At 74.0% G+C, this 57,671-nt stretch carries 49 protein-coding genes, 1 tRNA gene and 1 pseudogene (1 of these 51 running past the window's edge); 45 read left to right on the top strand and 6 right to left on the bottom strand.

From position 1 onward, the window contains the following. The 9 genes and pseudogenes from KZX60_RS09370 to KZX60_RS09330 all read left to right on the top strand — a co-directional run. On the top strand, positions 1 to 1,859 hold the 3' portion of the coding sequence (locus tag KZX60_RS09370) for an AMP-binding protein (RefSeq protein ID WP_248117765.1). Its footprint begins 97 nt before the window's first position; 1,859 of the gene's 1,956 nt are visible here — the last part of the coding sequence; its start codon lies off the left edge, out of view; the stop codon is at positions 1,857 to 1,859. 209 nt (positions 1,860 to 2,068) lie between these two features. Further along, positions 2,069 to 2,560, top strand: a pseudogene (locus KZX60_RS09365) (cation:dicarboxylase symporter family transporter); the annotation flags it as partial. A gap of 207 nt (positions 2,561 to 2,767) precedes the next feature. Further along, positions 2,768 to 3,628, top strand: a complete 861-nt coding sequence (locus KZX60_RS09360; protein WP_248117807.1) for a ParA family protein — start codon at positions 2,768 to 2,770, stop codon at positions 3,626 to 3,628. Positions 3,629 to 3,757: 129 nt separating this feature from the next. Beyond that, positions 3,758 to 4,717, top strand: coding sequence for a pseudouridine synthase (locus KZX60_RS09355; RefSeq protein ID WP_248117762.1), 960 nt, complete (start codon positions 3,758 to 3,760; stop codon positions 4,715 to 4,717). Beyond that, a complete protein-coding gene (locus KZX60_RS09350; protein WP_248117761.1) occupies positions 4,714 to 5,856 on the top strand; it encodes a prephenate dehydrogenase in 1,143 nt (380 codons plus the stop codon). Before KZX60_RS09355 ends, KZX60_RS09350 begins: the two co-directional genes overlap by 4 nt. A gap of 2 nt (positions 5,857 to 5,858) precedes the next feature. Further along, the gene (cmk, locus tag KZX60_RS09345; protein ID WP_248117759.1) at positions 5,859 to 6,644 is read left to right on the top strand and encodes a (d)CMP kinase; all 786 of its coding nucleotides are present in this window, start codon (positions 5,859 to 5,861) and stop codon (positions 6,642 to 6,644) included. Beyond that, complete coding sequence (gene der, locus KZX60_RS09340) at positions 6,641 to 8,179, top strand: ribosome biogenesis GTPase Der (protein ID WP_248117749.1); 1,539 nt, start codon at positions 6,641 to 6,643, stop codon at positions 8,177 to 8,179. The genes cmk and der overlap by 4 nt, the downstream gene beginning before the upstream one ends. Positions 8,180 to 8,282: 103 nt before the next feature. Next, a complete protein-coding gene (locus KZX60_RS09335) occupies positions 8,283 to 8,771 on the top strand; it encodes a hypothetical protein (protein WP_248117747.1) in 489 nt (162 codons plus the stop codon). Positions 8,772 to 9,109: 338 nt separating this feature from the next. Next, a tRNA-Pro gene (locus KZX60_RS09330) sits at positions 9,110 to 9,183 on the top strand. Between the two features lie 97 nt (positions 9,184 to 9,280). On the opposite strand, the gene KZX60_RS09325 is transcribed toward KZX60_RS09330, so the two are convergent. Then, a complete protein-coding gene (locus tag KZX60_RS09325) occupies positions 9,281 to 9,802 on the bottom strand; it encodes an adenine phosphoribosyltransferase (RefSeq protein ID WP_248117745.1) in 522 nt (173 codons plus the stop codon). Positions 9,803 to 10,003: 201 nt separating this feature from the next. Between KZX60_RS09325 and KZX60_RS09320 the strand changes: the two genes are divergently transcribed. The 8 genes from KZX60_RS09320 to KZX60_RS09285 all read left to right on the top strand — a co-directional run bounded on the left by KZX60_RS09320 (position 10,004) and on the right by KZX60_RS09285 (position 19,788). Then, entirely contained in the window at positions 10,004 to 11,482 is a 1,479-nt protein-coding gene (locus KZX60_RS09320) for a peptide MFS transporter (RefSeq protein ID WP_248117805.1), read from the top strand. Positions 11,483 to 11,660: 178 nt separating this feature from the next. Further along, positions 11,661 to 12,047: a glycine cleavage system protein GcvH gene (gene gcvH, locus KZX60_RS09315; protein ID WP_248117743.1), complete on the top strand. Its 387-nt coding sequence runs from the start codon at positions 11,661 to 11,663 to the stop codon at positions 12,045 to 12,047. A gap of 101 nt (positions 12,048 to 12,148) precedes the next feature. Beyond that, entirely contained in the window at positions 12,149 to 12,568 is a 420-nt protein-coding gene (locus KZX60_RS09310) for an FHA domain-containing protein (protein WP_248117741.1), read from the top strand. Positions 12,569 to 12,659: 91 nt separating this feature from the next. Further along, positions 12,660 to 13,340: a MerR family transcriptional regulator gene (locus KZX60_RS09305; protein WP_248117802.1), complete on the top strand. Its 681-nt coding sequence runs from the start codon at positions 12,660 to 12,662 to the stop codon at positions 13,338 to 13,340. Continuing rightward, complete coding sequence (locus KZX60_RS09300) at positions 13,333 to 13,854, top strand: bifunctional nuclease family protein (protein ID WP_248117739.1); 522 nt, start codon at positions 13,333 to 13,335, stop codon at positions 13,852 to 13,854. Before KZX60_RS09305 ends, KZX60_RS09300 begins: the two co-directional genes overlap by 8 nt. Before the next feature lie 245 nt (positions 13,855 to 14,099). After that, positions 14,100 to 14,678, top strand: a complete 579-nt coding sequence (locus KZX60_RS09295; protein ID WP_248117737.1) for a MerR family transcriptional regulator — start codon at positions 14,100 to 14,102, stop codon at positions 14,676 to 14,678. Positions 14,679 to 14,758: 80 nt separating this feature from the next. Beyond that, a complete protein-coding gene (locus tag KZX60_RS09290) occupies positions 14,759 to 18,289 on the top strand; it encodes a pyruvate carboxylase (protein WP_248117736.1) in 3,531 nt (1,176 codons plus the stop codon). Positions 18,290 to 18,327: 38 nt separating this feature from the next. Beyond that, a complete protein-coding gene (locus tag KZX60_RS09285; RefSeq protein ID WP_248117733.1) occupies positions 18,328 to 19,788 on the top strand; it encodes a mycothione reductase in 1,461 nt (486 codons plus the stop codon). 25 nt (positions 19,789 to 19,813) lie between these two features. Here the strand turns inward: KZX60_RS09285 and KZX60_RS09280 are convergent, their stop codons facing one another. Both KZX60_RS09280 and KZX60_RS09275 read right to left on the bottom strand, forming a co-directional pair. Continuing rightward, the gene (locus KZX60_RS09280) at positions 19,814 to 21,649 is read right to left on the bottom strand and encodes an AMP-dependent synthetase/ligase (protein ID WP_248117731.1); all 1,836 of its coding nucleotides are present in this window, start codon (positions 21,647 to 21,649) and stop codon (positions 19,814 to 19,816) included. A gap of 103 nt (positions 21,650 to 21,752) precedes the next feature. Beyond that, the gene (locus KZX60_RS09275) at positions 21,753 to 22,532 is read right to left on the bottom strand and encodes an alpha/beta fold hydrolase (RefSeq protein ID WP_248117730.1); all 780 of its coding nucleotides are present in this window, start codon (positions 22,530 to 22,532) and stop codon (positions 21,753 to 21,755) included. Positions 22,533 to 22,602: 70 nt separating this feature from the next. On the opposite strand from KZX60_RS09275, the gene KZX60_RS09270 reads away from it, so the two are divergent. Next, positions 22,603 to 23,316, top strand: a complete 714-nt coding sequence (locus tag KZX60_RS09270) for a lysophospholipid acyltransferase family protein (protein ID WP_248117729.1) — start codon at positions 22,603 to 22,605, stop codon at positions 23,314 to 23,316. 64 nt (positions 23,317 to 23,380) lie between these two features. After that, positions 23,381 to 24,781, top strand: a complete 1,401-nt coding sequence (locus KZX60_RS09265; RefSeq protein ID WP_248117728.1) for a 3-deoxy-7-phosphoheptulonate synthase class II — start codon at positions 23,381 to 23,383, stop codon at positions 24,779 to 24,781. Positions 24,782 to 24,802: 21 nt separating this feature from the next. On the opposite strand, the gene pknB is transcribed toward KZX60_RS09265, so the two are convergent. Further along, the gene (gene pknB, locus KZX60_RS09260) at positions 24,803 to 26,719 is read right to left on the bottom strand and encodes a Stk1 family PASTA domain-containing Ser/Thr kinase (protein ID WP_248117720.1); all 1,917 of its coding nucleotides are present in this window, start codon (positions 26,717 to 26,719) and stop codon (positions 24,803 to 24,805) included. A gap of 44 nt (positions 26,720 to 26,763) precedes the next feature. After that, positions 26,764 to 27,744, bottom strand: a complete 981-nt coding sequence (locus KZX60_RS09255; RefSeq protein ID WP_248117718.1) for a LysM peptidoglycan-binding domain-containing protein — start codon at positions 27,742 to 27,744, stop codon at positions 26,764 to 26,766. Positions 27,745 to 28,012: 268 nt separating this feature from the next. On the opposite strand from KZX60_RS09255, the gene KZX60_RS09250 reads away from it, so the two are divergent. After that, complete coding sequence (locus KZX60_RS09250; RefSeq protein ID WP_248117716.1) at positions 28,013 to 28,411, top strand: Rv2175c family DNA-binding protein; 399 nt, start codon at positions 28,013 to 28,015, stop codon at positions 28,409 to 28,411. Between the two features lie 44 nt (positions 28,412 to 28,455). Here the strand turns inward: KZX60_RS09250 and KZX60_RS09245 are convergent, their stop codons facing one another. After that, the gene (locus tag KZX60_RS09245; protein WP_248117714.1) at positions 28,456 to 29,577 is read right to left on the bottom strand and encodes a polyprenyl synthetase family protein; all 1,122 of its coding nucleotides are present in this window, start codon (positions 29,575 to 29,577) and stop codon (positions 28,456 to 28,458) included. A 36-nt stretch (positions 29,578 to 29,613) separates the two neighbouring features. Here KZX60_RS09245 and dinB point away from each other — a divergent pair, with 36 nt between their 5' ends. The 25 genes from dinB to KZX60_RS09120 all read left to right on the top strand — a co-directional run. Then, positions 29,614 to 30,885 carry a DNA polymerase IV gene (dinB, locus tag KZX60_RS09240; protein WP_248117711.1) on the top strand — a complete coding sequence of 424 codons (1,272 nt, stop codon included), beginning with the start codon at positions 29,614 to 29,616 and terminating at the stop codon, positions 30,883 to 30,885. 82 nt (positions 30,886 to 30,967) lie between these two features. Continuing rightward, positions 30,968 to 31,342: a DUF3040 domain-containing protein gene (locus KZX60_RS09235; protein ID WP_248117709.1), complete on the top strand. Its 375-nt coding sequence runs from the start codon at positions 30,968 to 30,970 to the stop codon at positions 31,340 to 31,342. A 394-nt stretch (positions 31,343 to 31,736) separates the two neighbouring features. Further along, positions 31,737 to 32,168 (top strand): division/cell wall cluster transcriptional repressor MraZ, encoded by a 432-nt coding sequence (gene mraZ, locus KZX60_RS09230; RefSeq protein ID WP_248117707.1) that lies wholly within the window; start codon positions 31,737 to 31,739, stop codon positions 32,166 to 32,168. A gap of 157 nt (positions 32,169 to 32,325) precedes the next feature. Continuing rightward, positions 32,326 to 33,351 carry a 16S rRNA (cytosine(1402)-N(4))-methyltransferase RsmH gene (gene rsmH, locus KZX60_RS09225; protein WP_248117705.1) on the top strand — a complete coding sequence of 342 codons (1,026 nt, stop codon included), beginning with the start codon at positions 32,326 to 32,328 and terminating at the stop codon, positions 33,349 to 33,351. A gap of 20 nt (positions 33,352 to 33,371) precedes the next feature. Further along, positions 33,372 to 33,971, top strand: a complete 600-nt coding sequence (locus tag KZX60_RS09220) for a hypothetical protein (RefSeq protein ID WP_248117703.1) — start codon at positions 33,372 to 33,374, stop codon at positions 33,969 to 33,971. Further along, the gene (locus KZX60_RS09215) at positions 33,971 to 35,794 is read left to right on the top strand and encodes a penicillin-binding protein 2 (protein ID WP_248117701.1); all 1,824 of its coding nucleotides are present in this window, start codon (positions 33,971 to 33,973) and stop codon (positions 35,792 to 35,794) included. The genes KZX60_RS09220 and KZX60_RS09215 overlap by 1 nt, the downstream gene beginning before the upstream one ends. Before the next feature lie 38 nt (positions 35,795 to 35,832). Further along, positions 35,833 to 37,575, top strand: coding sequence for a UDP-N-acetylmuramoyl-L-alanyl-D-glutamate--2,6-diaminopimelate ligase (locus KZX60_RS09210; RefSeq protein ID WP_248117699.1), 1,743 nt, complete (start codon positions 35,833 to 35,835; stop codon positions 37,573 to 37,575). After that, a complete protein-coding gene (murF, locus tag KZX60_RS09205) occupies positions 37,572 to 39,095 on the top strand; it encodes a UDP-N-acetylmuramoyl-tripeptide--D-alanyl-D-alanine ligase (protein ID WP_248117697.1) in 1,524 nt (507 codons plus the stop codon). Before KZX60_RS09210 ends, murF begins: the two co-directional genes overlap by 4 nt. Next, complete coding sequence (gene mraY / locus KZX60_RS09200; protein ID WP_248117695.1) at positions 39,092 to 40,219, top strand: phospho-N-acetylmuramoyl-pentapeptide-transferase; 1,128 nt, start codon at positions 39,092 to 39,094, stop codon at positions 40,217 to 40,219. Before murF ends, mraY begins: the two co-directional genes overlap by 4 nt. 14 nt (positions 40,220 to 40,233) lie before the next feature. After that, the gene (gene murD / locus KZX60_RS09195) at positions 40,234 to 41,814 is read left to right on the top strand and encodes a UDP-N-acetylmuramoyl-L-alanine--D-glutamate ligase (protein WP_248117800.1); all 1,581 of its coding nucleotides are present in this window, start codon (positions 40,234 to 40,236) and stop codon (positions 41,812 to 41,814) included. A gap of 32 nt (positions 41,815 to 41,846) precedes the next feature. After that, positions 41,847 to 43,241 carry a putative lipid II flippase FtsW gene (gene ftsW / locus KZX60_RS09190; RefSeq protein ID WP_248117693.1) on the top strand — a complete coding sequence of 465 codons (1,395 nt, stop codon included), beginning with the start codon at positions 41,847 to 41,849 and terminating at the stop codon, positions 43,239 to 43,241. Further along, the gene (gene murG, locus KZX60_RS09185) at positions 43,241 to 44,374 is read left to right on the top strand and encodes an undecaprenyldiphospho-muramoylpentapeptide beta-N-acetylglucosaminyltransferase (protein ID WP_248117691.1); all 1,134 of its coding nucleotides are present in this window, start codon (positions 43,241 to 43,243) and stop codon (positions 44,372 to 44,374) included. Before ftsW ends, murG begins: the two co-directional genes overlap by 1 nt. Next, on the top strand, positions 44,371 to 45,855 hold the full coding sequence (gene murC / locus KZX60_RS09180) for a UDP-N-acetylmuramate--L-alanine ligase (RefSeq protein ID WP_248117689.1): 1,485 nt from the start codon (positions 44,371 to 44,373) through the stop codon (positions 45,853 to 45,855). Before murG ends, murC begins: the two co-directional genes overlap by 4 nt. After that, complete coding sequence (locus tag KZX60_RS09175; RefSeq protein ID WP_248117687.1) at positions 45,852 to 46,634, top strand: FtsQ-type POTRA domain-containing protein; 783 nt, start codon at positions 45,852 to 45,854, stop codon at positions 46,632 to 46,634. The genes murC and KZX60_RS09175 overlap by 4 nt, the downstream gene beginning before the upstream one ends. Before the next feature lie 312 nt (positions 46,635 to 46,946). Continuing rightward, positions 46,947 to 48,200, top strand: a complete 1,254-nt coding sequence (gene ftsZ, locus KZX60_RS09170; RefSeq protein ID WP_248117685.1) for a cell division protein FtsZ — start codon at positions 46,947 to 46,949, stop codon at positions 48,198 to 48,200. Beyond that, a complete protein-coding gene (locus KZX60_RS09165; RefSeq protein ID WP_248117683.1) occupies positions 48,197 to 49,027 on the top strand; it encodes a polyphenol oxidase family protein in 831 nt (276 codons plus the stop codon). Before ftsZ ends, KZX60_RS09165 begins: the two co-directional genes overlap by 4 nt. A gap of 49 nt (positions 49,028 to 49,076) precedes the next feature. Further along, positions 49,077 to 49,856 (top strand): YggS family pyridoxal phosphate-dependent enzyme, encoded by a 780-nt coding sequence (locus tag KZX60_RS09160; RefSeq protein ID WP_248117797.1) that lies wholly within the window; start codon positions 49,077 to 49,079, stop codon positions 49,854 to 49,856. A gap of 111 nt (positions 49,857 to 49,967) precedes the next feature. Next, the gene (gene sepF, locus KZX60_RS09155) at positions 49,968 to 50,588 is read left to right on the top strand and encodes a cell division protein SepF (protein ID WP_248117681.1); all 621 of its coding nucleotides are present in this window, start codon (positions 49,968 to 49,970) and stop codon (positions 50,586 to 50,588) included. Between the two features lie 7 nt (positions 50,589 to 50,595). After that, positions 50,596 to 50,886 carry a YggT family protein gene (locus KZX60_RS09150; protein WP_248117679.1) on the top strand — a complete coding sequence of 97 codons (291 nt, stop codon included), beginning with the start codon at positions 50,596 to 50,598 and terminating at the stop codon, positions 50,884 to 50,886. 125 nt (positions 50,887 to 51,011) lie between these two features. Beyond that, the gene (locus tag KZX60_RS09145; protein ID WP_248117677.1) at positions 51,012 to 51,641 is read left to right on the top strand and encodes a DivIVA domain-containing protein; all 630 of its coding nucleotides are present in this window, start codon (positions 51,012 to 51,014) and stop codon (positions 51,639 to 51,641) included. 74 nt (positions 51,642 to 51,715) lie between these two features. Beyond that, positions 51,716 to 52,174 carry a signal peptidase II gene (gene lspA, locus KZX60_RS09140; protein WP_248117795.1) on the top strand — a complete coding sequence of 153 codons (459 nt, stop codon included), beginning with the start codon at positions 51,716 to 51,718 and terminating at the stop codon, positions 52,172 to 52,174. A 5-nt stretch (positions 52,175 to 52,179) separates the two neighbouring features. Next, entirely contained in the window at positions 52,180 to 53,157 is a 978-nt protein-coding gene (locus tag KZX60_RS09135) for an RluA family pseudouridine synthase (protein WP_248117675.1), read from the top strand. A gap of 120 nt (positions 53,158 to 53,277) precedes the next feature. Further along, positions 53,278 to 56,880, top strand: coding sequence for a DNA polymerase III subunit alpha (gene dnaE / locus KZX60_RS09130; RefSeq protein WP_248117673.1), 3,603 nt, complete (start codon positions 53,278 to 53,280; stop codon positions 56,878 to 56,880). A 67-nt stretch (positions 56,881 to 56,947) separates the two neighbouring features. Continuing rightward, positions 56,948 to 57,442, top strand: a complete 495-nt coding sequence (gene nrdR, locus KZX60_RS09125; RefSeq protein ID WP_248117670.1) for a transcriptional regulator NrdR — start codon at positions 56,948 to 56,950, stop codon at positions 57,440 to 57,442. A gap of 106 nt (positions 57,443 to 57,548) precedes the next feature. Continuing rightward, on the top strand, positions 57,549 to 57,671 hold a 123-nt coding region (locus KZX60_RS09120; RefSeq protein WP_248115683.1), incomplete at its 3' end, for a leucine zipper domain-containing protein.

The raw sequence follows: 57,671 nt of genomic DNA, 5'->3' as shown, positions 1-57,671 counted from the left end.
AGGCGGCCCAGGCGATCGACTGGACCACCCCGCCCACGCGCGCGGTCGACTCCTCGAACGCGCCCCTGCACCGCTGGTTCCCGGACGGCGTCCTGAACACCGCCCACAACTGCCTGGACCGCCACGTGGACGCCGGCCGCGGCGACGCGCTCGCGCTGGTCCACGACTCGGCGATGACCGGCACGGTCACCCGCTACACCTACGCGCAGCTGCGGGACGAGGTGGCCGCGCTCGCGGGCGCCCTCGCGGCCCAGGGGGTGGGCAAGGGGGACCGCGTGCTCGTCTACCTGCCGATGATCCCGCAGGCGCCCGTCGCGATGCTCGCGTGCGCCCGCCTCGGCGCCGTCCACTCGGTGGTCTTCGGCGGCTTCGCCCCGCGCGAGCTCGCCGCCCGCATCGACGACGCCGCGCCCGACGTCGTGCTGACGTGCTCGGGCGGCATCGAGCCGAAGCGCCGCGTGGAGTACCTGCCCGCCGTCGCCGAGGCGCTCGAGACGGCTTCGCACCCGGTGCGGACGGTCCTCGTCCACCACCGCGACGGCTTCGAGACCGCGCTGGCCGACGTCGCCGAGCGTGGGGGAGCGGCGTGGAAGGACTGGGACGAGGCCGTGGCCGCCGCTGAGCCGGCCGCCTGCGTGGACGTCGCCGCCACCGATCCGCTCTACGTGCTCTACACCTCCGGGACCACGGGCAGGCCCAAGGGTGTGGTCCGGGACAACGGCGGACACGCCGTGGCCCTGCGGTGGACCATGGAGAACATCTACGACGTCGGCCCGGACCAGGCCATGTGCACCGCCTCGGACGTGGGCTGGGTGGTCGGCCACTCCTACATCGTCTACGGTCCGCTGCTGGCCGGAGCGACCACCGTCATGTACGAGGGCAAGCCCGTGGGCACGCCCGATGCGGGGGCGTTCTGGCGCCTGATCGAGGACCACGGCGTCCGCTCCTTCTTCACGGCCCCCACCGCGCTGCGCGCCATCCGCCGTCAGGACCCCGAGGGCGCGCTCATGAAGGAGCACGATCTCAGCACGCTCGCGCACTTCTACGCCGCCGGCGAGCGCCTGGACCCGGAGACCCAGCGCTGGATCGAGGGCCTGCTGGGCATGCCGGTCATCGACCACTGGTGGCAGACGGAGACGGGCTGGGCGATCGCCGCGAACCCGGTGGGGCTGGAGGAGCTGCCCGTGAAGATCGGCTCCTCATCCGTGCCCTCGCCCGGATTCGACCTCGTGGTGCTGGACGGCCTGGGCGAGCCGGTGGGCCCCGGAGAGGAGGGGAACATCGCGGTGCGCCTCCCCCTGCCCCCGGGCACCCTGCCCACCCTGTGGGGCGACGACCAGCGGTACATCGACTCCTACCTCTCCGCCTTCGAGGGCCACTACGCGACGGGCGACTCGGGCCTCGTGGACGAGGACGGCTACGTGTTCGTCCTGGGCCGCACCGACGACGTCATCAACGTGTCCGGGCACCGCCTCTCCACGGGCGTCCTCGAGGCGGCGCTCGCCGCGCACCCGGCCGTGGCGGAGTGTGCCGTCGTCGGGCTCGCGGATCCGCTCAAGGGCCAGCGCCCCTCCGGCTACGTGGTGCTCAAGTCCGGGGCGGAGACGCCGGAGCCGGGCTCCCCGGCGGAGGCCGCGCTCCTCGACGAGCTGCGCCAGGCGGTGCGGCGGGGCGTGGGCCCCGTGGCCGACTTCCGCGACGTCGCGATCGTGGACGCCCTGCCCAAGACCCGCTCCGGCAAGATCCTGCGCAAGACCATGCGCCAGATGGCGGACGGCGAGGAGTACACGGTGCCCTCCACGATCGAGGACGCCTCCGTCCTGGACGATCTGCGCCGGCTCCTGCACCCGCAGCGCTGAGGCCGCGTCGAGGGCACGCGCCGTGACGGGGGTGGGAAGGCCGGCCGGCCTCTCCCGCCCCCGTCGCAATGCCGTGCGTGGCCGAAGTGGCGCTCATCTCATCGTAGGGTGATCCTTGACATCTCTCGCACCCTCTGAAAGGACCGTGCCATGGCGCACACGACCGCCGGCGCACCGCCCACGGCGAAGAAGCCGAAGGACCGCACCGCTACTCCTTCAACCTGGACGGCACCGCCATCTACCTGACGATGGCCGCCCTCTTCGTCTCCAACGCGATGGGGATGGAGATGAACCTCGGCGAGCAGGTCGGCCTGCTGCTCTTCATGATCATCGCCTCCAAGGGCGCCGCCGGCGTGACGGGCGCCGGCCTGGCCACCCTGGCCGCCGGCCTGCAGGCGCACCGCCCCGAGCTGCTCGGCGGCATGGGCGTGATCGTGGGCATCGACAAGTTCATGTCCGAGGCCCGCGCGCTCACCAACTTCACCGGCAACGCCGTGGCCACCCTCCTCATCGGCCGCTGGGTCGGGGAGCTCGACGGGGAGCGCGCGCGCGCCGTCCTCGCCGGCGAGGTGAAGTTCGACGAGGCCTCCGTGGTCGGTCACGACGTCGTCGAGTCGCCCACGGCCGCCGAGCAGGCGTTCGAGGGCCACCCCGGGTCGAGCCTGCACACCGCGATCCCGGACGAGGCGACGCGCCGCTGACCGGACGGCGCACGCGCCGCCGTCGCGGAGGGGCCGGGGGCTGCTGCCCTCGGCCCCTCGGCGTCTCCGCCCAGGCACTAGGGTGGAGGGCGAGCATCGCGCCGACGGCAGCCGCGCGCCCGTGACCGGGCGAGGCGCCGGCAGGGCGCCACACCCCCCGTGGAAGGAGCCGGCACCGCCGTGACCTCGAAGGAACCCACCCCCGTCATGACCATCCACGGGGAGCCCGTGATCGGCCCCACCGGCCGTCCCAAGCACGAGTTCCCCGAGCCTGCGCCCCTGGAGGGCCACGGCCCGGCCCGCATCATCTCGATGGTCAACCAGAAGGGCGGCGTCGGGAAGACGACGTCGACCATCAACCTGGGCGCCGCCCTCGCCGGGTACGGGCGCCGAGTGCTCATGGTGGACTTCGATCCGCAGGGCGCGCTCTCCGCGGGCCTCGGCGCGAGCCCCCACGAGCTCGACACCACCGTGTACAACGTGCTCATGGAGCGCTCCGTGACGGCGCGGGACGCGATCCTGCGGACCCCCTTCGAGAACATGGACCTGCTGCCGGCCAACATCGACCTCTCGGCCGCGGAGGTGCAGCTCGTGAACGAGGTGGCCCGGGAGCAGGTGCTCGACCGGGCCCTGCGCCAGGTGCGCGACGACTACGACGTGGTCCTCATCGACTGCCAGCCCTCCCTCGGCCTGCTCACCGTGAACGCGCTGACGGCCTCCCACGGCGTGATCATCCCGCTCACCGCGGAGTTCTTCGCGCTGCGCGCCGTGGCGCTGCTCGTGGAGACCATCGAGAAGGTCCAGGATCGGCTCAACCCTGACCTGGAGATCGACGGCGTGCTGGCCACGATGTTCGACCAGCGCACCCTCCACTCGAAGGAGGTCGTGGGCTCGCTCGTGGCCGGCTTCGGGGACAAGGTGTTCGAGACCGTGATCAAGCGCTCCATCAAGTTCGCCGACGCGACCGTGGCCGCCACGCCGATCACCAGCTACGCCGAGAACCACGACGGCGCCCGGGCCTACCGCCAGCTCGCCCGCGAGCTCATCAGCCGCGGCGGCGCCCCGTGATCCGCTGAGCGTCCGGGATCTGCGACAATGGAGGGTGCACGCGTGCGAACCGCCGCGTGAACCCCTCCGCATTCCGGCCCCTGGCGGGCGGTCTGCGGTCGAACGCATCCCGGAAGGAAGCACCCTCCCATGAACTCCCGCAAGCCGCGAGGCTCCGGACGAACCCCCGCCGTCGGACGACGAGGCGGCCCGTTCCAGGAGCGCGACTTCCAGCGTCAGATCGGCCCCCGCCGCGGGGCCGCCGCCCGTCCGCAGGACGAGGCCCCCTTCGACGAGAGCGCCGTCGAGCGCCCCCGCGGGCGTCGCGGCCGTGGCGCCGGCGCCGCCCGCGCGAAGGCCGCGGACCTCACCGGCGTCCACACCGAGGACGGCGAGCGCCTCCAGAAGGTGCTGGCCTCGGCCGGCGTCGCGTCCCGTCGCGTGTGCGAGGACCTGATCGCCGAGGGCCGCGTGGAGGTCAACGGCAAGATCGTCACCGAGCCCGGCGTCCGCGTGGAGCCCCGCTCCGCCGTGATCCGCGTGGACGGCATCACCGTGCAGACGGACACCTCCCGTCAGTACCTCGTCTTCAACAAGCCCCGCGGCGTCATCTCCACGATGATCGACCCCGAGGCCCGTCCCTCGATCGCCACGTACCTCAAGCCGGGCCAGGAGCATCTCTTCCACGTGGGCCGCCTGGACAACGAGACCGAGGGGCTGCTGCTCCTCACCAACGACGGCGAGCTGGCCAACCGCCTCACCCACCCCAGCTACGAGGTCCCCAAGACCTACGTGGTGCAGACGCGCGGCCCGCTCGCGAAGGGCGTGTCCAACCGCCTGCGCGAGGGCATCGAGCTCGAGGACGGCATCGCCAAGGTGGACTCCTTCAAGCTCGTGGACTCGACGCCGGGCCACGTGCTCGTCGAGGTCGTCCTGCACTCGGGCAAGAACCGGATCGTGCGCCGCCTCTTCCAGGAGATCGGCCACCCCGTAGAGCGTCTCGTCCGCGTGAAGGTGGGCCCGATCCTCCTGGGCGACCAGAAGCAGGGCAGCGTCCGTCCGCTCTCGCAGCAGGAGCTGGGCCACCTCAAGGCCCTGGTCGGGCTGTGAGCACCGCCGAGGCGCCCGCCGCCGCGGTCGGCGTCCCGGAGCCCGTGCTCATCCGCGGCACGGGCCTGCTCGGCACCTCGATCGGCATCGGCCTCAGCGCGGCCGGGTCCACCGTGCTCCTCCACGACCCCTCGCCCTCGGCGAGCGGCGTGGCCCAGGACATCGGGGCCGGCGTCGCGGTGGACCTCGACGGCGACGCCCTCCGGGACACGCCGCCCGTCCTCGTGGTGGTGGCGGCGCCGCCGGATGTGACGGCCGCCGTCGTGGTGGACTCGCTGCGGCGCTGGCCGGGCGCCGTCGTGGTGGACATCGCCTCCGTCAAGGAGGGCGTGGCCCGCGCGGTGCGGGAGGCCGTGGAGCGCGGGGAGATCTCCGCCGCCGACGCCGATCGCCACCTGGGCACCCACCCCATGGCCGGCTCCGAGCGCTCGGGCCCCGTGGCCGCCCGCGGGACGCTGTTCACGGCAAGCCCGTGGGTGCTGTGCCCCGAGCCCACGACCGCGCCGGCGGCCCTGGCGGCGGGGGAGGCCCTCGCCCGCGTCCTGAAGGCGACCCCGTCCCGCATGGACGCGCAGGCGCACGACGAGGCGGTGGCCCTGATCTCGCACCTCCCCCAGATCGCGGCCTCCCTCGTGGCGGCGCGACTGCAGGACACCGCGGACGCGTCGCTCGCGCTCGCGGGCAACGGGCTGCGGGACACCACCCGGATCGCCGCGTCGGACCCGCAGCTGTGGGTGCAGATCCTGGCGGGCAACGCCGAGCGGATCGTGCCTGCCCTGCGCAGCCTCCGGGACGACCTGGACGGCCTGCTCGACGTGCTCGAGGCGCCGGCGGCGCCGGGCGCGCGCCTGGGGATCGCCCGGCTCATCGCCGAGGGGAACGCGGGCCGGGCCCGCATCCCCGGCAAGCACGGGACGCCGCCCCAGGCGTTCGCCGTGGTGACCGTGGTCGTCGACGACGCCCCGGGCCAGATCGCAGCGCTCCTGGAGGCCGTCGGCCGCACGGGCGTCAACGTGGAGGACCTGCGCCTCGAGCACGCCTCCGGGCATCGGGCGGGCATGGTGGACGTGTCCGTGCTGCCCGGATGCAAGGACGAACTCGTGTCGGCACTGGCCGACGCCGGATGGAAGGTGGTCTGAGGATGGCCGAGAACACCGCTGAGCACGCCCGCGCGGCCGAGGCCGCGCGCACGGATGCGGGCACGGACGCCGCGCCCCTCGTAGTGGCCGTCGACGGCCCCTCCGGGTCCGGCAAGTCCTCCGTGTCCCGCGAGGTGGCCCGGCGCCTGGGCGCCGCCTACCTGGACACGGGGGCGATGTACCGCGCCGTGGCGTGGCACTGCCTGGACTCCGGGGTGGACCTCGCCGACCCCGAGGCCATCCTCGAGGCGGCGCGCACCATGCCGCTGACCCAGTCGACCCACCCGGACGAGGACGTCGTGCTCGTGGGCGAGGCGGACGTCACCGAGGCCATCCGCGGTGCCGAGGTGACCGACGTCGTCTCCACCGTGGCCGTTGTCATCCCCGTGCGTGAGGAGCTGCGCCGCCGCCAGCGCGCGGCCATCGCGGACGCCGGGCGCATGGTGGCCGAGGGTCGGGACATCACGACCGTGGTGGCCCCCGATGCCCACGCCCGCGTCCTGCTGACGGCCTCCGAGGCCGTGCGCACGGCCCGCCGCTCCGGCCAGCTGGCCGCCGCCGGCGAGCCCGGCGTCGACGCCGGCACGTTGAATCGCCAGGTGGTCGGGCGCGACGCGCGCGACGCCGCCGTCTCCACGTTCGACCGCCCCGCCGAGGGCGTGGTGTTCGTGGACTCCACCGAGCTCGACTTCGAGCAGACCGTGGCGGCCGTGATGGCCGCCGTCGAGGAACAGGCCGGGGAGGCAGCCCGTGGGGCGCGCCCGGCCGAGAAGGGACAGGGACGATGAGCGAGAACCCGCAGAACCGCCCCGAGGACGACGAGTACACGCCCGCGGGCGACGACAAGGTGGCCGAGCGCCTCGCCGCGATGAGCGACGAGGAGGCCGCCGCGCGGGCCGCCTCGCTGCGCGCCGGCCTGGCCGACTACGAGCTGGACGACGAGGACGCCGCGCTCCTGGGCGACTGGGACGTGGACGACGACCTCGAGCCCGACGCGCCCGTGCCCCCGGTGCTCGCGATCGTGGGCCGCCCCAACGTGGGCAAGTCCACCCTCGTGAACCGCATCATCGGCCGCCGCGAGGCCGTGGTGGAGGACGTGCCGGGAGTGACCCGTGACCGCGTCTCCTACGAGGCGGAGTGGAACGGCCGCACCTTCACCGTGGTGGACACCGGCGGCTGGGAGCACGACGCGAAGGGCATCCACCGCCGCGTGGCCGAGCAGGCCGAGCTGGCGGTGGACGTGGCCGACGCCGTGGTGTTCGTGGTGGACTCCACCGTGGGCATGACCTCCACCGACGAGGCCGTGGTGACCATGCTGCGTCGCAAGGACCGCCCCGTGATCGTGGCCGCCAACAAGGTGGACGACATGGTGCAGGAGGCCGAGGCGGCCTCGCTGTGGTCCCTCGGCTTCGGCTACCCCCACCCCGTCTCGGCCGTGCACGGCCGCGGCGTGGCCGACCTGCTGGACGCCGCCCTCGAGGCGCTCCCCGAGGAGTCGGCGCACGGGGGCCTGGTGCCGCGTGGCGGCCCCCGCCGCATCGCACTCGTGGGCCGCCCGAACGTGGGCAAGTCCTCCCTGCTGAACAAGCTCGCGGGCTCCGACCGCGTGGTGGTGGACGACCTCGCGGGCACGACCCGTGACCCGGTGGACGAGCTGATCGAGCTCGGCGGGCGCCTGTGGCGCTTCGTGGACACGGCGGGCATCCGCCGCCGCCAGCACATGGCGCACGGAGCGGACTACTACGCCTCCCTGCGCACCGCGTCCGCCCTGGACCGGGCCGAGGTGGCTGTGGTCCTCCTGGAGGCCCCCTCGGTCATCTCGGAGCAGGACGTGCGCATCCTGCAGATGGCGCTCGAGTCCGGCCGCGCCCTCGTGGTGGCGTTCAACAAGTGGGACAAGGTGGACGAGGACCGCCGTGAGCAGCTCGAGAAGGAGATCGACCGGGACCTCGCGCACGTGGCGTGGGCTCCGCGCGTGAACATCTCGGCGCTCACCGGCTGGCACAAGGACCGCCTCGTGCCCGCGCTGGACACGGCGCTCGACTCGTGGGAGACCCGCATCCCCACGGGCAAGCTCAACGCGTTCCTCGGCGAGCTCGTGGCCGCGCACCCGCACCCGCTGCGCGGCGGCAAGCAGCCCCGCATCCTCTTCGCGACGCAGGCCTCGGTCCGTCCCCCGAAGTTCGTGCTGTTCACGACGGGCTTCCTGGATCCGGGCTACCGCCGCTTCATCACGCGCCGCCTCCGCGAGACCTTCGGGTTCGAGGGCACGCCGATCGAGATCGGCATGCGCGTGCGCGAGAAGCGCGGCCGCCGCCGCTGACGCCGGCACCCCCTCCGCCGGAAGAGTCCGCCGCTCGTGAACTCCCAGGCGGCGGAGGCGGTGCTCCCATGCGACGTCCATGCCGCCCGGCTAGCCTGGATCCATGAGAACCCGCCGACGCCCCCGCCCCGCGGCCTCGATGGCCGCCGTCGCCGCCCTGGCGCTGACCCTCAGCGGCTGTGCCGCGGACGACTCCGAGACCCAGGCCGCCCTGGAGAGCGCGAACGAGCGGATCTCCCGGGCCGAGCAGCGCATCCAGGAGCTCGAGGACGAGGCCGACCGCCGGGTCGACCTCCCGGACCTGCGGCAGCGGGCCGAGGACGCCCTCTCCGGGCTCGGCGACGCCTCCGAGGACGCGCAGGCCACGGCCGACGAGCTCGTGTCCTCCCTGCCCTCCGTGGACGACGTCGTGGACGTGGAGGCCATGAAGGAGGAGGGCAGGGTGATCGTGGACTACGCCGACGACGTCCTCTCCGCGGACCCCGCCGAGCTCGAGGGTCAGCTGCGGGACGCCGCCGAGAGGGCCAAGGAGTCCATGCCAGACCTGAAGGACGTGGAGTTCCGCGTGGGGGACCGCGCGTTCACGTTCTGACCTGCGGCGCCGTGGCACGGCGGGAGGCGGCTCCCGTGCTATCCTCACCCGCGTACGCATGATCATCGATGGTTCGTGCCGTCCCCCGGGACGGCCCTGCCACAGATGCGTGTAGACCACCGCGGGACGCCTCGGCGAAGGCCGCGGACACCGGGGGACTCTCGGTCGGGTCACCCTTGGTACAGGGGCAAGGGGTGCATGGTCGCGGAAGCGGACGTGGGCCCCTTGTTCGTCTCCGAGCGGTGGGTCCCCGCCGCGTCGTCCTCGCCGATTCGCCTCCCGGCCGGGGGCGGTGTAGGATCATCGGGTGCCGAACCGCGCAGGACGCGGAGTCGCCACGGGCTGTAGCGCAGCTTGGTAGCGCACTTGACTGGGGGTCAAGGGGTCGCAGGTTCAAATCCTGTCAGCCCGACCGATCGAAGGACCCGGTTCCGCCGCAGGCGGGGCCGGGTCCTTCTGCGTCCGGGCCCCTCGGTGTGACGGGCCGTCCATGTGACCGCCTGTCCGGGTCAGACGCGGATGAGTGCGTGGGCATCGGGCACGGCCGCCCGTCCGCCGAGGCTCTCGAGCTCGAGCAGGCACGCCGCGCCGGCCACGTGTGCCCCCCGCTCCCTCACTAGCCGCGCCGCCGCGGCGAGCGTGCCGCCCGTGGCCAGGACGTCGTCGAGGACGAGGACGCGGTCTCCCGTGTGCAGGTCGACGGAGACCTCGATGGCGGCCTCCCCGTACTCCAGCGCATAGCTCGCGGAGGCCACCGGGGCGGGGAGCCTGCCCGCCTTGCGCAGCGGCACGAGTCCCGTGCCCGTGAGCATCGCGGCGGCGCCTGCCAGCAGGAAGCCGCGGGCCTCCACCCCGGCCACCACGTCGAACGACCCCGCGAAAGGCTCCACCAGCGCCTCCACGCACGCCCGGAACGCCCGGGCGTCGGCCAGGAGCGGGGTGATGTCCTGGAAGGCCACGCCCGGGACGGGGTGGTCCTGGACGACGCGGATCAGGGAGCGGGCGCGGTCGATCTCGGGGGAGTGAGGCATGGGGCCAGCGTAGACGGGCGCCCGCGGGTGGCCCTCCGGGCGCGGGATGAGAGAGCCCGCCGCCCCCGCAACGTCCGTCGAGTGTCGAGCATCACCCCTTGTCAGTTTGATAACGAGGGCGTCCGGGAGGACAGTGGATCGGTGATCCATCGCACAGACACCGCCCCCGGCTCCGCGCCCGACGTCGAGCCCTCCGCCCGCGTGAACCCCGCCACGGCGCCGTCGCCCGGCGCGCCGGACGCGCACAACCCCTCGGGCCGGCGGTTCTTCGGCCAGCCCGGACCCCTCGCCAACATCTTCTCCGTGGAGATGTGGGAGCGGTTCTCCTTCTACGGCATGCAGGCCATGCTCGTGTACTACATGTACTGGTCCGTCGCGGACGGCGGCCTGGGGATCGACCGCGCGGTCGCCACGGGCATCGTGGGCGCGTACGGCGGCATGGTCTACGTCTTCTGCATCCTCGGCGGCTGGGTCGCCGACCGCCTGATCGGCTCCGAGAAGACCCTGTTCTTCTCCGCCATCGGGATCATGCTCGGCCACATCGCCCTCGCCCTCGTCCCGGGCGTGCCGGGCCTCATCCTCGGCCTCTTCCTCGTGGCCATCGGCTCCGGCGGCCTCAAGGCGAACGCGGCCAACATCGTGGGCTCGCTCTACGCCAAGGGCGACCGGGCCCGCGACGCCGGCTTCTCCATCTTCTACATGGGCGTGAACATCGGCGCCCTCATCGGCCCGCTCCTCACGGGCTGGGCCCGCGACATGTGGGGCTTCCACGTGGGCTTCGGCCTCGCCGCGGCGGGCATGGCCATCGGCCTGACGCAGTACGCCCTGACGCGCAAGGACCTCCCGGACAGCGTGCACGGCGTCCCGGACCCGCTGCCGCGCTCCCAGTACGGCCGCTGGGCGCTCATCGCGCTCGCCGCCGTGGCCGTCGTCGCGGCGCTGTTCCTCACCGGACTGGTGACGGTGGACAACCTCGCCGACGCCGTCGTCGCGCTCTCCGCCCTCGCGGCGGTCGGGATCTTCGTGATGCTCCTGACCTCGTCCAAGGTGGACGCGGACGAGCGGTCGCGCGTGAAGGCCTTCATCCCGCTCTTCGTCGGCACCGCGGTGTTCTTCGCGCTGTTCCAGCAGCAGTTCACCGTGGTGGCCCTGTACTCGGAGAACCGCCTCGACCGCGTCGTCGCCGGCTGGGAGGCCCCGATGGAGTGGGTCAACTCGATCAATCCGGTGTTCATCATCGCCTTCGCGCCGATCTACGCGGCCCTGTGGACCCGCCTCGGGAACCGCCAGCCCTCCACCCCGGTGAAGTTCGGCATCGGCATCCTCCTGATCGGCCTCGCGTTCCTGCTCTTCATCCCCATGGCGGGCGTGGCCTCCGTGCCGCTGCTGTGGCTCACGCTGATCCTCTTCGTCATGACGCTGGGCGAACTGATGGTGTCGCCCGTCGGCCTCTCCCTGTCCACGAAGCTGGCGCCCGCGGCCTTCCCCGTGATGACGGTGGCACTGTTCAACCTCGCCGTCGCGCTGGGCCCGGCCCTCGCCGGGTCCCTCGCCGGGTCCTACTCCGAGCAGAACGAGGCCGGCTACTTCGGCGTCATCGGCGCCGTGACCGTGGGCGTGGGCCTGCTCATGCTCCTGTTGGCCCCGGCCATCCGCCGCGGCATGCGCGGCGTGCGCTGACGCACGCCGTTCCCCTCCCGGCCCGCGCGCCGTCGCAGGCCCGCTCCGCGCCCCGCACCCCTCCCGGTGCGGGGCGCCGAGCGTTCCGAGTGCCGTGCGGTGGCGCGAGTCACCCGCGGATTCGGTAAGGTGCTGGAGAGCACCCACCGTCGTCTCCACCAGTGAAGGGGCCCTCCCGATGAGCACCATCCCCGCAGGACTGAAGTACTCCGCCGAGCACGAGTGGATCGCCGAGGCCGACGCCGCGGGCACCGTGCGCGTCGGCATCACCGACTTCGCCCAGGACGCCCTCGGCGACGTGGTCTACGTCGACCTCCCCGAGGTCGGCACCGAGGTCACCGCGGGCACCGCTGTCGGTGAGGTCGAGTCCACCAAGTCGGTCTCCGACATCTACGCCCCGGTGTCCGGCACGGTCTCGGCCGTCAACGAGGAGCTCGACGGCGAGCCCGGCCTCGTCAACAGCGCCTCGTACGAGGGCGGCTGGCTGCTGGAGATCACCCTCTCCGACGCCGCCGAGCTCGACGGCCTCATGGACGCCGAGGGCTACGCCTCGCACGTCAGCTGATCCCCTCCCTCCGACGCCGCCCCGCCCCCTTCGTGCGGGGGCGGCGTCGGCGGCACCCACACCACCCCCGCGCGTCGGGGGCCCGCGCACAGGAGCACCCCATGCAGCAGCCCGGACACGAACCGGACCTCCACACCTCCTCCATCAGCCTGACGGAGCTCGCCCCCCTCGTGGCGGCCGACCTCACCCCGGAGGAGTCCGATGCGGTGCGCGCGCTGCCCGTCGGCTCCGCGCTGCTGCTGGCCCACGGCGGCCCCGACCACGGGGCGCGCTTCCTCCTGGACCAGCCCGTGGTGACCGTGGGCCGCCATCCGGACGCGGACATCTTCCTCGAAGACGTGACCGTCTCCCGCCGCCACGCCGAGCTGCGCGCGGAGGGCGGCGGGCACCGGATCGTGGACATGAACTCCCTCAACGGCACCTTCGTGAACAACGACCGGGTGGACGAGGTGCGCCTGCGCTCCGGCATGCAGGTGCAGATCGGCAAGTACCGCCTCGCCTACTACGCCGGCGTCGCCTGAGCGTCGCCTCCGCTCCGTGAGCGCCCCCTCCGACGAGCCGACGCCGCCGTCCCGCACCGACGCGGGGACGCGGCCGCTCGGCGCGCTTGGCATCGGGGACGTGGTGGCCGAGCTCAAGCCGCACTTCCCCGCCGTGAGCGCCTCCAAGGTCCGATTCCTCCAGGAGCGCGGCCTGGTCCATCCGGAGCGCACCCCGGCCGGATACCGCCGCTACACCCCGGCCGACGTCGACCGGCTGCGGTTCGTGCTCACCCTCCAGCGCGACCAGTTCCTCCCGTTGAAGGTGATCCGGGAGCACCTCGACGCCGTCGACCGCGGCGAGCGCCCCCAGGACCTGCCGGGCGGGGTCACGCTGGCCCCCCAGTCCGAGGCCGAGCGCCTCGGCCACGAGGTGGCCGGAGGCGAGCGGCGGCGGTCCCGCGCCGAGCTCGCGCGGGACTCCGGGGCGGCGGAGGAGCTGCTGGAGGAGCTCGAGAAGTACTCCCTGCTCCCCGTGGACGACGACGGCGGGTACAGCGTGCACGCCGTGAGCGTGGCGAGGGCCGCCGTCGCCCTGGCCGCCCACGGGCTCGAGCCGCGCCACCTGCGCCCCTTCCGTGCGGCGGCGGACCGGGAGCTCGGCCTCGTGGAGCGGGCCGTCGTGCCCCTGACGTCGCGCCGCGACGCCGCGACCCGCACCCGCGTGGCCCGCCGGGCCCACGAGATCGCCGAGGCGTGCCTCCAGCTGCACTCCGCGCTGGTGAGCACCGGCCTGGAGCAGTGGGATGACTGAGGGCGGGGACGGCATGGCCCGCGGACCGCACAGGCGCGGTGCGGACGTGCCGCTCACGGTGCTCGGCGTGCGCGTCGAGCTGCCGGAGCAGCACCACGTCGTCCTGCTGCTGAACCCGGAGGGGGACACGATGCTGCCCCTCTGGGTCGGGGCGCCGGAGGCCGCGGCCGCCGCGCTCGCCCTGGACGCCGCACCCACCCCGCGGCCGCTCACCCACGAGCTGCTGGTCTCCGTCCTGGCGGCCCTGGGCCAGACGCTCGAGCGCGTCCGCCTCACGGAGGTGCGGGACGACGTCGTGCATGCCGAGCTCCACCTCAGCGGCGGCGCGACCGTGGACGCCCGGGCCTCCGACGCCGTGGTGCTGGCCCTGCGGGCCGAGGCCCCCGTGCTGTGCGACCCCGCGGTGCTGGCCGAGGCCGGGATGGACGCGCGCGGGCAGGAGGCCGGAGACGAGGGCGAGCTGGACGACTTCCGTCACTTCCTGGACTCGGTGCGCCCCGAGGACTTCGGCTGAGCGGTGCGCCCGGGCCCGCGCGGTGACGCCCGGCGAGTCCCCGCGGGCGCGAGCCGGGAGGGTCCGGGGGCGCGACACGACCGCCGTTCACGGCCGGGTTCGTTGACCGGCCCGGGGCTCGGACGTACCGTCGAGCAGAAGGGTCCCGCACCGTGGACCGCCAGGACGCGTCCCCGCCTCGCCGGCCGGGCCGTCCGGGCGTCCTCGGCATCTCGCACGGGGCCCATGATCAGAAGGGTCCACCCATGACGCCGAGGACAGGTGCCGGCCATCCGCCCGTGATCGACGGCCGGCAGGACAGCCTCTTCGAGGCCGCCTCACCCGACGGCGACGTCGGCTACCGCGGCCCGACCGCGTGCAAGGCCGCGGGCATCACGTACCGGCAGCTCGACTACTGGGCGCGCACCGACCTCGTGGTGCCCACCGTGCGCGGAGCGGCCGGCAGCGGATCTCAGCGCCTCTACTCGTTCCGCGACATCCTCGTGCTCAAGGTCGTCAAGCGGCTCCTGGACACGGGCGTGTCCCTCCAGCAGATCCGCACCGCCGTCGCGCACCTGCGCGAGCGCGGCGTCGCGGACCTGGCCCAGATCACCCTGATGAGCGACGGCGCCTCCGTGTACGAGTGCACCTCCGCGGACGAGGTCGTGGACCTCGTGCAGGGCGGGCAGGGCGTCTTCGGGATCGCCGTGGGCCGCGTGTGGCGTGAGGTCGAGGGGAGCCTGGCCGACCTCCCCAGCGAGCTGCTCGGCGCCGCGACGGACGAGCCCGCGGACGAGCTCGCCCGGCGTCGGCACGCCCGCCGGCCCGCCCGCAGCGCTTCCTGAGACCCGCCTGGCGGCGGCCCCGCGCGTCATGTGTGGGTCAGGTCAAGGGAAATCAGGGTGCGCTGTGACACACTCGGGGTATGAATGCACCTGAGGAATCCGTCACCACCCGCAGCGCCGCGGGTCGGCAGGCCGAGGCCGGTTCGACCCCCGTCTTCTCCAAGGTCCTCGTGGCGAACCGCGGCGAGATCGCGGTGCGCGCCTTCCGTGCCTGCTACGAGCTGGGAGCCCGCACCGTCGCGGTCTTCCCCGTCGAGGACCGCAACTCCATCCACCGCCAGAAGGCGGACGAGGCCTACCGCATCGGCGAGGAGGGCCACCCGGTCCGCGCCTACCTCGACGTGGACGAGATCATCCGCGTCGCCAAGGACGCCGGCGCGGAAGCGATCTACCCCGGCTACGGCTTCCTCTCCGAGAACGCGGGCCTGGCCCGCGCGGCGGCCGAGAACGGCATCACCTTCGTGGGCCCGCCCGCGGACGTGCTGGAGCTGACCGGCAACAAGGTGGAGGCCCTGCGCGCCGCGAAGAAGGCGGGCATCCCCACGCTCGCCTCCTCCGAGCCGAGCGCGGACGTCGAGTGGCTCCTGGAACAGGCGGAGGGCATCGGCTTCCCCATCTTCGTCAAGGCCGTCGCCGGCGGCGGCGGTCGCGGCATGCGCCGTGTCGAGCGACGCGAGGACCTGCGGGACTCCCTCCAGGCCGCGATGCGCGAGGCGGAGACCGCGTTCGGCGACCCCACGGTCTTCCTCGAGCAGGCCGTCCTGCGCCCCCGGCACATCGAGGTCCAGATCCTTGCGGACTCCGAGGGCAACGTGGTGCACCTCTTCGAGCGCGACTGCTCGCTGCAGCGGCGCCACCAGAAGGTCATCGAGATGGCGCCGGCACCGAACCTGGACGAGGACATCCGCCAGGCCCTGCACCGGGACGCCGTCGCCTTCGCCAAGGAGATGGGGTACGTCAACGCCGGCACCGTCGAGTTCCTGGTGGACACCGCAGGCGAGCGCGCCGGCCAGCACGTGTTCATCGAGATGAACCCCCGCATCCAGGTGGAGCACACGGTCACCGAGGAGGTCACGGACGTCGACCTCGTGGCGGCCCAGCTGCGCATCGCCGGCGGCGCCACCCTGCCGGAGCTCGGCATCACGCAGGACTCCCTGCACGTGCGCGGCTTCGCCATGCAGTGCCGCATCACCACCGAGGACCCGGCGAACGGGTTCCGCCCGGACACCGGCACCATCACGGCGTACAGGTCCGCCGGCGGCTCGGGCGTGCGGCTCGACGGCGGCACCATCTACGCCGGTGCCGAGGTCAGCCCCCACTTCGACTCGATGCTCGTGAAGCTCACGTGCCGCGGGCGGGACTACGCCACCGCCGTGCGCCGCGTCCGCCGCGCGCTGGCCGAGTTCCGCGTGCGCGGCGTGGCGACGAACATCCCCTTCCTCATGAACGTCATGGACGACCCGCAGTTCCTCAGCGGGGACGTGGCCACCGACTTCATCGACAAGCACCCCGAGCTGGCCTCCGTGAACCGCTCGCAGGACCGCGGCTCCAAGGCGCTGCAGTTCCTCGCAGACATCACGGTCAACCAGCCGCACGGCCCCCGCGTCGAGGGCATCGACCCGCGCGACCGGCTGCCCGAGCACCCCGGGGACAAGCGCCAGGAGCCCGACCGCTCGCCGTTCGACGGGCCGAGCCGTGACCCCGCGGCCGTGCCGCCGCCCGGCTGGCGCCAAGTGCTGCTCGAGCGGGGCCCGGAGGGCTTCGCCGCCGCGCTGCGCGAGCAGACCGCGCTGGCCGTCACGGACACCACGTTCCGCGACGCCCACCAGTCCCTCCTCGCCACCCGCGTGCGCACGCGCGACCTCCTGGCCGCCGCGCCCGCCGTCGCCCACACCCTCCCCGGGCTGCTGTCCGTGGAGGCCTGGGGCGGGGCCACGTACGACGTCGCCCTGCGCTTCCTGCACGAGGACCCGTGGAAGCGGCTGGCCCTGCTCCGCGCGGAGCTGCCCAACATCCCGATCCAGATGCTGCTGCGCGGGCGGAACACCGTGGGCTACACGCCGTACCCCACCGAGGTGACGGACGCGTTCGTGGCCGAGGCCGCCGCCACCGGCGTGGACGTCTTCCGCATCTTCGACGCCCTCAACGACGTCTCCCAGATCACCCCGGCGATCGAGGCCGTGCGGGCCACGGGCACCGCCGTCGCGGAGGCGGCGCTGTGCTACACGGGCAACATGACCGACCCGGCCGAGACCCTCTACACCCTCGACTACTACCTGGGGCTCGCCCGCCGGATGGTCGACGCCGGCGCGCACGTGCTGGCCATCAAGGACATGGCCGGGCTGCTGCGCCCCGCCGCCGCGCGGGAGCTCGTGGGCGCCCTGCGCGCCGAGTTCGACCTGCCCGTCCACCTGCACACGCACGACACGGCCGGCGGCCAGCTGGCCACCCTGCTCGCGGCCTCCGAGGCGGGCGTCGACGCCGTGGACACGGCCACCGCGTCCATGGCGGGCACCACGAGCCAGGTGCCGCTGTCCGCTCTGGTGGCCGCGCTCGAGCACACCGAGCGGGACACCGGCCTCGGCCTCGACGCGGCCACGGCCATGGAGCCCTACTGGGAGTCCGTGCGCACCGTGTACGCGCCGTTCGAGGCCGGCCTGCCGGCACCGACCGGCCGCGTGTACCGCCACGAGATCCCGGGCGGCCAGCTCTCCAACCTCCGCACCCAGGCGATCGCCCTGGGGCTGGGGGAGCGGTTCGAGCAGATCGAGTCGATGTACGCGGCGGCCAACGGCCTGCTGGGCAACATCGTGAAGGTGACCCCGTCCTCCAAGGTGGTGGGCGACCTCGCACTCCAGCTCGTGGGCCAGGGCGTGGACCCGGCGGAGTTCGGGGAGCGGCCGCAGGACTTCGACATCCCCGACTCCGTGGTCGGCTTCCTGCGCGGCGAGCTCGGCGACCCGCCCGGGGGCTGGCCGGAGCCCTTCCGCACGAAGGCCCTGCAGGGCCGCCGCGAGGGCGCCGGCACGGCCGAGGTGAGCTCCGAGGACGCGGCCGCCCTGGCCGCCGGCGGCCAGGAGCGTCGCGACACCCTGAACCGCCTCCTCTTCCCCGCCCCCACGCGGGAGTACGAGGCGCACCGCGACGAGTTCGGCGACACCGGGACGCTGCACACGCGCGACTTCCTCTACGGGCTCGTCCCGGGGCGGGAGCACGTCATCTCGCTCGGCCGCGGCGTCCGCCTGCTGGCCGTCCTGCAGTCCGTCTCCGAGCCCGACGAGAAGGGCATGCGCACCGTCATGCTCACCCTCAACGGGCAGCTGCGCCAGGTGATGGTGCGGGACCGCTCGGTGGAGTCCACGATCCGCACCGCCGAGAAGGCCGACCCCGCGGCGGCCGGCCACGTGGCGGCGCCCTTCGCGGGCTCGGTGACGGTGCAGGTCGCCGTGGGCGACGCCGTGGAGGCCGGCCGGCCCGTGGCCACGATCGAGGCCATGAAGATGGAGGCGGCCATCACCGCCCCCGTCTCCGGCACGGTCTCGCGAGTGGTGACGGAGGGCGTGACGCCCGTCAACGGCGGCGACCTGATCCTGGTGATCGACGGTCAGTGAGCCAGCGACGACATGCCCCCAGCCCCTAGGCTGGGGGCATGTCCACGTCTGAGGAACACTTCGACCTGATCGTCATCGGCTCCGGATCGGGCAACACGCTCATCACGGAGCACTGGGAGGGCCGCCGCGTCGCCCTCGTGGACTCCGGCACCTTCGGAGGCACGTGCCTGAACGTGGGCTGCATCCCCACGAAGATGTACGCCTACCCCGCCCAGCTCGCGGCGACCCCCGCCGAGGCCGCGCGCCTCGGGGTGGGGCTCGATTTCACGGGGGCGGACTTCCCGGCCATCCGCGATCGGATCTTCACGCGCATCGACGGCATCAGCGCCGACGGGCTGCGCTTCCGCAGCGAGGACCAGCCGCACGTCACCGTGGTGCGCGAGGAGGTCAGGTTCACGGGGGAGCGGCGCCTGGAGACGGCGACCGGGCGCGTGCTCACCGCTGACCGTGTGGTCGTGGCGGTCGGCTCCCGCCCGGCCGTGCCGGACGTCCCGGGCATGGACCTGCCCTCGGTCCACACCTCGGACACGGTGATGCGCCTGGACCGTCTCCCGCGCCGACTGGTGGTGGTCGGCGGCGGCTACATCGGCGTGGAGTTCGCCGCGATCTTCTCCGCCCTCGGCTCCGAGGTGATCGTGCTGAACCGCGGACACCGGCTGCTGAAGGAGCACGACCTCACGGTGTCCACGCGCTTCACCGAGATCGCCCGCGAGCAGTGGGACGTGCGCACCGGATGGACGCTGGCCGGCGTCGAGCCCGCCGAGGACGAGGCGCGCGCCGCCGACGGCTGGGTGCGGGTCCGCCTGGACCCCGCCGAGGGCCAGGAGCAGAGCGGGACGGTGGAGGAGATCGAGGCCGACGCGGTGCTCATGGCCGTCGGCCGCATCCCCAACACGGACCGGCTGCACGTGGACGCCGCCGGCCTGGACCTCACCGAGGGCGGCGTGCTCGCGGTGGACGAGCACCAGCGCGTGCTGCGCGGCGGCGAGCCGGCCGAGGGGGTCTTCGCCCTGGGCGACGCCGCCAACGACTGGCAGCTCAAGCACGTCGCCAACCGCGAGGCCCGCGTGGTGGCGCACAACCTCGAGCACCCCGACGACCTCCGCGCCATCGGCGACGTCCCGGTCCCCGCCGCGGTGTTCACGCGGCCCCAGGTCGCCTCGGTCGGGCAGACCGAGGCCCAGGCCCTCCTCGAGCACGGCGCGGAGGCCGTCACCGTGAAGGTCCAGCGGTTCGGCGACGTGGCGTACGGCTGGGCCATGGAGGACCGTGAGGGGCTGTGCACGGTGGTGGCCGAGCGGGCGACGGGACGCATCCTGGGCGCCCACATCCTCGGGCACGAGGCCGCCAACCTCATCCAGCCCTTCGTGCAGGCCATGACGTTCGGGCTCGACGCCCACACGATGGCGCGGGGGCAGTACTGGCCGCACCCCGCCCTCACGGAGGTCATCGAGAACGCCCTGCTGGGGCTCGACGTCCCGGACTGCGGGCTCCTCTGACGCCGCCCCCGCCACGCCGCCCCGGTCAGGGGCGGGGGGCGGCGCCCGCGTAGATGTCCTCGATCTCCTTCTGGAAGTCGCGGAGGATGGCCGCGCGCTTCATCTTCAGCGAGGGCGTCATGTGGCCCTCGTCCTGGGAGAAGTCCCGGTCCAGGATCCGGAACTCGCGGATTCCCTCCGCGCGGGACACGGTGGCGTTGGCGCGGTCCACGGCGGCCTGGATGTGGGCGCGCACCTTCTCCTCCCGGGCGGCGGCGGCAACATCCAGGGTCCGGGGCAGGCCGTGGGCGGCGAGCCAGGCGGGCAGGGTCTCGGCGTCGAGGGTCACGATCGCCGCGACGAAGGGCTTCGCATCGCCCACGACCATCACCTGGGAGATGAGCGCGTCGGAGCGGATGGCATCCTCCAGCTGGGCCGGCGCCACGTTCTTGCCGCCGGCCGTCACGAGGATCTCCTTCTTGCGGCCCGTGATGCGCAGGTAGCCGTCGTCGTCGAGGCTGCCGAAGTCGCCGGTGCGGAACCAGCCGTCCTCGAAGGCCTCGGCGTCCGCCTCGGGGCGGTTGTGGTAGCCGCGCATGAGCGAGGTGCCGCGGGTGAGGATCTCCCCGTCCTCGGCGATCCGGACCTCGTTGCCGCCCAGCGGAAGACCCACCGTGCCGATGCGCAGGCCGCCCGGACGGCCGACCGTCACGGGCGCCGTCGTCTCGGTCAGGCCGTAGCCCTCGAGGATGGTGACGCCCAGGCCGCGGAAGAAGTGCGCGAGGTCGGGGGAGAGGGGGCCGCCGCCGGAGACCGCGTACCGCAGGCGTCCGCCCATGGCGGTGCGGATGCGACGGTAGATGAGCGCCGAGTAGAAGGCGCGGCTGACGCGCAGCGGCACGGGCACCTTCCCGGAGTCCAGGGCCTTGGAGTAGCGGACCGCGATGTCCGCGCCGCGCTCGAAGATCCGCCCCTTGCCCCCGGACTGCGCGGAGAGCAGTGCGGCGTTGTAGATCTTCTCGAACACGCGGGGCACGGCCAGGAGGAACGTGGGCTGGAAGGACTGCAGCGAGCCCGAGAGCTGCGCGAGGTCCGCGACGTGCCCGCAGCGCGCGCCGGCCCCCACGGTGAGCACCGAGACGAAGCGTGCGAACACATGCGCGAGCGGGATGAACAGCACGGTGCTGGCGTCCTCGGTGACGACCTCGCCCAGCGAGGAGGAGAGGGTCTGGTTCACCAGCTCCGCGAAGTTCCCGTGGGTGAGCTCGCACCCCTTGGGGCGGCCGGTCGTGCCCGAGGTGTAGATGATCGTGGCGAGGTCGGCCAGGTGCGTGGCGGAGCGCCGCGCCTCGAGGTCGGCCTCCGTGACGTCCGCCCCGAGGCGGGTCAGCTCGTCCAGTCCGGCGCCCGGCTCGCCGTCGGGGGCGTCCATGGTCCAGAGGCCCACCAGGGCGTCGAGCCCCTCACGGTGCACGGCGTCCCGCACGGTCTTGGCGCGCTCGGCGGTGTCGGCGACCACGGCGCGAACACCGGAGTCCTCGAGGATCCAGGCCACCTGGGAGGCGGACGAGGTCTCGTAGATCGGCACGGTGACGGCGCCGGCGTACCAGATGGCGAAGTCCACCAGCGTCCACTCCAGGCGCGTGGCGGCCATGAGGCCCACGCGGTCCCCGGGACCGATGCCGGCGGCCATGAGCCCGCGGGCGAGCTCGGCGACGCGGTCGCGGGCCTGCGCCGCGGTGACGTCCCGCCAGCCGCCCTCGCCCTCGGGCACGGCGAAGAGCGCGGCGTCCGGGCGTTCGCGGGCCTGGCGCTCCAGGACGTCGGTGATGTTGGCCTCCGGCGACAGCCGGGGGTGGTAGGGCTCGCTGACCTCGCGCATGGTCCTCCTTGGGTCGGGCGCCTCCTCTGCGCCGCTGCGGGGACCCGGACGGATCGCGGCGTGGACGCACGGGGCTGGCAGGTGAGGCGGATCACAGGCCAGCCTACCGCAGGAGCCCCTGCACGGCGCCGGCGACGGCGGTCCGGCTGCGCTCGACCAGCAGCTCCCTGTCGAGGTCCATCGTGGCCACGTGCCGACTGCGCGGCAGGGGCACCACCTGGACGGGAGCGCGGCGCAGTCCGCGCAGGAGGGTGCGGTGGCTCGCGGCGGGGACGACGGCGTCGCGCGCCGAGCGGAAGACCGTCACGGGAGCCGTGACCCCGCCGAGCCCGCGGCGCGCCGCCCGCTGGATCGCGCCCACGGCCGCGACGCCGGCCACCGGCGTGCGCTCGTACGCGAGCTCGTCCGCCTCGGGGTCGGCCACGTCGTTGGCGATCGAGGCCACGGTGGGCACCACGTGCCGCAGCAGCGGTGCGGCCGGGGCGAGTGGGCTCGCGAAGCGCAGGGCGGGGTTCACGAGCAGGACGCCCGCCACCGGCCGGTGCGCGGCGGCGTCGAGGGCCAGGGCGCCGCCCAGGGACAGGCCTGCGACGACGACCGGCAGCCCGCGGGCGAGCTCGGCGTCGACGGTCCGGCGCACGGCCGCCCGGATCTCAGGGGCGGGGGTGTCCGCGAGGTCGCGCCAGTGGGTGCCGTGGCCGGGGAGCAGCGGGACGGCGACCTCGGAGCCCGCCGCCGCGAGGCCCTCGGCCCACGCCCGCACGGAGTGGGGACCGGAGGTGAAGCCGTGCAGCATCACCACGGTGTGCGGCACGCGGGCGGGCGCGGCGGGGGGCAGGCGGAACGGGCGGTGCTCGGCGCGGACCTCGGAGTGCTGGACCATGGCGTCAGACTACGGCGGACCCCTGCGTAGGATGGTCTCCGCACCCGCCCCGTCTCCGGAAGGCCCCGACGTGTCCACGTTCTACTGGTCCGCCAAGACCTTCGTCGTGGCCCCCGCCACCCGCGTGCTGTTCCGCCCCTGGGTCAAGGGCCTGGGCAACGTCCCGGCGTCCGGCCCGGCGATCCTCGCAAGCAACCACCTCTCCGTCTCGGACTCCGTGTTCATGCCGGCGATGCTCGACCGCCAGGTGCACTTCCTGGCGAAGAAGGAGTACTTCACCGGACCCGGCGTCAAGGGCTGGGTCACCCGGAAGTTCTTCGAGGCCGCCAACCAGCTGCCCATGGACCGCTCGGGCGGGGCCGCCTCCCTGCGCTCGCTCGAGGCAGGCGTGGACTGCCTGCGCCGGGGGGACCTGTTGGGCATCTACCCCGAGGGGACCCGCAGCCCGGACGGGCGGCTGCACCGCGGCAAGATCGGCGTGGCGAAGCTCGCCCTGGCCACCGGCGCCCCCGTGGTGCCGATCGCCATGATCGGCACGGACCGCGTGCAGCCGATCGGACGCAGCCTGCCCTCGATCCGCCGCCTCGGGATGATCTTCGGGGAGCCCCTGGACTTCTCCGACCGCGTCGCGGACGCGGACGACCCGCGCGTCCTGCGCGAGGTCACGGACGAGGTCATGGAGGCGATCCGCCGGCTCTCCGGCCAGGAGTACGTGGATGCATACGCCGGGGACGTGAAGGCGGGCCGCGCCGTCGCCCCGCCCCGGAGACGCCCGGGCGCGTGAGGCGCGGGCCGCCGCGCCGCGTCATGCGCGCGCCCCGGCCCCGGTGCGCCCCTAGCCTGGAGGCATGAGTTCGGACCCCCGCGATCAGATCCTGGCCTTCGGCACCGCCATCACGGAGGGCGCCGCGGACACCCCGGGCCTCGACGACTGGCGCTCGCTGCCCATCACGCAGGCCCCCTCCTGGGCGGACCGGGAGGACTACGAGGCGGCCGTCGCCGAGCTGAGCACCGTGCCCCCGCTCGTCTTCGCCGGCGAGGTGGACGTGCTGCGCACCCGCCTGGCCGCCGTGGCCCGCGGTGAGGCGTTCCTCCTGCAGGGCGGCGACTGCGCCGAGACCTTCGCCGGCTCCACCGCCAACCGCATCAGCGCCCGCGTGAAGACCATCCTCCAGATGTCCGCCGTGCTCACCTACGGGGCCTCGATGCCCGTGGTGAAGATGGGGCGGATCGCCGGGCAGTTCGCCAAGCCGCGCTCCTCGGACACCGAGACCCGTGACGGGGTCACCCTGCCGAGCTTCCGCGGGGAGATCGTGAACGGCTACGAGTTCACGGAGGAGGCGCGCCGCCACGACGCGCGGCGCATGGTGCGGGCCTACCACACGGCCGCCTCCACCCTGAACCTGGTGCGAGCGTTCACGCAGGGCGGCTTCGCGGACCTGCGCAGCGTCCACCAGTGGAACCAGGGGTTCATGGCCAACCCCGCGTACGCGCAGTACGAGGAGCTCGCGGCGGAGATCGACCGCGCCGTCCGGTTCATGGACGCCGCCGGCGTGGACTTCGAGGCGATGCGCCGCACCGAGTTCTACTCCGCGCACGAGGCGCTGCTCCTCGACTACGAGCGTGCACTGACGCGCGTGGACTCCCGCAGCAGCGACCCCTACGCCACGAGCGCGCACTTCCTGTGGATCGGGGAGCGCACGCGCGACGTGGCCGGCGCCCACGTGGACTACCTCTCCCGCGTCCGCAACCCGATCGGCGTGAAGCTCGGCCCCACCACGACGGCGGCGGACGCGCTCGAGCTCGCGGAGAAGCTGGACCCGGAGCGCGAGCCCGGCCGCCTCACCTTCATCACGCGCATGGGGGCGGGCGTCATCCGTGACGTCCTCCCCGGGATCGTGGAGGGCGTGCGCGATGCGGGCGTGCAGCCGGTGTGGGTCACCGATCCCATGCACGGCAACACGGTCACCGCCGCGAACGGCTACAAGACGCGCCGCTTCGAGGACGTCATGGACGAGGTCAGCGGATTCTTCGAGGTGCACCGCGCCCTCGGCACCCACCCGGGCGGCATGCACGTGGAGCTCACGGGCGACGACGTGGCCGAGTGCCTCGGCGGCTCGGAGCCGGTGAACGAGGCCGACTTCGACGCGCGCTACGAGACCCTGTGCGACCCGCGGCTGAACCATCAGCAGTCGCTCGAGATGGCGTTCGCCGTCACCGACGCGCTCTCCCACCCCGAGCGCGGCTGACCTTCGGCGGGGAGGGCGCCGTCAGAGGCCCCAGACCTCGACGGCGGTGCCCTCGTCCAGCTCCGTCCCGGCGGCAGGGCTCTGGCGCGCCACGACGGGGGAGCGCTCCCGCAGCGGCGTGAGCGGGGCCTCGTGGACGCGCACCGTGAAGCCCAGCTCCTCGAGGGCGGACCGGGCCCGGGCCACGTCCTGCCCGCCGAGCTCGGGCACGACGCGGCGCGCCGGACCCGCGGACACCACCACGCGGACCGCGGAGTCCGGCGCGGCCTGTGCTCCGGCGGCCGGGGTCTGGAGGAGCACGGTGCCGGCCGGGACCTCGCGGTCGGTCCGCCGCTCCGCCACGCTCACCCGCAGCTGCCCTTCGGCGGCGCGCGTGTGGGCCCGGGTGATGGTGGAGCCCGTCAGGTCCGGGACGGACACGGGGGCCGGGCCGGTGGAGACGGTCAGTTCCACGCGCGTGCCCGGGGCCAGCGGGTCTCCCGCGGCCGGAGCGGCGGCCGCCACCGTGCCGTCCGAGTAGCGCTCGTCGGCCCGGGCCGAGACCTCGACCGCCACACGGGCATGGGCTAGCCGCTCCTCCGCGGTGGCGCGGTCCAGCCCCTCGAGCGCCGGCATGACGGCGACGCCGGCCGCGCCGAGCGGGGCACCGCCCGAGCCGAGCGTCCATCCCAGGAGCAGCGCGGCACCGGTGAGCAGGAGGGTGACCGCCGTGCCGATCGCCACCGTCCTGCCGGCCCCCTCGCCGAGCGGCACCTCGGGCCGGCGCGCGGCGCGACGGCCCTCACGGGCCGGACGGGGGGTGGCCGCGGGGCGCGCGCGGGACGCGGCGGGCTCCCGCATGTCAGGACGGTCTCGCGACGCGGGCGGGTCCGTGCGCGGGAGCGGCGCCGGGTCCGCCGCCGGTGCCGGGGATGCCGAGGATGCGGGCGCCGGGGAGGAGCGGGGCGTGGAGGCGCCGTGGACGGCGTCGAGCACGGCGGTCTCGGGGTCGCCGGAGTGCCGCGGCGCAGAGGCCAGCACCCGCGTCTCGTCGTCCACCGGGACAGGATGGCCGTGGGGACGGTGGTCCAACTCCTCGGGCGTGAGCCGCTCGGCCAGGGAGTGCAGCTCGGTGAGGAGCGCCCCGGCGTCGGCGGGACGATCCGCGGGGTCCGGCTCCGTGCACCACAGGACGAGGTCGTCGAGGGGCTCGGGCAGTCCGGGGACCACCGAGGACGGCACGGGCACGCGCTCGTGCACGTGCCGGTAGGCCACGCGGATGGGGGTCGCCGCCGGATAGGGCTGCCGGCCCGTGAGCAGCTCGAAGAGCACGATGCCCGCCGCGTACACGTCGGCGCGGGCGTCCGCGGTCCCGCCCGTGATGAGCTCCGGGGCGAGGTAGGCCGGCGTTCCCACGAGCGCCTGGCCGGTGGCGGTGTGGGTGGTGGCCGCGCGGGAGAGGCCGAAGTCGGCCACGGTGATCCGCCCGTCCGTGGAGACCAGGACGTTCTCCGGCTTCACGTCCCGGTGCACGAGCCCCGCACGGTGGGCCGCCGCCAGGCCGTCCACCGCCGGGGCGAGGACGGCGAGGGCCTCGCGCGGGGTCAGCGGCGCGTCCTCACGGATCACCGTGCGCAGCGTGTGGCCGGGCACGAGCTCCATGACGAGGTAGGCCAGCACCCCGCCGTCGCCGTCGTCGGTGTGCCCCTGGTCCAGCACCGCGACGACGTGCGGGTGCGAGAGCCGGGCGGCGATCTTCGCCTCGCGTTCGAAGCGGCCCACGAGGGCCGGGTCCTCCGCGAGGTGCGGGTGCATGACCTTGAGCGCGACCTCGCGGTCGAGGCGCAGGTCCACGGCCCGGTAGACCGTGGACATGCCGCCGCGGGCGAGGCGGTCCCGGACCTCGTAGCGGCCGTCGACGATGCCCCCGACGAGGGGGTCGCGGCGTGTGCTGCTCATCGCTCCAGCCTAGAGGACCGGATCCCGCCCGCGGCGGGCGCCGCTCAGAACATGGCCATCGCGGCCTTCACCTTGGCGATGTAGTCCACGGTGTCCGGGCGGGGGCCGTCGCGCAGCACGCCGCCGAGGCCCTGGTAGTAGGCGCCGATCCCGAGCTCGAGGGTGGGCGTGCGGGCCTGGATGTACTTGATGTACGCGATGCCTGCCGTCACGTTGTCGTACGGGTCCAGCAGGTTCAGCTTCCGGCCCACCAGCTGGGACGCGAACTCGCCCGTCACGGGGATGACCTGCATCGTGCCGATCGCGTTGGCGGGGGAGACAGCCCGCTGGTTGAAGCGCGACTCGGTGTACGCGTGGGCCAGGGCGAGGCGCGGGTCGACGCCCATCTTGACGGCCGTCTCGCGGACGATCTGCTGCATCTGCTCGCGGGAGGGCACCGGCACGGACTGGAGCAGGCGGTAGTTCTCGTTGGCCGCGGCGGTCACGTGCGGCGGGTACGTGTAGTGCAGGAAGGTGTTGCCGATCGGCTGGACGTCCGAGACGGGCTGCGGGGCCACGGCGCCGTTGGAGATCACGAGCACCTGGCCGGGCCGCAGGATGGACTCCGCGGTGATCCCGTTGAGGCTGAGCAGCTGGGAGATGGAGACCTCGAAGCGCTGGGAGATGCCCCACAGGGTGTCGCCGGTGACCACGGTGTAGCGCACGGTGGACCCGGTGGTCGGCGCGGGGGCGGGCGTCGGGGTCGGCGCGGGGGCCGGGGCGGAGGCGGCCGCGCCGGTCTTCAGGACCATGCCGGGGTGGAGCATCGTGGAGGCGCTCATCCCGTTGAGGGACCACAGGGTGGACATGGAGACGCCGGTGCGCTCCGAGATGACCCACCAGCCGTCGCCGGGGCGCACGGTGTAAGTGGTCTCAGCGGCCTGGGACTGCGCCGGGACGGCGGCCAGGAGCATCAGGGGGACGGCTCCGCCGGCGAGTGCGGAGCGCAGGCGGCGGCGGGCGGGGGTGCGAGCGGAGAGGGGCACGGTGAGGACCTCGGATCCAGGGTCATGCGGGACATGGCGGTGGGGAAGCGCTGGGGTTCCCCAGCAGTCGGGCGGAGTGGGGGAGCGTGAGCCCGCCCCGTCGTGCCGTGCGACCTCGTCGATGTTATCGGAACGTGACCTGATCTCCCATTCCCCATTGCTGAGGAATTTCTGTGCATCTCGGACGTCAATTGTCACTCGCAGTTCACCCTGTATTCACCGTCACGGGGACCCGAAAGGGTCCCGCGGCCGCGCGTACCCTGGACGCGTGACCATTCCTTCCTCAGACTCCCGCGTCCCCGCCGACGCCATCCCCGCCGAGCTCGACGCCCTCGTGGGCGAGTGGCTCGCGCTGCCCGACGTCGCCGAGCGGCTGGACGTCGTGGTGACGCGCGTGCACTCCCTCGTGAAGGACCGCCGCCTCATCGCCGTCCGTCGTCCCGAGCCCGCGGTGCGCGCCGTCCCGGCGCTCTTCCTCGACGAGGAGGGGATCCTCGACTCCCTGCGCGGCACGCTCGTGCTCCTGCAGGACGCCGGGTACAGCGACGCCGAGGCCCTGCGCTGGCTCTTCACACCGGACGAGTCCCTCCCTGGCCGCCCGATCGACGCGCTGCGCGGCGGACACAAGACCGAGGTGCGGCGGCGCGCGCAGGCACTCGCCTGGTGACGTCGGCCCGGTGAGCCCTCCCGTGGTGCCGCGCGCGCCCCGCCTCAGGCGGAGCGGCGGGTGAACGCGTCGATCAGCCCGCTCACCGCAGAGCAGACCGCGTCCTCCACGCCCAGCCCCTCCCAGGCGGCGACCCCCGCGGTCGCCTCCGCGGAGAGCCGGTCGACGTCGGCCGCCACCGCGGCACGCGCGCCGCACTCCTCCAGGCGGCGCTGCCAGTGGGCCACCCGGTCGTCCGCGAGGTCGGCGTCGCCCAGGTCGGCGTCCAGGGCCTCCGCCTCGGCGGGGTCGAGGAGCGCCGCGGCCCGCGCGATCAGGACCGTCCGCTTGCCCTCCCGCAGGTCGTCTCCACTCGGCTTGCCCGTGAGAGCAGGGTCGCCGAAGACGCCCAGCAGGTCGTCGTGATACTGGAAGGCCAGGCCGAACGGCAGCGAGACCGCCGCGAACGCCTCCAGGAGGGCGTCCTCGGCCCCGGCGAGCAGCCCGCCCAGGGCGAGGGGGTGCACGGCCGAGTAGCGGGCTGACTTGAACTCCACGACGGTGGCCGCGGAACGCACGGCCTCGGCGGGATCCGGGTCCGGGGGCGTCATCTCCGCGAGGACGTCCAGGTACTGGCCGGCCATCACCTCGAAGCGCATCCGCTCCATCTCCGCACGAGCCCGGCCCGCCCGCGGCGAGCCGGCGATCGACTCGGCGAACGCCTCGTCGCTCAGGGCCAGGCACACGTCGCCGGCCAGGATGGCCGCGGAGACGCCGAAGTGCTCCGCCTCATGACGCCATCCCGCCGCGCGGTGCGTCGCCTCGAAGTGCCGGTGCACGCTGGGCATGCCGCGGCGCGTGTCCGAGCGGTCCAGGATGTCGTCGTGGATGAGCGCCGCCGCCTGGAAGAGCTCGAAGGCGGCCCCTGCCGTCACGATGCGCGGGTCGGCCGGGTCCGCGCCGGCGGCGCGCCAGCCCAGCCAGCACAGCACGGCGCGCAGGCGCTTGCCGCCCGAGGTGAGCCGGGCGATGGCGTCCACCACCGGCACGGCCCCGGGGTGGATCGCCCGCGCGTCGTCCCGCCGTCGGTCCAGGATCTCCTCGAGCCGGGCCGCGACGGCGGCGCTGTGGGTGTCCGGCGAGGGCGCGTCGGCGGGGGAGGGGCTCAGGGTCGCGGCGTCGGGCATGCCCACACCCTAGCCGCCGGTCACTAGGCTCGACCCATGCCCGCACGCCCGTCCGATGCCGCCGCCGCACCCGTGCGGGAGGCCTCGATCCTGCACGTGGACATGGACGCCTTCTTCCTGTCCGTGGAGGTGCGGGAGCGGCCCGGGCTCCGGGGCCTGCCCGCGGCCGTCGCGTCCCCGATCGGGCGCTCCGTCGTCCTCTCCGCCTCGTACGAGGCGCGCGCGTACGGCGTCCGCTCCGCCATGCCGCTCGCCCACGCCAAGGCGCTGTGCCCCCCGCTCGCGGTGGTGGCCCCGCGGCAGGACGTCTACCGTGCGGTCTCGGCGGAGGTCATGGCGCTGCTGGGGAGCGTCACCCCGGTGATGGAGCAGCTCAGCGTGGACGAGGCGTTCCTGGACGTGGCCGGCGCCCGACGGCGGCTGGGACCGCCCGAGCGCATCGCCCGGCTCATCCGCCGTCGGGTGGCGGACGAGCTGGGCCTGCCCTGCACGGTGGGCGGGGCCGCCGTGAAGTTCGTGGCGAAGATGGCCTCCACCGCCGCGAAGCCGGACGGGCTGCTGATCGTCCCGCCCGAGCGCACCCTCGCCTTCCTCCACCCCCGGCCCGTGGGGCACCTGTGGGGCGTGGGCCCGGTGATGGCGGGACGGCTCGAGACCCGGGGGATCGCCACGATCGGCGACCTCGCGCGGACCGACCCCGAGCGGCTGCGCGGGTGGTTCGGCGCCGCCGGCGCGGCCTGGTCCGAGCTCGCCCGCGGCCGGGATCCCCGCCCGGTGGCCCCGCGCGCGGCGGCGCGCACGGTGGGCGCCGACCACACCTTCGACGTCGACCCCACCGACGGGGAGGCGGTGGCCCTCGAGCTGCTGCGTCTCGGCCACCGGGTCGCGGCGCGGCTGCGCGCCGACGGCGTGGAGGCCGCGGGGGTGACGGTGCGCCTGAAGGACCCCCGCGGCCTGGTGCGCGCCCGCACCGCACGGCTGCCGAGGCCGAGCGCGGCCGCCCACGACCTCGTGGCCGCGGGCCGGCGGCTGGCTGACGAGCTGCTGGCAGAACGCCGTCACCCCGTCCGTCTCGTGGGACTGCGGGCCGAGCGCCTGACGGCAGCGGGGGAGCCCGTCCTCGAGCAGGACGCGCTCTTCCCCGCCGAGGGGGAGGAGCCGGCGGCCTCGTCGTCGGCCTGGACGGAGGCCGAGACCGCCGCCGACGCCGTCGCGCGGCGCTTCCCGGGGGCGGCCGTCCGTCCGGCGTCGCTGCTGCCGGCCCCGCGGCCGGACTCGCGCGGGGGTCCTGGCACGCCCGTCCGGTGAGCACTATCCTGGTCTGACCCGGCGCCCCCGTGCGCCCGCGTCCGCGGCCTCACGGACGACGCCTGTGATCGAAGGAGCGGGAGTGCCTCTCTCGGAGCACGAACAGCGCATGCTGGACCAGCTGGAGCGCCAGCTCAACGACGAGGACCCACGCCTCGCCACCCAGCTCGCGGAGACGTCGCGACCCGCCCTCCCGGTGCGTCGCATCGTGCTGGGGGCGGTGCTCGGCGTCGTCGGCCTGCTCGTCATCCTGGCGGGCGTGTCCACCCACCTCCTCCTCGTCGGCGTGCTGGGAACGCTCCTGCTGGGCGCCGGGATCCTGGTGCTCACGGCACGGGGGCCGGCCCAGGCCGCCCGCCCCGGGCGCTCCGGGCGTCCGACCCCGGACGCCGGGCGGCGCGAGTTCATGTCCCGCCTCGAGCAGCGCTGGGACGAGCGCCGGCGCCGCGAGCCGTGACCGCACCGGCGCGCTGAGCCCGCCGGTGCGGGAGATCCGGTCCGTCCTCGCGCCGCCCCGTCCCCACTCTCCTCCACCAGACCCCTCCACTTTCCTCCTCCACCGCCTCCTCGGCCCTCCATCGGCCCCGATCCCGCCCCGGGATCGGGGCCGGCGGCGTCCTGGGGCTCATCGGCGTGTCCCGGAGTGGGCGGCTCTCCACCGCCCCCCACCCGCCGACGACCGCGGGATTCCGCGGAGGTGAGCGGCGTCATCGGGCCGACGGGAAACGCCGCGCCGACGCGGTGGGAGGAGGGGGTTGTCGGTGGGGGAAAGTGGGGTAAAGTGGAGCGCAGGAGAGAGCAGTGGTCCCGACTCTGGTCGGGAGGGACCACTCGGCGAGTCAGGGGGTGCCATGTTCCTCGGGACCTACACCCCCCGGCTCGACGAGAAGTTCCGGCTGATCCTCCCCGCGAAGTTCCGTGAGGAGCTGTCCGAGGGACTCGTCCTGACGCGCGGGCAGGAGCGGTGCCTCTACGTCTTCAGCGCCCGTGAGTTCGAGAGGGTCCACGAGCAGATGAGGGCGGCTCCGCTGTCCTCCCGCCAAGCCCGTGACTACATCCGCGTCTTCCTCTCGGGAGCGTCGGACGAGGTCCCGGACAAGCAGGGCCGCGTGACCGTGCCCGCTCCGCTGCGCCAGTACGCGGGGCTGGACCGGGACGTGACCGTGATCGGCGCGGGGACCCGGGTCGAGATCTGGGACACCGCGTCCTGGAACGAGTACCTGGCGGAGCAGGAGGCCGCGTTCTCCGAGACCGACGAGGACGTCCTCCCCGGCGTGTTCTGACCACCGACTCACCGACTTCCCCCGCGTGAGACCTCCACCCGACGTCGCCGCACCTGACCCGCCTTCCCCTGGGCCAGGCACGGCGACGGACGGATGGGGATCCCGCCCGAGGGACCATGTCCCACCGATGGATGAGAGCAGGAGCAGGAGGTCGCCCATGGACGCCGACGCCCCCCTCCCGGACCGCTCCGCGGATTCCGCCCCCCGCCCCGAGGACCGCCACGTCCCCGTCATGCGCGACCGTGTGGTCGACCTGCTCGCCCCCGCCGTCCAGGCCGCCGTCGACGCCGGGCGCGTCCCCGTCGCGATCGACGGCACGCTGGGCATGGGCGGGCACACGGAGGCCCTGCTCCGCCGTTTCCCCACGCTGCGTGTGATCGGGATCGACCGCGACCCCCACGCCCTGCGCATGGCGCAGGAGCGCCTCCGGGAGCTCGCAGAGCGCCTCGTCCCCCACCACGGCACCTACGACGAGGTGCCCGAGGCCATGGAGGCCGCCGGCGTGACGCGCGTGGACGCGGCCCTCTACGACCTCGGCGTCTCCTCCTACCAGCTGGACGACCGGGAGCGGGGCTTCGCGTACTCCTACGACGCGCCGCTCGACATGCGCATGGACACCACCGCAGAGCGCTCGGCCGCGACGCTGGTGGCGGACCTGGACGAGGACGAGCTGCGTCGCATCATCCGCCGCGACGGCGAGGAGCGGTTCGCCGGGCCGATCGCCGCGGCGATCGTGCGCGCCCGTGCCGAGGCCCCCATCGAGACCACGGGCCGCCTCGTGGACGTCATCCGGGATGTCGTGCCCGTCTCCGCCGGCGCCAAGGGCGGCCACCCGGCCAAGCGCACCTTCCAGGCCCTGCGCATCGCGGTGAACGAGGAGCTCGACATCCTCGACGCCGCCGTGCCGGCCGTCCTGGACGCCCTCGCCGTGGGAGGCCGCCTCGTCGTGATGAGCTACCACTCGCTCGAGGACCGGATCGCCAAGCGGCACCTGAGCGCCTGGGCCACCTCGACCGCGCCGCCCGGGTTCCCCGTGGTCCTGGAGGAGCACGAGCCCGTGGTGCGCATGCTGACCCGCGGCACCGAGAAGCCCACTTCCAGGGAAATCGCTGAGAACCGCCGCGCCTCCTCGGCGAAAGTGCGTGCGGTTGAGAAGATCAGGGCGACGAGGACACCGCAATGACGGCGTATGAGGAGTTGGGCATGAGCGCACAGGCGCGGATCGAGACCACGCTGCACCCGGTCTCGCCCTACGAGGCGGTCCCGCCGCGGGCCCTCGAGCCGCGCACCCCCCTCTCCGTCGTCCCCGCCCCGCTGCCGCGCTCCGGACCGGGGCTCGTCGTGTTCTGCGTGAGCCTGCTGGTCGCGGCCCTCGCGGCCGTCCTCGTGCTCAATATCACGCTCTCCAACCGTCAGTACGCCCTGCTCGAGCTGCGCGCGGAGCAGCAGACCCTGATGCAGACCAACGAGCGCCTGGCCGAGCAGGTGGGCTACCTCGAAGCACCCCAGAACCTCGCCGCGCGCGCCGACGCCCTCGGCATGGTGCCCCCCGCCGGCACCGCGGCCCTGGACGCCTCCACCGGAGAGTTCTCCGGCGAGGCCGTCGGGGCGGGCACCGGCAGCGTCTCGGCCGCCTTCGTCGCCCCGCCCGCCGGCGCTGACGCGGCGGGCCCCGCGGACGCCGAGGGCCGCATCCCCGCGCCGCGCACGGGGGCCGGCGCGGCCGACCCGGCAGCGGCCGCCCCTGCCTCCGGCGAGCCGTCTGCGCCCGCCGCAGGCCAGCCGGGGCCCGCCGTCGACTGATGACGCGTTCCGCCCCCCACCCCGCCCACGGCGGGTCTCGGGTCCTCTCCGCGCCCGGACTGCCCACCGTCCGCACCCGAGCCGCCCTGCTGGTGGTGCTGGGACTCCTGGCCGCCCTCGCGCTCCGCCTCCTCTTCGTGCAGGGCGTGGACCCCACGGGCCAGGCCGCCAGGGCCATGGACGAGAGGCTGCGCACCCAGACGCTCGAGCCCGAGCGCGGGTCCATCCTCGACCGCGACGGCGACGTCCTCGCCGCCAGCGTCCGCCGCTACGACATCGTGGTGGACCAGCGCCTCGTCAAGGACTTCGACGAGTGGGACCGGGAGAGCGGCGGGGAGAAGCGGGTGAGCGTGGACGAGCGGCTCCGGGAGCTCGCCGGGGTGCTGGAGCTCTCCGAGGAGGAGGTGCGCCGCTCCACCCTCGGCGACCGTCCCTACGCGGTGGTCAAGCGCTCCGTCACCCCCGAGGTCCGTGAGCGGGCGCTCGCCGTCCGCGTGCCCGGCGTCCTGGCCGATCCGGTGGACCGTCGGACCTATCCGAACGGGGCGGTGGCCGGCAGCGTCGTGGGCTTCATGGGCGGCGACGGCGAACCCCTCGAGGGCCTCGAGCTCAGCCAGGACGCCGTCATGTCCGGCACGGAGGGCACGCGCACCTTCGAAGTGGGCGCGGACGGCATCCGCATCCCCAACGCGGAGTACGAGGAGACACCCGCGGTGGACGGTGCGGACCTGCGCCTCACGCTGGACAAGGACGCCCAGTGGTACGCGCAGGAGCAGATGGGCGCCCTCGCGGCCCAGCACCAGGCGGAGTGGGCGAACGCCGTCGTGATGGACGCCCGCACCGGCGACGTGCTGGCCATGGCCGACTCCACCACGGTCGACCCGGCGGAGCCGGACGCCACCGACGCCCGCTTCCGCACGCCCACCACGCTCACCACGCCGTACGAGCCGGGGTCCACGGGCAAGGCCCTCACGCTGGCTGCGGCCCTCGACGCCGGCGTGGTCGAGCCGGAGGACGCCTTCACCGTCCCCAACCGGATGGACTTCCACGGCCAGACGATCAGCGACGCCGGGCGGCACCCGACCTTCGACATGACGGCGGCGGGCATCTTCGCGCGCTCGTACAACACGGGCACGGTCCAGATCGCGGAGCGGCTCACGGACCAGCAGCGGTACGACGCGATGCGCGCCTTCGGGATCGGCCAGCCGATCCCGCTCGGCCTTCCCGCGCCCGCGACGTCCGTGCTCGTCCCGCCCTCCGCGTGGGACGGCCGCCAGCGCCTCGTCACGGCCTTCGGGCAGGGCTACACGCAGACCACCCTGCACACCGCCCAGATGTACCAGGCCCTCGCCAACGGCGGCATGCTCATGCCCGCGCGGCTGATCGACGCGGCCGTCGACGCGGACGGGGCGGAGCGGCGGTGGGAGGACGGGCGCACGCCCCGCCGCGTGGTCTCCGAGGACACCGCGGCAGAGATGCTGCGCATGACGGAGACGGTGATCACCCAGGGGACGAGCAAGGCCGCCGCGATCCCCGGGTACCGCGTGGGCGGCAAGTCCTCCACCGCCGAGGCCGCCGGACCGACCGGGCGCTACGACGGGTACAACTACGGCTTCACGGCGGTGGCGCCGCTGCACGACCCGCGCTTCGTGGTCTCGGTGTCCCTGCACCGCCCCACGGCAGGCGGCAGCTCGAAGGTGGCCGCGGAGGCCGCCGCGCGGATCATGGAGCACATGCTGCGCCAGGCCAACGTCCCCGCCGCCGGGGCGGACCCCCACGACTACCGTGTGTTCGTGGACGACCCGCAGGAGCGCCCGTGGTGACGCGAGGACAGACAGTGACGAGCACGGAGGAGCACCCCATGACGCAGACGCCCGGACCCGAGGCGCCGCTGAGCCCGGCGGAGCAGGACGGGGCGTTCCGACCCGCGCACGTGGACCCGCTGCCGTGGGACGCCCTCCTGAGCGCTCTCGAGACCGCCGGGCAGCCTGCCCGCGTGCACGGCGAGGCGCCCGCCGCGGGCCTCACGGGGGCGGCCCTCGACTCACGGGTCGTCCGCCCCGGCGACCTCTACATCGCCCTGCCCGGTGCGCGTGCCCACGGCGCCGCGTTCGCGGGGGCCGCCCTCGACGCGGGCGCCCGCGCCGTTCTCACCGACGCCGCCGGCGTGCGGCTGCTGGCCGAGGCCGGTCGCGACGCCGTGCCCGTCCTGGACGTGGAGTCAGTGCGCACCGCCGCCGGCGTGGCGGCGGCGGCGGTCTACGGCCGGGGCCTGGATGCGGGGCCCCGACTGGTGGGCGTGACGGGCACGAACGGCAAGACCACCACGAGCTTCCTCGCCGCCGCGCTGCTCGAGGCGCTCGGGCGCCGCAGCGGGATCATCGGCACCATCCTCACCCGCGCGGGGGAGCGCACGGTGCCCTCCACCCTCACCACCCCGGAGTCCACCCAGCTGCACGCCCTCATGGCGCTCATGCGTGAGGAGGGCGTGGACACCACGGTCATGGAGGTCTCCTCGCACGCCGTCTCCTACCGGCGCATCGCGGGGCTGCGGTACGCCGTGGCCGGCTTCACGAACCTCACGCAGGACCACCTGGACCTGCACGGCTCCATGGACGAGTACTTCGCGGCCAAGGCCGGGCTCTTCGACGCCGACCGCACGGACCGCGCCGTCATCACCGTCGACGGCGGCGAGGGCCCGCGCTGGGGCCTGGCCATGGCACGGGCCGCGCAGGCGCCCGTGACCACGCTCGCGCTCGGCCCCGCGGCCCCCGTGCCCGGCGCGCTCGCCGCGGAGGCCCCGGACTTCCGCGCGGACTGGGCGATCACGGAGCTGACGCCGGACGGCCTCGGCCACCGGTTCACCCTGCACCACGCCGCGTCGGGGCGGGTCCTGCGGGCCTCCGTGGGCCTGCCCGGGCGCTTCAACGCGGCCAACGCCGCGCTCGCGGCCCTCCTGGTGCTGCACGCCGTCGGGGAGGACCAGCTGGACGCGCTCGAGGCCGTGCTGGACGTCCCGGCGGGGGAAGGCCCGTTCGCGGCGGCCGTCCCCGGCCGCATGGAGGTCGTGGGGCGCGAGCCGGACGCCGTGGTGGACTTCGCCCACAACCCCGACGGCATGGTCCAGGCGCTCACCTCCCTCTCGGACGCCCGCGCGGCCGGCGGCCGGACGGGGCGCACGCTCATCGTCTTCGGCGCCACGGGCGACCGCGACGTCACCAAGCGTCCGCTCATGGGGCGGATCGCCGTCGACCACGCCGACGTCGTGATCGTCACGGACGACACGCCCCACTCGGAGGACCCCGCGCCCATCCGCGGCGACGTGCTCGCGGGTGCCCGCGAGCAGGCCGCCCGTGCGGCGGCCGAGGGCCGCACGGTGCTCGTGGAGGAGGTCGTCCCGCGCGCCGCGGCGATTCGGCGGGCCGTGGAGCTCGCGGCGGACGCGGACGGCATCCTCGTGGCCGGCCGCGGCCACGAGACGGAGCAGGACTTCGACGGCGTGGCCGTGCCGCTGGACGACCGCGTCGAGCTGCGCTCCGCGCTGGCCGAGCGCACGAGGGGCCGGTCGCAGGCGTCCTCCGGGGGTAAGGTCGACCCGTCATGATCGCTCTCACCGCCGCCCAGGTCGCCGACGCCGTCTCCGGCGCGCTCACCGCCGCCCTCGACCCCGAGACCGTGCTCGTGCACGCCACCCCGGACTCCCGGCAGGTGGAGGGGGCCGGCACGCTCTACATCGCGAAGCCGGGGGAGAGCGCCGACGGCCACGACTTCATCGACGCGGCCCTCGCCGCCGGCGCCTCCGCGGTGCTGGCCGAGCGCGTCACCCACGCCCCCGACGGCGCGGAGCATCCCGCGATCGTCGTGCCGGATGCGGTGCTCGCGATGGGCGCCCTCGCCCGCGAGGTGATCCGCCGCATCCGCGCGCACTCCGAGACCACCGTCGTCGGGATCACCGGCTCGGCCGGCAAGACCACGACGAAGGACCTGCTGGCGGCCCTGCTGTCCACGCAGGGCCCCACCGTCGCCCCCGTCGGATCCTTCAACGGCGAGGTCGGCGTGCCGCTGACGGCCTTCCGCGCCGAGCTGGACACGCGCTTCCTGATCGTGGAGATGGGGGCCGACCACGTCGGCAACATCGCCTACCTGTGCGACATCGTGCAGCCGGACGTCGGCGTGGTGCTCATGGTGGGCACCGCCCACGCGGGCAGCTTCGGCGGGGTGGAGAACATCGCCACGACGAAGGGCGAGCTCGTCGAGGCGCTGGCCGCCGACGGCGTCGCGATCCTCAACCGGGACGACCCGAAGGTCGCCGCGATGGCCTCCCGCACCCAGGCCCCCGTCACCTGGTTCTCCGCCGACGAGGACGCCCTCGCCTCCGTGGCCGAGGACGTCGCCGCGGGCCGCGCCGCCGCCCTCGTGGCCGCCCGCGACCTGCGCATGGACGCGGAGGAGCACCCCGAGTTCGACCTCCAGGTCGGCGCCGACCTCGACGCGCCCCGCCACCCGGTCCGCTCCGCCCTGACGGGCGCCCACCACGCCTCCAACGCGCTCGCGGCGGCCGCGGCCGCCCACGCCGCGGGCATGGAGCCCGCCGCGATCGCCCGCGTCCTCGACGGGCTCGGCCCCACGAGCCGCTTCCGCATGGAGCGCACGGACCGCGCGGACGGCGTCACGGTCATCAACGACGCGTACAACGCCAACCCCGAGTCCATGCGCGCGGCCCTGCGGACCCTGGCCACGCTCGGCCGCTCCACGGGGCGCCGCACGTGGGCCGTCCTCGGCGAGATGCTCGAGCTGGGCGACGCCCGCGTGCGCGAACACACCCTCGTGGGCGAGTCCGTCGTGCGCCTGAACATCGCCCAGCTGCTCGTGGTCGGCGCCGGCGCGCGCCCCCTCTACCTCGCCGCCCTCAACGAGGGCAGCTGGGGCGAGGAGGCCCACTTCGTGGACGACGCCGCGCAGGCCGAGGCGTTCCTCGCCGCGCGCCTCGAGCCCGGCGACATCGTGCTCGTGAAGTCCTCGAACGGGGTCGGTCTGGCCGCCCTCGGCGAGCGGCTCGCGACCGCGGACGTCGACCCCTCCGCCTCCCCCTCCGTCCCGTCTCTCAAGGAGCCCCGCCCGTGATCGGCCTTCTCGTCGGTGGCCTCCTCGGCCTGATCCTCTCGATCGTCGGCACCCCCCTGTTCATCCGGTTCCTCGTGCGGAAGGGGTACGGCCAGTTCATCCGTGACGACGGTCCCACCACGCACAAGACCAAGCGCGGCACGCCCACCATGGGCGGCGCCGTGATCATCGGGGCGCTCGTGCTCGGCTACCTCCTCACGCACGCGGTGCTCGCCCTGATCGGCAGCCCCATGGCCGGCCCCACGGCGTCGGGCCTGATCCTGCTGTTCCTGACCGTCGGCATGGCGTTCGTGGGCTTCGTGGACGACTTCACGAAGATCACGAAGCAGCAGTCCCTCGGCCTCACGGCGCGAGGCAAGATCATCCTGCAGGCGCTGATCGGCACCGCGTTCGCGCTGCTGGCCCTGAACTTCCGCGACGAGCGGGGCCTCACCCCCGCCTCCACCGCGGTCTCCTTCGTGCGCGACGTGCCGTGGCTCGACCTCGCCTTCGCCGGCCCCGTGCTGGCCGTGGTACTGTTCGTGATCTGGTCCAACCTCATCACCACCGCCACCACGAACGCGGTGAACCTCACGGACGGCCTGGACGGCCTGGCCACGGGCGCGACCGCCATGGCGACCGGCGCGTACGTGCTCCTGTCCCTGTTCCAGGCGAGCCAGCACTGCGGGCTCGGCGGAGCGCCCGGGTGCTACGAGGTCCGCGACCCCATGGACCTCGCCCTGCTGGCCGCCGTGCTCACCGGCGCGCTGCTCGGCTTCCTGTGGTGGAACACCTCGCCGGCCAAGATCTTCATGGGCGACACCGGCTCCCTCGGCCTCGGCGGCGCCCTCGCCGGCTTCGCGATCTTCACGCGCACCGAGATCCTCGTGGTGCTGCTCGCCGGCCTCATGGTGGCCATCACCCTCTCCGTGATCATCCAGGTGGGCTGGTTCAAGATCTCCGGCGGCAAGCGCGTGTTCCTCATGGCGCCGCTGCAGCACCACTTCGAGCTGAAGGGCTGGGCCGAGGTCACCGTGGTGGTCCGGTTCTGGCTCGTTGCGCTGATGTGCGTCATCGCCGGCCTCGCCGTCTTCTACGGCGAGTGGCTGCTCGCCCAGGGCGGCCTCGCCGGGGTGACCCCGTGAGCGCCGTCGAGGGGATGGGCCCCGTGCTGAGCCCCCGTGCGGACACCCCCCGCACGGAGTCCCTGCACGGGTGGGACGCGCCGGGCTGGCGCGGCCTGCGCGTCGTGGTCACCGGGCTGGGCGTCAGCGGATTCTCCGTGGCGGACACGCTGGCCGAGCTCGGCGCCGTCGTGACGGTGGTGGACGGCAACGACGGCCCGGAGAACCAGGCCCGCGCGGAGACCCTGCGGATCGTCGGCGTCTCCGAGGTGCTCCTCGACGCCGAGGCGACCCGCTCCCTGCCCGTCGTGGCCGGGGAGCCGGCGGACCTCGTCGTGACCTCCCCGGGCTGGCGCCCGGATCAGCCGCTGCTCATGGAGGCGCACGCCGCCGGCCTGCCGATCTGGTCGGACATCGAGCTGGCCTGGCGCGTGCGGGAGCGGCCCGGCCGCCCGACCGCCGAGTGGGTCTGCCTCACGGGCACCAACGGCAAGACGACCACCGTGACGATGGTCGAGGCCATCCTGCGCGCCGGCGGGCGCCGCGCGATCGCGTGCGGCAACGTGGGCACGCCCGTGCTCGACGCCGTCCGCGACCCCGAGGGCTTCGACGTCCTCGCCCTCGAGCTCTCGAGCTTCCAGCTGCACTGGACGCACAGCCTCGCCCCGGCCGCCGCCGCCGTGCTCAACCTCGCCGAGGACCACGTCGACTGGCACGGCTCCCTGGAGGCCTACGCCGCGGACAAGGGCAAGGTCTATCAGAACGCGCGCGTGGCCTGTGTCTACAACGAGGCCGACGCCTTGACGCGCACCCTCGTGGAGCGCGCGGACGTGCAGGAGGGCTGCCGCGCGATCGCCTTCACCACGGGCACCCCCGGGCTGTCCACGGTGGGCATGGTGGACGGCATCCTCGTGGACCGCGCCTTCACCGAGAACCGCCGGCACGAGGCCGTCGCCCTCGCCGCGCGCTCCGACCTGGGCGCCGTCGCCCCGAAGCACACGGTGGCGAACGCCGCGGCCGCCGCCGCGCTCACCCGTGCCGTGGGCGTGAGCCCCGAGGCCGTCGCGGAGGGCCTGCGCGGCTACGACCGCGGCGAGCACCGCATCCAGCTCGTGGCCACCTCCCGCGACGTGATGTGGGTGAACGACTCCAAGGCCACGAACCCCCACGCCGCCGACGCCTCCCTGGCCGCGTTCACCTCGATCGTCTGGCTCGCGGGCGGACTGCCCAAGGGCGTGACCTTCGACGAGCTCGTGAGCACGCACGCGAGGCGGCTGCGCGCCGTGGTCCTGCTCGGCACGGACACCTCCGTGCTGCGCGCGGCCCTCGCGGCCCACGCCCCGGACGTGCCCGTCCACGCGCCGCTGGCGGACGTCGACGGCGCCGGATCGCCGGACGGCCCGGCCGTCATGGCCGCGGCCGTGCGGCTCGCGGACACGCTCGCCCGGCCGGGGGACACCGTCCTCATGGCGCCGGCCGCGGCGTCCATGGACCAGTTCCGCTCGTACGCCGAGCGCGGAGACAGCTTCATCGCCTCCGTCGCGGCCCTGATGCAGGAGCACGGCTGGGACGTGGACGGCGAGGGCCCCGGCCCCGACGCCCCGGACCCGTCCTGACCACCCGACCGACCGCCACCCCGAGGAGCACCATGCCGCACACCGCACCGAGCCGCCCGGCGGCGACGCGCGGAGCGCACGGCGCCCCGGGCCGTCCCGCCCGCCCCGGCAGCCCGATGACCCGGGTCTGGGCGGGCCTGGAGGGCGCCCGCGCCCTGGACCTCTCCGCGTTCCTGATCGGGACCAGCGCGGCCCTCCTGACCGTGCTGGGCCTCGTGATGGTCCTCTCCTCGTCCTCGGTCGAGGCCATCGGCACCGGCGGAGGCTCCTACGACCTGTTCCTGCGCCAGCTCATGTGGGCCGGCGTGGGCGTGGCCGTGCTCATCGGGTTCTCCCTCACGCCCCTGCGGGTGCTGAAGGCGCTGGCGTGGCCGGCGATCGGCATGGCGATCCTGCTCCTGGTGCTCGTGGCCTTCACCCCGCTGGGCGTGGAGGTCGGCGGCAACCGCAACTGGCTCGGCATCGGCGGCTTCCGGATGCAGCCCTCGGAGGCGGCCAAGCTCGCCCTCGCGCTGTGGAGCGGGGCCGTGCTGGAACGCAAGGCCCGCCTCATCTCCCACGTCAAGCACGCGCTGCTGCCCGTGCTCCCCATGGCCGCGCTCCTGATCGGCCTCGTGCTCGCCGGCCGGGACCTCGGCACCGCCCTCATCCTCGCCCTCGTCCTCATGACCGTCCTCTTCGTGGCCGGCACCCACCGGGGGGTGTTCCTCGTCTCCGGAGCCGTGGTGACGGTGGGGGCGATCCTGATGACCGTGTTCGCCCCGCACCGCATGGTGCGCGTGCAGGCGTGGCGCGGGATCTGCGACTTCCCCACGGACCCGTGCTTCCAGCCGGACCACGGCATGTTCGCGCTCGCCTCGGGCGGCTGGTGGGGGGTGGGCCTCGGCCAGTCCCGCCAGAAGTGGAGCTACATCCCGGAGGCGGAGAACGACTTCATCTTCACCATCCTGGGCGAGGAGCTCGGCCTCGTCGGCACCCTCGCCGTGATCCTGGCGTTCGCCGCCCTGGCCGTCGGCATGTACCGCGTGGCCGCCCGCACCACGTCCACGTTCATCCGCCTGACCACGTGGGGGATCCTCGCGTGGCTCGTGGGCCAGGCCTTCGTGAACATCGCCATGGTCTCCGGGATGATCCCCGTGGTGGGCGTGCCCCTGCCGTTCATCTCCTACGGCGGCTCGGCGCTCACGCTGTCCCTGGCCGCGGTGGGCGTGGTCCTCTCCTTCGCCCGCCACGAGCGCCGGCGCGCCGCAGAGCTGCGGGCACTGGCCCACGACGACGACGGCGCCGCCGGCCTCGACGACGGGCCGGCGGCCGACGCCGTGCCGGACGCCCGGCCCGCCTCCCGGGCGCACACCGACTCGGCGGAGCCGGAGACCGATCCCATCCCGCTCGTCCCTTCCCCCACCCGTGCACCGCAGGAGTCCTGATGCCGCAGACCCCCGAGACCGACCGTCCGCTCCGCGTCGTCCTGGCCGGCGGCGGCACCGCCGGCCACATCTCGCCCATGCTCGCCATCGCCCGTGCCCTGGGGGCGGACCAGGGGCAGGTACCCGCCGTGTGCACCATGGTGGGCACCGCCTCCGGCATGGAGACCCGCCTGGTTCCCGAGGCCGGCTTCGAGCTGGACCTCATCGACCGCGTCCCCATGCCCCGACGCCCCTCGATGGACGTCGTCCGCTTTCCGGGGCGCTTCCGCGCGGCCATCGGCGCGGCGAGCCGCATCCTCGCCGAGCGGGAGGCGGACGTGCTCGTGGGCGTGGGCGGCTACGTCGCCACGCCGATGTACCTCGCCGCCCAGCGGGCCGGCATCCCGTACGTGGTCCACGAGGCCAACGCGAAGCCGGGGCTGGCCAACCGCCTCGGCGCCCGCCGGGCCTCGCGCGTCGGCACCGCCCTGCCCCAGACCCGCCTGCCGCGCGCGGAGTGGGTCGGGATGCCCATGCGCCCGGAGATCTCGGGCCTCGACCGCAGCGCCGCACGGGCTGCCGCCCGCGCCGAGCTCGGCCTGGACCCGGAGCCCACCACCGTGGTGGTGACCGGCGGCAGCTCCGGTGCGCTGGCCGTGAACCGCACCGTGCGCGAGTCGCTGGACGACCTCCTCGGAGCGGGCCTGCAGGTCTTCCACCTCACGGGCCGCGGCAAGGAGCTCACCGACGACGCCGGCCACCGGGTCCAGCGCGACGGCTACGTCCAGCGCGAGTTCCTGAGCGGCATGGAGCGGGCCTACGCCGCCGCCGACCTCATGGTCGCCCGCTCCGGCGCCGGCACGGTGTGCGAGGTCTCGGCGGTGGGGCTGCCCGCCGTGTTCGTCCCGCTGCCCGTGGGCAACGGCGAGCAGGCGCTCAACGCCGGGCCCGTGGTGGAGGCCGGCGGCGCCCTCCTCGTGCGCGACGACATGTTCCGCGCGGACTGGGTCCGACGCGAGCTGATCCCCCTGGCCACCGACCCCGCGCGCCTGTCCGCGATGGCGGAGGCCTCCGCGCGCCTGGGCGTGCGGGACGCGGACGTGACGATGGCCGGCCTCGTGCGCGCGGCGGCCCAGGAAGGAGCACGGCGATGAGCCACCAGACCACCCCCGCATCCGAGGGGCGCTTCGCCGACCTCGGCCGCGTCCACCTGCTCGGGATCGGCGGCGTCGGCGTCTCCGGCGTCGCGCGCATCCTCCAGGACCAGGGCGTCGCGATCTCCGGCTCGGACGCCAAGGACCTGCCCGTCATGCGCGAGCTCGCCGCGGGCGGGGCCCGCATCACGGTGGGCTACGCGGCCGAGCACGTGGGGGAGGACGTCACCACCGTGATCGCCTCCTCGATCGCCGGCCCGGGCAACCCGGAGCACGACGCCGCCGTGGAGCGCGGCCTGCGCGTGCTGCACCGCTCGGAGGGCCTCGCCCTCGCCATGGCGGGGCACCGGGTGCTCGCCGTCGCCGGCACCCACGGCAAGACCACGACCTCGTCCATGGCGGCGATGGCCTTCTCCTCCGCGGGCTGGGACCCGACGTTCGCCGTCGGCGCCGCCGTCGCCGGGCTCGGCACGAACGCCCAGGCCGGCCGGGGCGAGTGGTTCATCGCGGAGGCCGACGAGTCCGACGGCACGCTCGTGAACTACCCCAGCACGATCGCCGTGGTCACCACCGTGGAGGCCGACCACCTGGACCACTACGGCACGGAGGAGGCGGTGCACCAGGTGTTCCGCGACTTCGCGGCCGGGCTGCCGGCCGCCGCGGAAGGCGGAGCACTCGTGGCGTGCCTGGACGACGACGGCGCGGCCGCCCTGGCCGCGTGGGCGCGGGTCCACACCGCGGCGCGGGTCCTCACCTACGGCTCCGCCGAGCGCGACGGAGTGCGTCCGGACCTGCTGGTCTCGGACCTCACGGTGGAGCCGGGGGAGTCGGGGGTGGGCCAGCGCGCCCGCTTCACGCTCGCCGACGGGACCTCCGCGGAGGTCCGGCTGCAGGTGCCGGGACGCCACAACGCCCTGAACGGGGCGGCCGTGGCGCTCGCCGCCGTCGAGGCCGGCATGGTCTTCGAGGACGCCGTGCGCGGCCTCGAGGCCTTCCGAGGCACCGCCCGGCGCTTCGAGTTCCGCGGCGCCGGCCGTGGCGTGCGCGTCTTCGACGACTATGCGCACCACCCCACCGAGGTGGCGGCCGCCGTCTCGGCGGCCCGTGCGGTGGCGGACGGGCACCGCGTGCACGTGCTCTTCCAGCCGCACCTGTTCTCCCGGACGCGCGAGTTCGCCGCCGAGTTCGCCACGGCGCTCTCCGGAGCGGACGTCGTGCGCGTGCTGCCCGTGTACGCGGCCCGCGAGCAGCCGATGGAGGGGGTGGACTCCTCGCTCATCGCGTCCCGCCTGACCACCGCCGACCCGGCAGACCGGGCCGTGGCGGAGGACCGCGCCGCCGCCGTGGCCCAGCTGGCCCGCGGTGCGGCGGACGGCGACGTGATCCTCACGATGGGCGCGGGCGACGTCACCGCCCATGGCGCCGACCTCGTGGCGGCCCTGGCCGACGACGCGGGCACGGCGTCCTCCCCCGCCTCGTGAGCGAGCGGCCGGGCCGTCCGCTGCCTCCCGTGGGGGACGCCGGGTCCACGGTGGTCCGCTTCCCCGGGCGCAGCGCCCGCCAGCGCCGGGCCGCCCGCTGGGCGATCGGCGCCGGCGTCGCCGCGCTCCTGGCCCTCGTCGCCTGGATCCTGTTCTTCTCTCCCGTCCTCGCGGTCGACCGCGTGTCGGTGACCGGCACGCGGCTGGTGGACCGGGCCGACGTCGAGCGCCGTCTCGAGCCGTTGCGGGGCGAGCCGCTGCCGCGCATCGGGACGGGCCGGGTGGAGGGCCTGCTCGCGGACGTCCCGGGCATCGCCGAGGTGCGCTCCGTGGCCCAGCCGCCCACCGGTGTGGAGGTGGTCGTGCGGGAGGAGACCCCCGTGGCGCGGAAGGAGGCGGGGGACAGGGTCGACGTGCTGCTCGCGGACGGCTCCGTCCTGTCCGGCATCGCGGACGAGGCGCCCGGGATCGGCGCGCTGCCCTCCATGGCGGATCCCCTGCCCGGCGGGGACGAGGCGGTGCGCGCCGAGGCGGCCCGCGTCCTCACCACGCTGCCGGACGCGGTCCGCTCCCGCGTGGAGACGGTGGGCACGGGCACGCCCGGGCAGGTGAGGCTCGGGCTCGACGGCGGCACGGTCCTCGTGTGGGGAGACGACTCGCACGCCGACCTCAAGGGGGACGTCGTCGAGGCCTTCCTGGACGAGGACGGCGGCGGCCCGGACCTGCGCCGCGTGAAGGAGCTGGACGTCTCGGTCCCGGAGCGGCCGATCACCCGCTGAGGCACCATCGCCGGGGGCGACGGGGTCTCAAGGTGAAAGTGAAGATGAAGGTTGTGCTCGACCGACCGGCGCCCTCGCTCGACCTGCTCCGACGAAGGCCTGAAGTTCGACTCTCACGTGAAGGTTGAACAACGACACGCGCGAGCCCCGCCGTGATGCGGATTTCTTTGCGCTGGCCGCGCCCATGCCAGTACGGTGGTCCTGAACGCGCGTGAGCGGCATCATTCAAGCTGAGCTTGAAGGCGGCTCGTCAAGGGGTCCGTACCCCGTCGGGCGTGGACATCGCGATTCCGAGCAAAGGGACTGAACACCGTGGCTGCACCCCAGAACTACCTGGCCGTCATCAAGGTCGTCGGCATCGGCGGCGGCGGCGTCAACGCCGTGAACCGCATGATCGAGGTGGGGCTCCGCGGCGTGGAGTTCATCGCGATCAACACGGACGCACAGGCGCTCCTGATGTCCGACGCGGACGTGAAGCTGGACGTGGGCCGCGAGCTCACCCGCGGCCTCGGTGCCGGCGCGAACCCCGAGGTGGGCCGCCAGGCCGCCGAGGACCACGCCGATGAGATCGAGGAGGTCCTGCGCGGGGCGGACATGGTCTTCGTGACCGCCGGCGAGGGCGGCGGCACCGGCACCGGCGGCGCCCCCGTGGTGGCCCGCATCGCCCGCTCGCTCGGCGCGCTGACCATCGGCGTCGTGACCCGCCCGTTCACCTTCGAGGGCCGCCGCCGCGCGGGCTCCGCGGAGAACGGCATCGACGCGCTGCGGGACGAGGTCGACACCCTGATCGTCATCCCGAACGACCGCCTGCTCTCCATCTCGGACCGCAACGTCTCCGTCATGGACGCGTTCCGTCAGGCGGACCAGGTCCTGCTCTCCGGCGTGCAGGGCATCACCGACCTCATCACCACCCCCGGCCTGATCAACCTCGACTTCGCGGACGTGAAGTCCGTGATGCAGGGCGCGGGCTCGGCGCTCATGGGCATCGGCCACGCCCAGGGCGAGGACCGTGCCGTCAAGGCCGCCGAGCTCGCCATCGCCTCCCCGCTGCTCGAGGCCTCGATCGACGGCGCCTACGGCGTGCTGCTCTCCATCCAGGGCGGCTCCGATCTCGGCCTGTTCGAGATCAACGAGGCCGCGCGCCTCGTCCAGGAGGTCGCGCACCCCGAGGCCAACATCATCTTCGGCGCCGTGATCGACGACGCCCTGGGCGACGAGGTCCGCGTCACCGTGATCGCCGCCGGGTTCGACCAGGTGGACGCCACCTCCGCCCCGCAGGCCTACCAGCAGCCCGCCCCGCAGGCGCAGTCCTCCTCCTACCCGCAGGCGCAGCAGCTGCCGCAGCAGCGCGAGGCCCCGTCCACGCAGCAGCAGCAGGCCCCGCAGCAGTCGGCTCCGCAGGGATACACCCAGCCGCAGCGTGCCGCGGTGCCGGGCACGGTCCCGACGCAGTCCGGCCAGCAGGGCCAGCAGCAGTCCCGCCCGCGTCCCGAGCTGCCCACCGTCGTCGAGCCCGACCTGGGCGCCGGCTCGTCCGACCTGGACGTGCCGGACTTCCTGAAGTGACCGCCTCGAAGGGGCCGGAGGGGACCGTCGTGGGCCGCTCCGGCCCCTTCGTGCACCGTGTGGACCTCCCGGCAGGCGGCCGGGGGAGCGCGGTGCACGTGGCGTGGACGTCCGTGGACGCGGGCAGCCTCGCCTTCCACGTCCTGGACTCGGACGCCCCCGCCGCACGCGCGGACGTCGCGGCGGCGCGCCGCGCCCTCGAGGCGGAGATGGGCGTGACGCCCGGGTCCACCGTCTACCTCGACCAGGTCCACTCGGCGGACGTGGTGTGGGCCGAGGGCCGCGGCTGGGAGCACGACGCCCCCGTGACCGCCGACGCCGCGGTGAGCCGCGATGGCACCCGTCCCCTCGCCGTCATGGTGGCCGACTGCCTCCCGGTGGTCCTCATGGACGAGCGCACGGGCGCCACCGCGGTCGCGCACGCGGGCCGGCGCGGCCTGCTGGGCGGCGTCCTGGAGAACACGCATGCGCGCCTCCTCTCCCTCCGCCCGGCCGAGGACCGGGAGGCCCCGGGGATCCGCGCGTGGATCGGTCCCGGCGTGTGCGGGAACTGCTACGAGGTCCCCCCGCAGATGTGCGCCGATGCCGCCGAGCGGATCCCCGTCGTCGCCTCGCGCACCTCGTGGGGCACCCCCGCGCTCGACCTGCCGGCCGGCGCCGAGGCCGTCCTCGCGTCCCTGGGTGCCGCCGTGGAGCGCGTCCGGGCGTGCACCCTCGAGGACGATCGGCTCTTCTCCCACCGGCGGGCGCCGGGCCGAGGCCGGTTCGCCGGGCTCGTGTGGCGCACCCCCGCGGACGCCTCCACCGGGGAGGCGCAGCGTGGCTGAGCGCCCCGCCGACACCTGCACCCCCGATGCCGGCACCGGGGACGTCCCCATCGACGGCGTCGGTGCCGCCGACGCCCGCACCGCTGAGCTGGCCGCCGCGCTGGACGCCGTCCGTGCGCGCATCGCGCGGGCCGCGGCCGGGGCCGGACGCGCCGACGTGCCCGAGCTGATCGTGGTGACCAAGACCCACCCGGCCGCAGACGTCGCCCGGCTGGCGCGCCTCGGCGTGCGCGACGTGGGGGAGAACCGCGACCAGGAGGCCCGGCCCAAGGCGGCCGAGGTCGCCGAGGCGCTCGGCGCCGACGCCCCGCGGTGGCACTTCATCGGCCAGCTGCAGACCAACAAGGCCAAGCTCGTCGTGCGGTACGCGAGCGCCGTGCACTCCGTGGACCGCGTCGAGCTCGCAAACGCGCTCTCCCGCGCCGTGGTGCTGCGGCGCGAGCGGGAGGGCGGGGGAGCGGACGGCGTGCCCGACCTCGAGTGCCTCGTCCAGGTGGACGTGGACCCGCGGTCCGACGACGAGCGCCCGGAGGGCATCGGACCGCGCGGGGGGGCGTCCCCCGAGGACGCCTCCGCGATCGCCGAGCGGATCGCCGCCGCCGAGGGGCTCGCCCTGCGCGGGCTCATGTGCGTGGCCCCGCGCGGACTCGACGCGGAGGAGTCCTTCCGCCGCCTGGCCCGTCTCGGCCGCGACCTGCGGGCGGCCCACCCCGAGGCCGACCGGCTCTCGATGGGCATGAGCGGGGACCTCGAGGCCGCCGTGCGTGCGGGGGCGACACACGTCCGGATCGGCTCGGACGTCCTCGGCGCGCGCGGCGCCGTGGGATAACGTGGGGAGGGCATGCCCGCGAGGCGGGCGACACCCCGCGCCCCGTGCGCGGGCGACGAACGACGGCGATCCGCGCCCCGGCGGATCGCAGGACGTGGTGAAGGAAGAGTCATGGCTGGCGCACTGAAGAAGACGATGATCTACCTCGGTCTCGCCGACGGCGAGGAGTACGAGGAGCACGAGCGCACCGCCGCTCCGCGCGAGGAGGCCTCCCGCCGCGACGTGGTGGAGGCTCGCCGTGCCCCGGCGCCGGACGAGGCTCCCGCGTTCGAGGAGGCTCCCGCGCGCGTGGAGCAGCCCGCCCACGCCGCCGGCTCCACCGCCGCCCCCGTGGTGTCCGAGCCCACCGAGGTCCGGCGGGCCGCGCGGCCCGAGCCGGCGGACCAGGGCTACCGGGCCCCCGTCACCCCCATCAAGCGAGCCGCCGCCTCGTCGGCCGAAGGAGCCCCCGTGCGCACCCTCTCCACCGTCCACCCACGCTCCTACGACGACGCCAAGGCGATCGGCGAGGCGTTCCGCACCGGCATGCCGGTGATCATGAACGTCACGGAGCTCGGTGAGAACGAGGCCAAGCGCCTCGTGGACTTCGCCGCGGGCCTCGTGTTCGGCCTGCACGGCTCGATCGCGCGCATCACGAACAAGGTCTTCCTCCTGACCCCCGCCACGGTCGAGGTCGTGGGCGCGGACACCGCCGAGTCGGCCGAGGCCGACGCGCCGTACGACGCCGACTGAGGCTGCCGTGGACCTGCTGCTCGCCCTCGTCTACCTCGCGCTCACGCTCGTGATCGCGGCCCTCACGGTCCGCATCGTGTTCGACGTGACCGAGTCCTTCGCCCGCTCGTGGCGGCCCTCGGGTGCCGTCCTCGTCATGGCGAGCGGCATCTACGCGGTCACGGATCCCCTCCTGGACACCGCGCGGCGGCGCATGCCGCCGGTGCGGCTCGGCGGCGTCAGCCTCGACGTGGCCTTCCTCGTGGTCTTCATGGCCGTGGTGCTGCTGCGCGTCCTGGTGCTCGCCCTCGCCCGCTGACCCCCGGAGTCGCCGCGGCACCCGGTGGTATCGTGCGGTGACGACCTGAGGCGCGCGCAGTCGGCCGCGCCCACCACCGCGGGCCGTGCCGGTGCTCGGCGCGCGCGAGAGAAGGGTGCCCCTCCGTGGCTCTGACCTGGGAAGACGTGCTCAACAAGCAGTTCCAGCACACCAAGTTCCGGGAGGGGTACGACCAGGACGAGGTCGACGACTTCCTCGACGCGGTCGCGGAGGAGCTCAAGCGCCTGCACGCCGAGATCGAGCGGCTGCGCGCGGGCGGGGCCGCCGAGGCCCCCGAGGCGGGCGTCTCGTTCGCGCCCGGCGACGCCCCCGCGCAGGAGCGCCCGGAGCTCGTGCTGGCCGCCGGCGAGGCGGAGGCCGCGGATCTCGAGGCCGAGGCGACGGCCGCACCCGCCGCGTCCGACGGGCCTGCTCAGGCCGGCTCCTCGGCGGCAGCCGTGCTCGCCATGGCCCAGCGGCTGCACGACGAGCACGTGTCCGACGGCGAGCAGCGCCGCGCCGCGCTCATCGCCGAGGCCGAGGCCACGGCCGCCGAGGTGCTCGGCCAGGCCGAGGAGACCAAGGCAGCGACCCTCGCGGAGCTGGCCTCCCAGCGCTCCGAGCTGGAGTCCGAGGTCGAGCGGCTGCGCGGCTTCGAGACCGACTACCGCCTCCGCCTGACCGCCTACATCGAGGGGCAGCTGCGCGAGATCCGATCCCAGGAGCGGGTGGAGCCCCGCGGGGAGACCGCGTGAGCACAGCGCTCGACGGGGCCGGGGACGGCACCCCCCGCGCGGCGGTCTCCGGCCGTCGCGCCGTCGGCGTCGCCCTGACCCTCGCCGTGCTCGCCTACGCGCTCGACCAGCTGAGCAAGCTGTGGGTCGAGCGCACCATGGAGCTCGGCGAGTCGATCGTCGTGATCCCGGGTCTGCTGCGGTGGCACTACATCCTGAACCCGGGCGCGGCCTTCTCGATCGGGGAGGGGCACACCTGGGTCTTCACCCTCATCCAGGCCGTGGTCGCCGTGGTCGCGCTCGTGCAGATCGCCCGCGTGCGCTCGCTGCCGTGGGCGCTCGCCCTGGGCGGCCTGGCCGGCGGCGTGCTCGGCAACCTCACGGACCGGCTGTTCCGGCCGCCGTCGTTCGGCCAGGGCCACGTGGTGGACATGATCTCCGTGCCCCGCTTCGCGGTCTTCAACGTGGCCGACTCCTTCATCGTGTGCTCCATGATCCTCGTGTGCCTGCTGCTGGTGACCGGCCGCCGGCTCGACGGCACCCGCGAGGCGTGAGCGGCATGGGCGCAGGCGTGCGGCGCGTGGAGGTCACGGCCGAGCAGGCGGGCAGGCGCGCCGACGCCGTCCTCACGGAGGCCCTCGGCGTGTCCCGCGCGCGGCTGGCGGACTGGTTCGCGCGCGGGCTCGTCCGCGCCGAGACGCGCGGCGGGCGTCGGGACCGGGTGCTCGCCAAGTCGGCCAGGGCGGTGCCGGGGGAGACCCTGGCCGTGCACCTGCCGAACGATCCCGATCCGCTGGAAGTGAGGGCAGAGGCCGTGGACGAGATGACCGTGCTGCACGAGGACGAGCACCTGCTCGCCGTGGACAAGCCGACCGGCGTGGCGGCCCACCCCTCGCCGGGCTGGAACGGGCCCACCGTGGTCGGCGGCCTCGCGGGCCTGGGCTACGACATCACCACCTCGGGGGCGCCGGAGCGCCAGGGGATCGTGCACCGGCTCGACGTCGGCACCACCGGTGTGATGGTGGTGGCCAAGACGGAGCGCGCATACGCCGCCCTGAAGGACCAGTTCCGCGAGCGCGTGCCGCACAAGGTCTACCACGCGGTGGTGCAGGGGATCCCGGACCCGCTTGCGGGTACGATCGACGCCCCGATCGGCCGCCACCCGGGGCACCAGTGGAAGTTCGCCGTGCTCGAGGGCGGACGGCCCTCCGTGACGCACTACGAGACCCTCGAGGTCTTCGGCCGCGCCACGCTGCTTCAGGTGCACCTCGAGACCGGGCGCACCCACCAGATCCGCGTCCACACCTCCGCGCTGCGGCACCCGTGCGTGGGCGACCTCACCTACGGCGCCGACCCGCGCCTGGCCGCCGAGCTGGGGCTCACGCGGCAGTGGCTCCATGCCCACCACCTCTCCTTCCCGCACCCCGTCACGGGGGAGCCCGTGAGCATCACCTCGCCCTACCCGGACGACCTCGCCCACGCGCTGGCGGCGCTGCGCGGCGACGACGTCGCCGACGCCGCGGGCGAACGGGACTGACCGCCGGGGACCGGAGACCGCAGGCCCGACGCCCGCCGGGCCCGTCCCGCCCGCCCCCCGTGACGCGCAGTAGGCTGGGGCGGGCCCGCCGTCGTCCTCTCCGAAGGAGCTCCACCCCGCATGACCGCGACCTCCGAGACCCGCGCCGAGGCCTTCAAGGACGGCGGCTTCGTCCACCTCCACACGCACACCGAGTACTCGATGCTCGACGGCGCGGCGAAGCTGGACGAGCTGTTCGCCGAGGCCGACCGCCTCGGCATGCAGTCCCTGGCCATCACGGACCACGGCTACCTGTTCGGCGCGTTCGACTTCTGGCGTCAGGCCACCGCGGCGGGCATCAAGCCGATCATCGGCCTCGAGGCCTACCTGACCCCGGGCACGCAGCACCGCACGGACAAGGAGAAGATCCGCTGGGGGGAGCCGCACCAGCGCGGCGACGACGTCTCCGGCGGCGGCGCCTACACGCACATGACCATGCTGGCGCAGTCCACCACGGGCATGCACAACCTCTTCCGCATGGGCTCCATCGCCTCGCTGGACTCGGTGTACGCCAAGTGGCCGCGCATCGACCGGGAGCTGCTGAGCCAGTACTCCTCGGGGCTCATCGCGACCACGGGCTGCCCCTCGGGCGAGGTGCAGACGCGCCTGCGCCTGGGCCAGTACAAGGAGGCCGTGGCGGCGGCCGCCGAGTTCCGGGACATCTTCGGGGCCGAGAACTTCTACTGCGAGATCATGCAGCACGGCCTGGACATCGAGAAGCGCGTCATCACGGACCTGCGCCGCCTGGCCAAGGACCTGAGCCTGCCGCTCGTGGCCACGAACGACCTGCACTACACGCACGAGCACGACGCCAAGGCCCACGAGGCGCTGCTGGCCCTGCAGTCCGGCTCCAAGCTCAACGAGCCCAGCTACGACCAGGGCGGCTCGCGCTTCGCGTTCTCCGGCACGGAGTACTACCTGAAGTCGCCGCGGCAGATGCGCGAGCTCTTCCGGGAGATCCCGGAGGCGTGCGACAACACCCTCGTGATCGCCGAGCGCTGCGAGTCCACGTTCGACACGGACGCCAACTACATGCCGGTGTTCCCCACGCCGGAGGGCGAGGACGAGACCAGCTGGCTCATCAAGGAGGTCACGAAGGGCCTCGACTACCGTTATCCGGACGGCGTCCCGGACCACGTGCGCAAGCAGGCGGACTACGAGCTGGACGTCATCATCTCGATGGGGTTCCCGGGGTACTTCCTCGTCGTCGCCGACTTCATCAACTGGGCCAAGGAGAACGGGATCCGCGTGGGCCCGGGCCGCGGCTCGGGAGCCGGCTCCATGGTGGCGTACGCGCTGCGCATCACCGACCTGGACCCGCTGAAGCACGGGCTGATCTTCGAGCGCTTCCTCAACCCGGACCGCGTGTCCATGCCCGACTTCGACGTGGACTTCGACGACCGGCGCCGCTCCGAGGTGATCGACTACGTCACCCGCACGTACGGCGACGAGCGCGTCACCATGATCGTCACGTACGGCACCATCAAGACGAAGCAGGCCCTGAAGGACTCGGCCCGTGTGATGGACCAGCCCTTCTCCATGGGCGAGGCGCTCACCAAGGCCCTGCCGCCGGCCGTGATGGCCAAGGACATCCCGCTCAAGGACATCGAGAACCCGGACGCCCCGCGCTACGGGGAGGCGGCGCCGTTCCGCGAGCTGATCGCGACGGACCCGGTGGCGGCGCAGGTGTTCGAGACCGCGAAGGGCATCGAGGGCCTGAAGCGGCAGTGGGGCGTGCACGCGGCCGGCGTCATCATGTCCTCCGTGCCCGTGGTGGACGTCGTGCCGATCATGCGCCGCCTCCAGGACGGCCAGGTCATCACCCAGTTCGACTACCCCATGGCGGAGTCGCTGGGCCTGATCAAGATGGACTTCCTGGGTCTGCGCAACCTCACGATCATCTCGGACGCGATCGAGAACGTGAAGGCGAACCAGGGCGTGGACCTGGACCTCGAGACCCTCGACGTCGACGACCAGGCCTCCTACGACCTGCTGGCCCGCGGCGACACCCTGGGCGTGTTCCAGCTCGACGGCGGTCCCATGCGCTCCCTGCTGAAGATGATGCGCCCGGACAACTTCGAGGACATCTCGGCGACCATCGCGCTCTACCGTCCGGGCCCCATGGGTGCGAACTCCCACACGAACTACGCGCTGCGCAAGAACGGGCAGCAGGAGATCACGCCGATCCACCCGGAGCTCGAGGAGCCGCTGCGGGAGATCCTGGACACGACGTACGGCCTGATCGTGTACCAGGAGCAGGTCATGGCGATCGCCCAGAAGGTGGCCGGGTACTCGCTCGGCCAGGCGGACATCCTGCGCCGCGCGATGGGCAAGAAGAAGAAGTCCGAGCTGGACAAGCAGTACGCCGCCTTCCACCAGGGCATGCTGGACCGCGGCTTCTCCGAGGCCGCCGTGAAGGCGCTGTGGGACATCCTCCTGCCGTTCTCGGACTACGCGTTCAACAAGGCCCACTCCGCGGCGTACGGACTGGTCTCCTACTGGACGGCGTACCTGAAGGCGCACTACCCGGCCGAGTACATGGCGGCGCTGCTCACCTCGGTGGGCGACGACAAGGACAAGCTCGCGATGTACCTGAACGAGTGCCGCCACATGGGCATCACGGTGCTCCCGCCCGACGTCAACGAGTCCCACCTGACGTTCACCCCGGTGGGCCGGGACATCCGCTTCGGCATGGGGGCGGTGCGCAACGTGGGCGCCAACGTGGTGAAGGGCATGGTGCAGGGCCGCGAGGAGAAGGGCCTCTACACCGGCTTCGGCGACTTCCTGGCCAAGGTGCCGCTCGTGGTCTGCAACAAGCGGACGATCGAGTCCATGATCAAGGCCGGCGCCTTCGACTCCCTCGGCTACGCCCGGCGTGCCCTGCTCGCGGTGCACGAGGAGGCGGTGGACGCCACGGTGGCGCAGAAGCGCAAGGAGGACCACGGCGAGTTCACGTTCGACCTCTTCGCCCTCGGCGGCGCGGCGGAGGCCGAGGACGCCTCGGACGCCTCGGACGGCGTCGCTGTGCCCGAGCTGCCCGAGTGGTCCAAGAAGGACAAGCTCGCCTACGAGCGGGAGATGCTGGGCCTCTACGTGTCCGACCACCCGCTGCAGGGCCTGGACGCCGTGCTCTCCCAGCACGCGGACACGCAGATCACCCGCGTGCTCGACGACGACGGGCCCGCCGACGGCTCCCAGGTCACCATCGCGGGGCTCATCACCACGCTCGAGCGGCGCATCGCCAAGTCCTCCGGCAACGCGTACGCGCGGTGCGAGATCGAGGACCTCGGCGGATCCATGGACGTGATGTTCTTCGGCCAGGTGTACGCCCCGATCGCCATGATGCTCGCGGAGGACCTCGTCGTCGCCGTGAAGGGGCGCGTGCAGCGCCGCGACGACGGCTCCGTGTCCCTCTCCGCGATGGAGCTGACCATCCCCGAGCTGACGGACGGCACGTCCGGGCCCGTGCGCATCCAGATGCCCTCCTTCAAGGCCACGGAGCAGGTGATCGGCCAGCTCGCCGACGTGCTGCGCACCCACGAGGGCTCCTCCGAGGTGCGGCTGACGCTGATGGGCCAGCGCGGAGCGCAGGAGTTCGTGCTCGGCCCGCAGTTCCGCGTGAGCCCGAACCCGGCGCTCTTCGGGGATCTGAAGATCCTGCTCGGTCCGGCCTGCCTGGGCTGATCGCCGGCCGCCGCCGTAGAGTGGGCGCAGGTCAGGCCGAGGTCGTCCACGAGGAGGGAGCGAGAGAGTGCACTGCCCGTACTGCCGTCACGAGGACTCCCGCGTGGTGGACTCCCGTTCCCTCGACGACGGCTCGGCGATCCGCCGCCGCCGCCAGTGCCAGGCGTGCGGCAAGCGCTTCACCACCATGGAGACCACCGCGCTCACCGTGGTCAAGCGCTCGGGCGTGGCCGAGCCCTTCGAGCGCTCCAAGGTGATCAACGGGGTCCGCAAGGCCTGCCAGGGCCGGCCGGTCACGAGCGACGACCTGGCCATGCTCGCCCAGGAGGTCGAGGAGACCGTCCGCGCCTCGGGCAACGCCGAGGTGGACGCCCACGACGTGGGCCTGGCGATCCTGGACCCCCTGCGCCGCCTCGACCAGGTCGCCTTCCTGCGCTTCGCCTCCGTCTACCGGGACTTCGAGTCGCTGAGCGACTTCGAGGACGCGATCGCGGACCTGCGCGACGCCGAGGGCGAGGCCCCCGGACGGCCCGCGGTGCAGCCCCGGCTGTTCACGCGCTAGGTGTACCCGGTCAGGACGTTGGTGGCACGAGGGAGCTTGAACAAAGGAGAACCTCCGGGTGGGATGTGGCTTGTCTAAGGCCCACATCACAAACCCAGAGGTTCTCATGTCCCACGGTAGCGCCCGCCTGACCGTTCACGGCCGTCGACTCATCGTCCAACGCCACCAAGCCGGATGGGCTCAAGCCCACATCGCCGCCGCGATGGGGGTCTCACGAAAATGCGTGAAA

The organism is Micrococcus sp. EYE_212, assembly GCF_023147585.1.
GTDB lineage: Bacteria > Actinomycetota > Actinomycetes > Actinomycetales > Micrococcaceae > Micrococcus.
Note: the sequence above shows the minus strand (reverse complement) of the source record. Positions and strands in the feature narration are given on the sequence as shown.

What these genes read in the sequence shown, in the direction of transcription:
- KZX60_RS09135 (WP_248117675.1), top strand. Translation starts at nt 52,180, where the DNA reads ATGGGCGCAGGCGTGCGGCGCGTGGAGGTCACGGCCGAGCAGGCGGGC.
- cmk (WP_248117759.1), top strand. Translation starts at nt 5,859, where the DNA reads ATGGCCGAGAACACCGCTGAGCACGCCCGCGCGGCCGAGGCCGCGCGC.
- KZX60_RS09310 (WP_248117741.1), top strand. Translation starts at nt 12,149, where the DNA reads ATGCAGCAGCCCGGACACGAACCGGACCTCCACACCTCCTCCATCAGC.
- KZX60_RS09290 (WP_248117736.1), top strand. Translation starts at nt 14,759, where the DNA reads ATGAATGCACCTGAGGAATCCGTCACCACCCGCAGCGCCGCGGGTCGG.
- KZX60_RS09245 (WP_248117714.1), bottom strand. Translation starts at nt 29,577, where the DNA reads ATGCCCGACGCCGCGACCCTGAGCCCCTCCCCCGCCGACGCGCCCTCG.
- KZX60_RS09220 (WP_248117703.1), top strand. Translation starts at nt 33,372, where the DNA reads ATGAGCGCACAGGCGCGGATCGAGACCACGCTGCACCCGGTCTCGCCC.
- KZX60_RS09360 (WP_248117807.1), top strand. Translation starts at nt 2,768, where the DNA reads ATGACCATCCACGGGGAGCCCGTGATCGGCCCCACCGGCCGTCCCAAG.
- mraZ (WP_248117707.1), top strand. Translation starts at nt 31,737, where the DNA reads ATGTTCCTCGGGACCTACACCCCCCGGCTCGACGAGAAGTTCCGGCTG.
- murG (WP_248117691.1), top strand. Translation starts at nt 43,241, where the DNA reads ATGCCGCAGACCCCCGAGACCGACCGTCCGCTCCGCGTCGTCCTGGCC.
- murD (WP_248117800.1), top strand. Translation starts at nt 40,234, where the DNA reads ATGGGCCCCGTGCTGAGCCCCCGTGCGGACACCCCCCGCACGGAGTCC.
- murF (WP_248117697.1), top strand. Translation starts at nt 37,572, where the DNA reads ATGATCGCTCTCACCGCCGCCCAGGTCGCCGACGCCGTCTCCGGCGCG.
- KZX60_RS09355 (WP_248117762.1), top strand. Translation starts at nt 3,758, where the DNA reads ATGAACTCCCGCAAGCCGCGAGGCTCCGGACGAACCCCCGCCGTCGGA.
- KZX60_RS09325 (WP_248117745.1), bottom strand. Translation starts at nt 9,802, where the DNA reads ATGCCTCACTCCCCCGAGATCGACCGCGCCCGCTCCCTGATCCGCGTC.
- dnaE (WP_248117673.1), top strand. Translation starts at nt 53,278, where the DNA reads ATGACCGCGACCTCCGAGACCCGCGCCGAGGCCTTCAAGGACGGCGGC.
- sepF (WP_248117681.1), top strand. Translation starts at nt 49,968, where the DNA reads ATGGCTGGCGCACTGAAGAAGACGATGATCTACCTCGGTCTCGCCGAC.
- der (WP_248117749.1), top strand. Translation starts at nt 6,641, where the DNA reads ATGAGCGAGAACCCGCAGAACCGCCCCGAGGACGACGAGTACACGCCC.
- KZX60_RS09265 (WP_248117728.1), top strand. Translation starts at nt 23,381, where the DNA reads ATGAGTTCGGACCCCCGCGATCAGATCCTGGCCTTCGGCACCGCCATC.
- KZX60_RS09335 (WP_248117747.1), top strand. Translation starts at nt 8,283, where the DNA reads ATGAGAACCCGCCGACGCCCCCGCCCCGCGGCCTCGATGGCCGCCGTC.
- gcvH (WP_248117743.1), top strand. Translation starts at nt 11,661, where the DNA reads ATGAGCACCATCCCCGCAGGACTGAAGTACTCCGCCGAGCACGAGTGG.
- KZX60_RS09280 (WP_248117731.1), bottom strand. Translation starts at nt 21,649, where the DNA reads ATGCGCGAGGTCAGCGAGCCCTACCACCCCCGGCTGTCGCCGGAGGCC.
- KZX60_RS09295 (WP_248117737.1), top strand. Translation starts at nt 14,100, where the DNA reads ATGACGCCGAGGACAGGTGCCGGCCATCCGCCCGTGATCGACGGCCGG.
- dinB (WP_248117711.1), top strand. Translation starts at nt 29,614, where the DNA reads ATGCCCGCACGCCCGTCCGATGCCGCCGCCGCACCCGTGCGGGAGGCC.
- KZX60_RS09210 (WP_248117699.1), top strand. Translation starts at nt 35,833, where the DNA reads ATGACGCAGACGCCCGGACCCGAGGCGCCGCTGAGCCCGGCGGAGCAG.
- KZX60_RS09300 (WP_248117739.1), top strand. Translation starts at nt 13,333, where the DNA reads ATGACTGAGGGCGGGGACGGCATGGCCCGCGGACCGCACAGGCGCGGT.
- rsmH (WP_248117705.1), top strand. Translation starts at nt 32,326, where the DNA reads ATGGACGCCGACGCCCCCCTCCCGGACCGCTCCGCGGATTCCGCCCCC.
- murC (WP_248117689.1), top strand. Translation starts at nt 44,371, where the DNA reads ATGAGCCACCAGACCACCCCCGCATCCGAGGGGCGCTTCGCCGACCTC.
- KZX60_RS09275 (WP_248117730.1), bottom strand. Translation starts at nt 22,532, where the DNA reads ATGGTCCAGCACTCCGAGGTCCGCGCCGAGCACCGCCCGTTCCGCCTG.
- pknB (WP_248117720.1), bottom strand. Translation starts at nt 26,719, where the DNA reads ATGAGCAGCACACGCCGCGACCCCCTCGTCGGGGGCATCGTCGACGGC.
- KZX60_RS09285 (WP_248117733.1), top strand. Translation starts at nt 18,328, where the DNA reads ATGTCCACGTCTGAGGAACACTTCGACCTGATCGTCATCGGCTCCGGA.
- KZX60_RS09215 (WP_248117701.1), top strand. Translation starts at nt 33,971, where the DNA reads ATGACGCGTTCCGCCCCCCACCCCGCCCACGGCGGGTCTCGGGTCCTC.
- ftsW (WP_248117693.1), top strand. Translation starts at nt 41,847, where the DNA reads ATGCCGCACACCGCACCGAGCCGCCCGGCGGCGACGCGCGGAGCGCAC.